This is a genomic window from Nonomuraea sp. NPDC050783, from assembly GCF_040802095.1.
Lineage (GTDB): Bacteria > Actinomycetota > Actinomycetes > Streptosporangiales > Streptosporangiaceae > Nonomuraea.
Map to the genome: position 1 here is coordinate 1 of NZ_JBFAHK010000035.1, position 57,671 is coordinate 57,671.

General features: G+C 75.1%; 32 protein-coding genes (1 of these 32 running past the window's edge). 21 read left to right on the plus strand and 11 right to left on the minus strand.

The genetic code is table 11. The features are described from left to right. The first annotated feature begins 46 nt into the window (after positions 1-46). From AB0H75_RS46040 to AB0H75_RS46080, 9 genes are all read left to right on the plus strand, one after another. Positions 47-3,355: an SDR family NAD(P)-dependent oxidoreductase gene (locus tag AB0H75_RS46040; RefSeq protein ID WP_367807598.1), complete on the plus strand. Its 3,309-nt coding sequence runs from the start codon at positions 47-49 to the stop codon at positions 3,353-3,355. A 41-nt stretch (positions 3,356-3,396) separates the two neighbouring features. Next, entirely contained in the window at positions 3,397-8,592 is a 5,196-nt protein-coding gene (locus AB0H75_RS46045; RefSeq protein WP_367807600.1) for an SDR family NAD(P)-dependent oxidoreductase, read from the plus strand. 8 nt (positions 8,593-8,600) lie between these two features. Next, positions 8,601-18,422, plus strand: a complete 9,822-nt coding sequence (locus AB0H75_RS46050) for an SDR family NAD(P)-dependent oxidoreductase (protein WP_367807602.1) — start codon at positions 8,601-8,603, stop codon at positions 18,420-18,422. Positions 18,423-18,445: 23 nt separating this feature from the next. Then, complete coding sequence (locus AB0H75_RS46055) at positions 18,446-19,297, plus strand: 3-hydroxyacyl-CoA dehydrogenase family protein (protein WP_367807604.1); 852 nt, start codon at positions 18,446-18,448, stop codon at positions 19,295-19,297. Between the two features lie 38 nt (positions 19,298-19,335). After that, on the plus strand, positions 19,336-19,590 hold the full coding sequence (locus AB0H75_RS46060; RefSeq protein WP_367807606.1) for an acyl carrier protein: 255 nt from the start codon (positions 19,336-19,338) through the stop codon (positions 19,588-19,590). Continuing rightward, complete coding sequence (locus AB0H75_RS46065; protein ID WP_367807608.1) at positions 19,587-20,729, plus strand: acyl-CoA dehydrogenase family protein; 1,143 nt, start codon at positions 19,587-19,589, stop codon at positions 20,727-20,729. The genes AB0H75_RS46060 and AB0H75_RS46065 overlap by 4 nt, the downstream gene beginning before the upstream one ends. Then, positions 20,726-21,811 (plus strand): HAD-IIIC family phosphatase, encoded by a 1,086-nt coding sequence (locus tag AB0H75_RS46070; protein ID WP_367807610.1) that lies wholly within the window; start codon positions 20,726-20,728, stop codon positions 21,809-21,811. The genes AB0H75_RS46065 and AB0H75_RS46070 overlap by 4 nt, the downstream gene beginning before the upstream one ends. After that, the gene (locus AB0H75_RS46075) at positions 21,808-22,596 is read left to right on the plus strand and encodes a thioesterase II family protein (RefSeq protein WP_367807612.1); all 789 of its coding nucleotides are present in this window, start codon (positions 21,808-21,810) and stop codon (positions 22,594-22,596) included. The genes AB0H75_RS46070 and AB0H75_RS46075 overlap by 4 nt, the downstream gene beginning before the upstream one ends. A gap of 215 nt (positions 22,597-22,811) precedes the next feature. Next, positions 22,812-23,621 carry a 4'-phosphopantetheinyl transferase superfamily protein gene (locus tag AB0H75_RS46080; protein WP_367807690.1) on the plus strand — a complete coding sequence of 270 codons (810 nt, stop codon included), beginning with the start codon at positions 22,812-22,814 and terminating at the stop codon, positions 23,619-23,621. Here the strand turns inward: AB0H75_RS46080 and AB0H75_RS46085 are convergent. Genes AB0H75_RS46085 through AB0H75_RS46105 form a run of 5 tightly spaced genes read right to left on the minus strand, consistent with a single transcriptional unit; the run spans position 23,584 to position 35,034 of the window. Next, the gene (locus AB0H75_RS46085; RefSeq protein ID WP_367807614.1) at positions 23,584-24,744 is read right to left on the minus strand and encodes an acyl-CoA dehydrogenase family protein; all 1,161 of its coding nucleotides are present in this window, start codon (positions 24,742-24,744) and stop codon (positions 23,584-23,586) included. The genes AB0H75_RS46080 and AB0H75_RS46085 overlap by 38 nt on opposite strands. After that, the gene (locus tag AB0H75_RS46090) at positions 24,741-28,589 is read right to left on the minus strand and encodes an SDR family NAD(P)-dependent oxidoreductase (protein WP_367807616.1); all 3,849 of its coding nucleotides are present in this window, start codon (positions 28,587-28,589) and stop codon (positions 24,741-24,743) included. Before AB0H75_RS46090 ends, AB0H75_RS46085 begins: the two co-directional genes overlap by 4 nt. Beyond that, entirely contained in the window at positions 28,586-33,334 is a 4,749-nt protein-coding gene (locus AB0H75_RS46095; RefSeq protein WP_367807618.1) for an SDR family NAD(P)-dependent oxidoreductase, read from the minus strand. Before AB0H75_RS46095 ends, AB0H75_RS46090 begins: the two co-directional genes overlap by 4 nt. A gap of 40 nt (positions 33,335-33,374) precedes the next feature. After that, positions 33,375-34,214, minus strand: a complete 840-nt coding sequence (locus AB0H75_RS46100) for an ABC transporter permease (protein WP_367807620.1) — start codon at positions 34,212-34,214, stop codon at positions 33,375-33,377. Beyond that, positions 34,204-35,034 carry an ABC transporter ATP-binding protein gene (locus AB0H75_RS46105; protein ID WP_367807622.1) on the minus strand — a complete coding sequence of 277 codons (831 nt, stop codon included), beginning with the start codon at positions 35,032-35,034 and terminating at the stop codon, positions 34,204-34,206. The genes AB0H75_RS46100 and AB0H75_RS46105 overlap by 11 nt, the downstream gene beginning before the upstream one ends. Before the next feature lie 199 nt (positions 35,035-35,233). Between AB0H75_RS46105 and AB0H75_RS46110 the strand changes: the two genes are divergently transcribed. The 4 genes from AB0H75_RS46110 (at position 35,234) to AB0H75_RS46125 (ending at position 39,002) form a co-directional block, all read left to right on the plus strand. Beyond that, positions 35,234-35,887 carry a phosphotransferase gene (locus AB0H75_RS46110; RefSeq protein WP_367807624.1) on the plus strand — a complete coding sequence of 218 codons (654 nt, stop codon included), beginning with the start codon at positions 35,234-35,236 and terminating at the stop codon, positions 35,885-35,887. A gap of 44 nt (positions 35,888-35,931) precedes the next feature. Then, positions 35,932-36,657 carry a DUF1707 domain-containing protein gene (locus AB0H75_RS46115; RefSeq protein WP_367807626.1) on the plus strand — a complete coding sequence of 242 codons (726 nt, stop codon included), beginning with the start codon at positions 35,932-35,934 and terminating at the stop codon, positions 36,655-36,657. Positions 36,658-36,659: 2 nt separating this feature from the next. Beyond that, the gene (locus tag AB0H75_RS46120; RefSeq protein ID WP_367807628.1) at positions 36,660-38,048 is read left to right on the plus strand and encodes an acyltransferase; all 1,389 of its coding nucleotides are present in this window, start codon (positions 36,660-36,662) and stop codon (positions 38,046-38,048) included. Between the two features lie 354 nt (positions 38,049-38,402). Continuing rightward, a complete protein-coding gene (locus AB0H75_RS46125) occupies positions 38,403-39,002 on the plus strand; it encodes a hypothetical protein (protein WP_367807630.1) in 600 nt (199 codons plus the stop codon). 70 nt (positions 39,003-39,072) lie between these two features. Here the strand turns inward: AB0H75_RS46125 and AB0H75_RS46130 are convergent, their stop codons facing one another. Together AB0H75_RS46130 and AB0H75_RS46135 are read right to left on the minus strand one after the other, a co-directional pair. Beyond that, positions 39,073-41,421, minus strand: coding sequence for a rhamnogalacturonan lyase (locus AB0H75_RS46130; protein ID WP_367807632.1), 2,349 nt, complete (start codon positions 41,419-41,421; stop codon positions 39,073-39,075). Positions 41,422-41,556: 135 nt separating this feature from the next. Then, entirely contained in the window at positions 41,557-42,327 is a 771-nt protein-coding gene (locus tag AB0H75_RS46135) for a DeoR/GlpR family DNA-binding transcription regulator (RefSeq protein WP_367807634.1), read from the minus strand. Positions 42,328-42,471: 144 nt separating this feature from the next. On the opposite strand from AB0H75_RS46135, the gene AB0H75_RS46140 reads away from it, so the two are divergent. Next, positions 42,472-43,371 (plus strand): hypothetical protein, encoded by a 900-nt coding sequence (locus tag AB0H75_RS46140; protein WP_367807636.1) that lies wholly within the window; start codon positions 42,472-42,474, stop codon positions 43,369-43,371. After that, entirely contained in the window at positions 43,368-44,156 is a 789-nt protein-coding gene (locus AB0H75_RS46145; RefSeq protein ID WP_367807638.1) for an aspartate/glutamate racemase family protein, read from the plus strand. The genes AB0H75_RS46140 and AB0H75_RS46145 overlap by 4 nt, the downstream gene beginning before the upstream one ends. 12 nt (positions 44,157-44,168) lie before the next feature. On the opposite strand, the gene fusA is transcribed toward AB0H75_RS46145, so the two are convergent. Beyond that, on the minus strand, positions 44,169-46,259 hold the full coding sequence (gene fusA, locus AB0H75_RS46150) for an elongation factor G (RefSeq protein WP_367807640.1): 2,091 nt from the start codon (positions 46,257-46,259) through the stop codon (positions 44,169-44,171). An 87-nt stretch (positions 46,260-46,346) separates the two neighbouring features. Then, positions 46,347-46,481, minus strand: coding sequence for a hypothetical protein (locus AB0H75_RS46155; protein WP_367807642.1), 135 nt, complete (start codon positions 46,479-46,481; stop codon positions 46,347-46,349). Between the two features lie 115 nt (positions 46,482-46,596). Between AB0H75_RS46155 and AB0H75_RS46160 the strand changes: the two genes are divergently transcribed. Next, on the plus strand, positions 46,597-46,797 hold the full coding sequence (locus AB0H75_RS46160) for a putative quinol monooxygenase (RefSeq protein WP_367807644.1): 201 nt from the start codon (positions 46,597-46,599) through the stop codon (positions 46,795-46,797). Here the strand turns inward: AB0H75_RS46160 and AB0H75_RS46165 are convergent. Continuing rightward, positions 46,749-48,035: an FAD-binding oxidoreductase gene (locus AB0H75_RS46165; RefSeq protein ID WP_367807646.1), complete on the minus strand. Its 1,287-nt coding sequence runs from the start codon at positions 48,033-48,035 to the stop codon at positions 46,749-46,751. The two genes, AB0H75_RS46160 and AB0H75_RS46165, sit on opposite strands and share 49 nt — an antisense overlap. Positions 48,036-48,333: 298 nt before the next feature. Here AB0H75_RS46165 and AB0H75_RS46170 point away from each other — a divergent pair, with 298 nt between their 5' ends. The 5 genes from AB0H75_RS46170 to AB0H75_RS46190 all read left to right on the plus strand — a co-directional run bounded on the left by AB0H75_RS46170 (position 48,334) and on the right by AB0H75_RS46190 (position 57,099). After that, a complete protein-coding gene (locus tag AB0H75_RS46170) occupies positions 48,334-48,690 on the plus strand; it encodes an ArsR/SmtB family transcription factor (protein ID WP_367807648.1) in 357 nt (118 codons plus the stop codon). A gap of 35 nt (positions 48,691-48,725) precedes the next feature. Then, complete coding sequence (locus AB0H75_RS46175; RefSeq protein ID WP_367807650.1) at positions 48,726-50,132, plus strand: ABC transporter substrate-binding protein; 1,407 nt, start codon at positions 48,726-48,728, stop codon at positions 50,130-50,132. 83 nt (positions 50,133-50,215) lie between these two features. Beyond that, the gene (locus tag AB0H75_RS46180) at positions 50,216-51,796 is read left to right on the plus strand and encodes an amidase (RefSeq protein WP_367807652.1); all 1,581 of its coding nucleotides are present in this window, start codon (positions 50,216-50,218) and stop codon (positions 51,794-51,796) included. After that, positions 51,793-53,601, plus strand: coding sequence for a flavin monoamine oxidase family protein (locus AB0H75_RS46185; protein ID WP_367807654.1), 1,809 nt, complete (start codon positions 51,793-51,795; stop codon positions 53,599-53,601). The genes AB0H75_RS46180 and AB0H75_RS46185 overlap by 4 nt, the downstream gene beginning before the upstream one ends. Before the next feature lie 3 nt (positions 53,602-53,604). Further along, a complete protein-coding gene (locus tag AB0H75_RS46190) occupies positions 53,605-57,099 on the plus strand; it encodes a hypothetical protein (protein ID WP_367807656.1) in 3,495 nt (1,164 codons plus the stop codon). A 64-nt stretch (positions 57,100-57,163) separates the two neighbouring features. On the opposite strand, the gene AB0H75_RS46195 is transcribed toward AB0H75_RS46190, so the two are convergent. Continuing rightward, a protein-coding gene (locus tag AB0H75_RS46195) for a TauD/TfdA dioxygenase family protein (RefSeq protein WP_367807658.1) crosses the window boundary here: on the minus strand, positions 57,164-57,671 show its 3' portion. 362 nt of this gene lie beyond the right edge of the window; the window shows 508 of its 870 coding nt (coding positions 363-870); the start codon falls outside the window, past its right edge; it ends in the stop codon at positions 57,164-57,166.

The following is a 57,671-nucleotide window of genomic DNA, read 5'->3' on the forward strand; positions in this document are numbered from 1 at the left end:
GGTGGTGCGGAGCCGGGCGTTGGAGCGGATGGCGGGTTCGGGTGCGATGGCGGCGCTGGATGTGCCGGCTTCGCGGGCGGAGGGGTTGCTGGCGGCGCGCTGGCGGGGGCGGTTGTGGGTGGCGGTGGAGTCGGGTCCGGCTGGGTGTGTGGTGGCGGGGGAGGTGGCGGCGGTGGAGGAGCTGGTGGCTTTGTCGGCTGCGGCCAACGAGCCGGCCGTCAACGAGCCGGCCGCCGACGAGCCGGATGCGGTGGTCTCCGAGGAGCTGGTGGTGTTTCGGGGGGTGCGGGTGCGGCGGATCGCCGTGGACTACGCCTCGCACACTCCGCACATGCGGGTGTTGGAGGGTGAGCTGGCGGCGGTGCTGGCGCAGGTGCGGCCGGGGCGGGCCGAGGTGGGGTTCTGCTCGTCGGTGACCGGCACCGTTTTGGACGGGCCGGAGTTGACGGGCGGGTACTGGGTGGACAACCTGTGCCGGGCGGTGGCGTTCGACGCGGCGGTGCGGGTGGCGGCCCGGCAGGTCAGCAGGCCGGTGTTCGTGGAGGTCAGCCCGCATCCGGTGCTGGTCAACGACGTGGCGGAGATCTGCCGTGACGCCGAGGTGGCGGCGGGGGTGTGCGGGTCGTTACGGCGGGGTGAGGGCGGTGCGGCCCGGTTGCTGGCCTCGCTGGCCCACGCTTGGGCGCAGGGCGCCCCAGTGGACTGGCCGGCGGTGCTCGGGGACGGTCCGCGTCCGGATCGGCAGCCGCCGACCTACGCCTTCCAACGCACCCGCCACTGGCTCGGCGACGGCCTGACCACGAGCCGCCCGACCGGCACGGGCATCGAGCCCTCCCACCACCCGCTGCTCGACACGGTGGTGTCCGCCGCCGACGACACGTACGTGCTCAGCGGCCGGCTCAACCGCAGGACCACCCCCTGGCTGGCCGACCACGCCGTGCGGGGCGCGACCCTGCTGCCCGGCGCCGCCCTCGCCGACCTCGCGCTCGAAGCGGCCGCCCACGCGGGCTGCGACCGCCTCGACGAGCTGGTCATCGAGACCCCGCTGTACCTGTCCGGCACGGTCGCCCTCCAGGTCACCGTCGGCCCGCCCGAGGCCGGGCGCCGTCAGGTCGCGGTCTTCTCCCGCCAGGCCGGCGGTGACGTCTGGCAGCGCCACGCCACCGGCGTCCTCGCCGCGGATCCGGCCGCCGCCGCCGCGTACCCGTGGGCCACGGCCTGGCCGCCCCCGGGCGCGATCCCGGTGGACCTCGCCGACGGCTACGGCCGCCTGGCCGAGCAGGGCTACGAGTACGGCCCCGCCTTCCAGGGCCTGCGCGCCCTCTGGCGTTCCGGCGACGACCTGTACGCCGAGGTCGGCGTGCCCGACGGCCTCGACGTGACCGGTTTCGGCATCCACCCGGCCCTCCTCGACGCCGCGTTCCACCCGCTGGTGCTCGCCCGCGACGGCGACGAGCTGCGCCTGCCGTTCGCCTTCACCGGCGTGCGGCTGCACTCCGCCCAGGCCGACGCCCTGCGCGTCCGGCTGTCCGTCACCGGGCCGGACGCCGTCGTCGAGGCCGCCGACGCCACCGGCGCCCCGGTGCTCGCGATCGAGGCGCTGCGGACGCGGGCCACCGCCGCTCCCGCCGCCGCGCCCGTCCCGTACGGCGTGGACTGGGTGGAGGCCCCGCTCGCCGCCGCCGGGGCCGCCGAGCCCGTCGTGATCCGCTGCGTGAGCGGCCACGCCGACCCGGCCGCCGCCGCCCGGGACCTGACCGCCCGCGTCCTCGACGCCATCGCCGCCCACCCCGACGACGTGCCCCTCGTGTTCGTCGTGCGGCCGGGCGACCTGGCCGGCGCGGCGGTGCGCGGCCTGGTGGGGGCGGCGCAGGCGGAGCAGCCGGGCCGCTTCACCCTGGTGGAGGCCGAGGACGCCGACACGACCTGGGGCCCGGCCGCCGCCGTCGGCGAGCCGCGGGTCCGGGTACGGGACGGCAAGCTCCTGGTGCCCCGCCTGGCCCGCCGCGAGCCCGTCCCGGCCGTCTTTCCCGACCTGCCGGGAACGGTACTGGTCACGGGCGGCACCGGCAGCCTGGGCGCGCTGGTCGCCCGGCACCTCGTGGAACAACACGGCGCCCGCGACCTACTCCTGGTATCCCGCCGCGGCCTCGAAGCACCCGGCGCACTGGACCTGGTCGCCGAGCTGGAGGAACTGGGCGCGCACGTCACCGTCACCGCCTGCGACGTCTCCGACCGCACCGCCCTGCACGCCATCCTCCAAACGGCGCCCCGCCTGACCGGCGTCGTGCACACGGCCGGCATCCTGGACGACGCCCTCGTCCAGGACCTCACCCCCGACCGGGTGACCGCCGTCCTCGCCCCCAAAGCCGACGCCGCCTGGCACCTGCACGAACTGACCCGCGACCACCCCCTGTCGATGTTCGTGCTGTTCTCGTCCCTGGCCGGCGTGCTGGGCAACCCCGGACAAGGCAACTACGCCGCCGCCAACGCCTTCCTCGACGCCCTCGCCGAGCACCGCCACGACCTCGGCCTGCCCGCCGTCTCCATCGCCTGGGGCCTGTGGGACGCCGCCTCCGGCATGACCGGCACGCTCAGCCCCGCCGACCTGGCCCGGCTGGCCCGCGCCGGCATCGCCCCGCTCACCACCGACCAGGGCCTGGCCCTGTTCGACACCGCCCTCACCACCACCGACCCGCTCCTGGTCGCCGTCCGCTGGAACACCACCACCCTGCGCGCCAGGGCCGAGCACGGCGACCTGCCCCCCGTACTGAAGACCCTGGTCCGCGCCCCGCGCAGGACCGCCACGCCGGGCCAGGCGAGCGCGCCCCCGGCCGCCGGGCTCGCCGCCCGCCTGTCCGCCCTGCCCCGGGCCGAGGTGCTGCGCGTGCTCACCGAGACCGTCCAGGCCCACGTCGCCGCGGTGCTGGCCCACTCCGGCGCCGACAGCGTGGACGTGGAGCGCCCCTTCAACGAGCTGGGCTTCGACTCCCTGACCGCCGTCGAGCTGCGCAACCGGCTCGGCGCCGACACCGGGCTGCGCCTGCCCGCCACGCTCGTCTTCGACCACCCGACCGTCACCTCGCTCGCCGCGCACCTGTTCGCGGCGCTCGCCCCGCCGCAGGCGCCGAAGGCCCCGCCCGAGGACGCGCTCCGCGCCGCCCTGGCCCACCTCGACCAGGTGCTCGAACACGCCAACGGAGAGGCCGCCGCGATCCGCGAGCGGGCCGTGTCCCTCCTGCAGAACGCGCTCACCAAGCTCGGCGCCGTCCTGGTCCCCGCAGGCGGCGTGCTGGACGAGATCGACTCCGCCTCCGACGAGGAGATCTTCGCGCTCATCGACAACGAACTGTGACCCACGCCCGCGACCACGCCCGCGACCGGAAAGGCTTCCCGATGGGGACCGAGGAAAAGCTCCGCTCCTACCTCAAGCGCGTGACCGTCGAACTGGCCCAGACCCGCCAGCGTCTCGCCGAGGTGGAGGAACGCCGCCACGAGCCCATCGCCGTCGTCGGCATGGCCTGCCGCTACCCGGGCGGCGAGACGGTCGAGGACTTCTGGGACCTGCTGCGGAGCGGCGGCAACGCGGTCCGCGAGGTCCCGCCCGCCCGCTGGGACATCGACGCCTACTACGACCCGCGGCCCGGCGCCCCGGGCGGCATGTACACCCGGTACGGCGCCTTCCTGGACGACGTCGCCGGCTGGGACGCCGCCTTCTTCGGCCTGTCGCCCCGCGAGGCGCTGCGCATGGACCCGCACCAGCGCCTCCTGCTGGAGCTGGCCTGGGAGGGCCTGGAGAACGCCGGCCTGCCGCCCGCCCGCATGGCCGGCAGCCGCACCGGCGTGATGGTCGGGTTCATGGACACCCTCCAGTACGGCCGGCTCCAGATGGAGGGCCAGGGCGACGAGGCCGTCTCCGACCCCTACCTCGGGCAGGGCGCGATCCCCAGCGTCGCGGCCGGGCGCATCGCCTACCAGCTCGACCTGATCGGGCCCACCGTCACCGTGGACACCGCCTGCTCCTCGTCCCTCATCGCCATCCACCTGGCCGCCGAGAGCCTGCGCCGCGGCGAGTGCGACCTCGCGCTGGCCGGCGGGGCGTCCCTCACGCTGCACCCCACCACCTTCCAGCAGGCGTGCGCCGGGCTGATGATGTGCTCCGACGGGCGCTGCAAGACCTTCGACGAGCGGGCCGACGGCTACGTGATGGGGGAGGGCGGCGGGCTGCTGGTGCTGGAGCCGCTGTCCAGGGCGCTGGCCGCCGGCCGCCGCGTCCGGGCCGTGCTGCGCGGCTCCGCCGTCAACCAGGACGGCCGCAGCAACGGCCTCACCGCCCCCAGCCGGCGCGCCCAGGCCGACGTCATCACCCGCGCGCTCGCCGCCGCCCGCGTCGAGCCGGACGAGATCGGCTACGTCGAGGCGCACGGCTCCGGCACCCACCTGGGCGACGCCATCGAGCTGTCGGCGCTGCACGACGTCTTCGGCCGGCGGCCGTCCGCGCGGCCCCTGCGAGTGGGCGCGGTCAAGACCAACATCGGCCACACGCAGGCCGCCGCCGGGGTGGCCGGCGTCATCAAGACCATCCTCATGCTGGAGAACGGCCTCATCCCGCCCAGCCTCAACCTGACCACCCCGGCCGCCGCCCTCCCGGAGGACGGCACCATCCAGCCGGTCACCGCCGCGCTGCCCCTGGAGGACGTCACGCTCGCCGGCGTCAGCTCCTTCGGACTGTCCGGCACCAACGCCCACCTGGTCCTCCAAGCCGCCCCCGCCCCCGCCCCCGCCTCCGCTTCCGGCTCCCCGGACGCCGCGACCCCGGCCGCCGCGGGGCCGTACGTGCTGCCGGTGTCGGCCGCCGCGCCCGGCGCGCTGCGCGAGCAGGCGGGCCGGCTGGCGGACTGGCTGGCCGGGCACCCCGGGACCGACCTCGCCGACCTCGCGCACACCCTCCAGACCGGCCGCGCCCCGCTCGACCACCGCCGTGCCCTGATCTGCGCCGACCCCGGCGAAGCCGTCCGACGGCTGCGCGCCCTCGCCGGTGACGGTGACGGTGACGGGGACGGCGGCGGGCACCGGGTCAAGGGCACGCCCCGCGTCGCCTTCCTGCTCCCCGGCGTCGGCGACCAGTACGCCGGCCTCGCCAGTGACCTGTACGCCAGGGAGCCCGTCTACGCCGAAGCCGTGGACCGCTGCGCCGACCTGGTACGCAGCCGCACCGGCGTGGACCTGCGCCCGTACTTCGCCCCCGCTCCGGCGCCCGCCCCCGCCGCCGACCTGGCCGCCATGCTCGGCCGCGGCGAGCCGGGCCCCGCCGACGACCCCCTCGGCCACGCCACCGTGGCCCACCCCTTCCTCTTCACCGCCGAGTACGCTCTGGCCCGCCTCCTCCGCCACTGGGGCGTCGTCCCCGACCTGCTCATCGGCTACAGCCTCGGCGAGTACGTCGCCGCCTGCCTGGCCGGCGTGTTCAGCCTGGAGGACGCCCTGCACGTCGTCATCGAGCGCGCCCACCTCATCGCCGCGGTCCCCGCCGGTCGCATGGTCGCCGTCGCCGCCTCCGAGGACCGCATCCGCGACCTCCTCCCGGCGGCCGGGGCGGAGGTGGACGTGGCCGCGCTGAACGGCCCGGCGATGACCGTCCTGAGCGGCCTGCCCGCGGAGATCGAGACCGCGACCGCGCTGCTGACGGCGGCGGGCGTGGCCTGCCGCCCCCTGCGCTCCGCGCACGCCTTCCACTCGGCGCTGTTGCAGCCCGCCAGGGAGAAGCTGGCCGCGGTGCTGGAGACGGTCCAGCGCAACGCGCCCGCCGTCACCATCGTGTCCAACCTCACCGGCCGGCCGCTCACCGCCGAGCAGGCCACCGGCACCTCCTACTGGGCCGACCAGCTCGTCGGCACGGTCCGCTTCGCCGACGGGGTCCGGCACTGCCTGGAGCAGGACGTGACCGCGTTCGTCGAGCTGGGGCCGGGCCAGACGCTGGGCGGGCTGGTGCGGCAGAACCTGGCGGGCGGCGACCCCGCCGCCGTCCTCGGGACGCTGCCGCCGTACTGGACGGGCGGGACGCGGCCCCGCGACGCCCACGCCGACCTGCTGGCCACCTGCGCCGCGCTCTGGGAGCTGGGGGCCGACGTGGCCTGGGAGCGTACCCGCCCGGCGGGTGGTCGCGTCCTGAGCCTGCCCACCTACCCGTTCCAGCGCACCCGCTTCTGGCCCGACCCCCTGCCCGCGCCCAGCAGGCGCGCCGGAACGACCTTCCGGACGGCGACCACCCCCGGCGCCCCGGCCGCCCCCGCCACCGCCCCCGGCGCCCCGGCCGCCCCCGCCGCCGGACCCGCCGCCACCCCGCACCACACCGAACCCGCCCCCTCCGGCCGCACCGCCCCGGCCTCCACCGCCTCCACTCCTGCCGGCCAGAACCCTGCCGGCCAGAACCCTGCCAGTCAGAACCCTGCCAGTCAGAACCCTGCCGGCCAGAACCCTGCGGACCACGCCTCCGCCGCCCACGCCTCCGCCAACCCCACCCCCGCTGACCACGCCCCCGCCGACCACGCCTTCGTGCCCACCTGGCGGCGCGACCCCGCCTCCCGTTCCTCCCTCCCCGCCACCCTGAGCCTGCCCGGCCCCCTCGTCGTCTTCGCCGACCCCGAGGGGATCGGCTCGGCGCTCGCCGGCCTCGCCACCGCCTCCGGCACCCCGGTCCTGGAGGTGACCGCCGCGCCCGGCTCGGCCGAGCCGCGCTGGGAGAGCAGGGAAGGCAGGGAAGGCGGGGAAGGCGGAGAAGGCGGAGAAGGCCGGGAGAGCCGGGAGAGCCGGGAAGGCCGCGTGCTGGCCATCGACCCGGCCGCGCCCGCCCACTACGCCCAGGTGTTCGCCGCCCTCCCGCCGGAGGGCCCGGTACACGTGGCCCACCTGTGGAGCCTGGCCACGTCCGCCGGGATGCCGGGCGACGACGAGCTGCGGGAGGCCGTCACCCGCGGCTTCGACAGCCTCATGCTGGCCCTCCAGGCCCTCGGCGACCGCCCCGCCCGGCTGCTGACCGTCAGCCGGGGCGCCACCGAGATCCTCGGCGGCGACGTGCCCGCCCCCCACCAGTCGCTGGCGCACGGCCTCGGCCGCGCCGCCCGGCACGAGTACCCCGGCCTGACGTGGAGCGGCACCGACCTCGACCCCGAGACCGACCGCACCGCCGCGTCCGCCGCGTCCACCGCGTCCGCCGCGTCCGCCGCGTCCGCCGCCGTGTCCGCCGCCACCCAGCTCGCCCGGGAGCTGGCCCTCACCCCGCCGGACGACGCCACCACCCCCGACGCTTCTGACGCCCCCGACCTGCTGGCCGGCTGGCGCCGAGGGCACCGCTGGGTGCGCACCTGGACCGAGGCGCCCGTCCCGCCGCCCCCGTCCCCCGTCTGGAACCCGGACGGCGCCTACCTCATCACCGGCGGCACCCGCGGCCTCGGCATGGCCCTCGCCCGGCACGTGGCCCGCGCCGGCGTCCGCCGCCTCGCCCTCCTCGCCCGCACCCCCCTCCCCCCTCCGGGCAGCGGGGACGACGGCCCGGCCGCGCGGGCCTCGCGCGACGTGGCCGCCCTGGAGGCGGCCGGCGTGGAGGTGCTGCTGCTCACCGCCGACGCCGGCGTCCCCGACGAGCTGCGCGCGGCCCTGCGCCGCGCCCGCGAGCACTTCGGCCGCCTCACCGGCGTGGTCCACGCGGCCGGCCTGCCCGCCGGCGGGATGCTGCGCCGCCGCACCCCCGCCGAGGCCCGCCGGGTGCTCGCCCCCAAGGTGCTGGCCATGGGCCCGCTCGCCGAGCTGGCCGGCCCCGCCACCCCGCCCGCCGAGCGCCCCGAGCTGCTGGTCCTCTACTCCTCGGCCGTCACCGCGTACGGCGGCGTCGGCGAGGCCGACTACTGCGCCGCCAACACCCTCCTCGACGCCTACGGCCAGGCACTGTCCGCCGCCGCCCCCGGCACCCGCGTCGTGTCGGTCGCGTGGGGCCCGTGGCAGCACGACGTCTGGCAGTCCGAAGGGCTCAAGGCGGCCGGCGGCGGCCTGGCCGGGCGGGTGGCGGACTACCGCGCCCGCTACGGCTTCGCCGACGACGCCGGCTGCGCCCTGCTCGACCGCCTCGCCGCCGCCGGCCACGGCAGCGTCATGGCCGTGCGGCAGCCGCTGCGCGAGGTCCTGCGCGCCTGGTCGGCCATGCTCGACCTGGACGACCTCGTCGGCTCGGCCGCGGCCGTCCCCCAGGGGCAGCGCTTCCCCCGCCCGCAACTGCGCACCGACTACGCCGCGCCGCGCACCGACCCCGAGACCAGGATCGCCGAGCTGTGGGGCGCCTACCTCGGCATCGACCGCGTCGGCGTGCACGACCCGTTCTTCGACCTCGGCGGCAACTCCCTGCTCGGGATGGCCATGGTGCTCGCCCTGGAGAAGGAGCTGGGCCGCCCGGTGGCGCCGGCGCTGCTGTTCGAGCACCCGACCGTGGCCGAGTTCGCCGCGGCCCTGGACGGCGACGCGGACCAGGGGGAAGCGCTCACCACCAGTTCGGCACGGGGGCAGCGGCGGCGCCGGGCCCGTTCCAGCAACCGCAAATGAGGCCGGAAATGAGGACGGTAGACGTGAACGACGACATCGAAGGTCCGGGCAGCGACATCGCGATCGTCGGGATGTCCGGCCGCTTCCCCGGGGCGTCCGACGTCGCCGAGCTCTGGTCGGTCATCCGGGAGGGCCGCTCCGGGATCACCCGCTTCGGCGAGGACGAGCTGCGCGCCGCCGGGGTGCCCGAGGAGGTGCTGGCCGATCCCGCCTACGTCAGGGCCGCCCCCGTCATCGACGGCGTGGAGCTGTTCGACGCCGCCTTCTTCGGCTTCAGCCCCAAGGAAGCGCAGATCCTCGACCCGCAGCACCGGCTCTTCCTGGAGCACGGCTGGGCGGCGCTGGAGGACGCGGGCTGCGACCCCAGGCGCTTCGACGGCGCGATCGGGGTGTTCGGCGGCTGCGCCCACAGCTCGTACCTGCAGAACAACCTCCTGCCCAGCGGCCTGGCCGCCGTCATGGGCGATCTGGCGCTCGGCCTGGCCAACGACAAGGACTCGCTCACCACCCGCGTCGCGCACGCGCTCGGCCTGTCCGGCCCCAGCTACGGCGTGCAGAGCTACTGCTCGACCTCGCTCGTCGCGGTGTGCGCCGCCGCCACCAGCCTGGCCGGGTTCGAGTGCGACCTGGCGCTGGCCGGGGGCGTCGCGGTCAACGTCCCGCACCGCGTCGGCTACCTCTACCAGCAGGGCGGCATCGCGCCGCCGGACGGCGAGTGCCGCGCCTTCGACGCGGGCGGGCTCGGCAGCCCGCTCGGCAGCGGCGTCGGCGTGGTCGCGCTGCGCCGGCTGGAGGACGCGCTGGCCGACGGCGACCAGATCTACGCCGTCATCCGCGGCTGGGCGGTCAACAACGACGCCGGGCGCAAGGTCGGCTTCACCGCCCCCGGCGTGCAGGGGCAGGCCGCCGTCATGGCCGAGGCCCTGGCCAGCGCCGACCTGACGCCCGCCGACATCGACTACGTCGAGGCGCACGGCACCGGCACCGCCCTGGGCGACGCCGCCGAGCTGGCCGCGTTGCAGCAGGTGTTCCGCGGCCAGTCGCTGCTGCTCGGCTCGGTCAAGACCAACCTCGGCCACCTCGACCGGGCGGCCGGCGTCACCAACCTCATCAAGGCCGCCCTCGCCCTGCGCCACGACGAGATCCCGCCCACGCTCAACCTGTCCGAGCCCAACCCGCAGCTCGCCTCAGGCGATGCCCGCCTGGAGGTCGTGACCGGCCTGCGGAGCTGGCCGCGCGAGGCCGGCCGGACCCGCCGGGCCGGGGTGAGCGCGTTCGGCATCGGCGGCACCAACGCGCACGTCGTGCTGGAGGAGGCGCCGCTGGTGCCCAGGACCGAGGAGCGGGCCCGGCCCGAGCCGCTCGTCTGGTCCGCCCGCAGCGCCGACGCCGCCGACGCGATGACCGCCCGCCTCACCGCCCACCTCGAAGGGGAGGGGAGCGAGCAGCGGCTGGCCGACGTGGCGCACACCCTGCAGACCGGACGCCAGGTGTTCGGCCACCGCCGGATGCTGGTCGCCGCCACCCCGGCCGAGGCCGCCGCGGGGCTGCGGGGCGAGGCGGTGCTCGGCCGCGCGGAGAGCCGCGCCGACCGGCCCGTGGCGTTCCTCGTCGCCGGTACGGGCGAGCAGTACCCGGGCCTGGCCGAGGAGCTGTACCGGTCGGAGCCGGTCTTCCGCGAGGCGCTCGACCGGTGCAGGACCGAGCTGCGCAGGCACCTGGACGGCACGGACCCGCTCGCCGCCATGCTGGCCCCCCGCGCCCGCCCCGGCGGCGACGGCCTCGGCCGGCTGCTCGGCCGCGGCCCCGCCCCTGACGCCGCCATCCCGACGGAGATCCTGCAGCCCGCGCTCTTCGCGGTCGAGTACGCCCTGGCCGGGCTCGTGCGGTCCTGGGGCGTGCGGCCCGCCGTGCTGGCCGGCTACAGCCTCGGCGAGTACGTCGCCGCCACCCTGGCCGGCGTGCTGTCCCTGCCGGACGCCCTCGCTCTGGTCGCCCACCGCGCCCGGCTCATCGGCGAGCTGCCCGCCGGCGCGATGAGCGCGGTCCCGTTGCCCGCCGACGACCTCACCGGCCGCCTGCGCGACGCCGGGATCACCGGCCTGGACGTGGGCGCCGTCAGCGGGCCGTCCCTCACCGTCCTGTCCGGCGAGCCGGACGCCATGCGGGCCGCCAGGCGGCTGCTGGAGGCCGACGGCGTGCCGTGCCGGCCGCTGGACACCACGCACGCCTTCCACTCCCGCATGATGGAGCCGATCCGGGAGCGCCTCACCGCCTGGATCGCGGCGAACGTCACGCTGCGCGCCCCCGAGGTCCCGTACGTGTCGAACGTCACGGGCGAGCTGATCACCGCCGAGCAGGCGGGCGACCCGGCGTACTGGGCCGAGCACATGTGCGCGCCCGTGCGGTTCGACGCCGTCCTGGACACCCTGCTGGGGCTGGACGGCGAGGCGGCGCTGCTGGAGATCGGGCCGGGCCGCTCGCTCGGCGCGATGGCCCGCGGCCACCGGGCCTGCCCGCCCGAGCGCTGGCCGCTCATCGTGGCGACCCTGCCCGGGGCCGACGATCCGCGTCCTGCGCAGGAGGTCCTGGCGGAGGCGGCCGGGCGGCTGTGGTTGTCGGGCGTCCCGATCGACTGGCCCGGCTACCGCCAGGACCGCCCGGTCGCCAAGGTCGCGCTGCCCACCTACCCGTTCCAGCGCGCCCGCTACTGGGTGGACCCTCCCGCCACAGGCACCCCGGCCCCGGGCACCCCGGCCCCGGGCACCCGGATCGCGGGCACCCGGCCCGTGGCCTCGGGCACGACCTCGGGCGCGGGCTCAGCCCCGGGCTCGGGCGCGATTTCGGCCTCGGGCATGGTCCCGGGCTCGGGCGCGATCCCGGCCGCGGGCACGGCCCCCGCCCTTGCCTCGCCGACGGCCCCCGCCGCAAGCCCCGCCACAGGCTCCGCCACGGCTCCCGTCCCGTCTGCCGCCGCGCCCGCCGAGCCGCCGCAGGTGCGGCTGATGGCCCCGCACTGGACGCCCTCCCCGCTCCCGGCCGGCGGCACGCCCGGCGGCACCTGCGTCGTCCTGGCCACCCACGCCGCGACCGCGTCCCCGCTGGCCCACGCCCTGCGCGCCACCGGCGCGGACGTCGTGACCGTCCTCTCCGGCACCTCCGACGTCTCCGGCGGGTCCGGTGCCTCCGGCGCCGCCGACGGGCCGACTGCTTCCCGCGGGCCCGGCGCCTCCAGCACCCCAGGTGCCTCCGGTGGGGCCGGGGCCTCCGGTGCGGAGGACGTCGTCTTCCTCGGTGGCGGGGCGGCGGATGACCACGCCGCGCTGGCCCGTCGCCTGCGCGGCGCCGCCGTCGTCCTGGACCTGCGGCTGCTCGACCACGACCCGGCCACCGCCCACCCGGACGGGCGCGACGCCGTGCCCCCCGTGGCGCGCCTGCTGCACGCCTGGGGCGAGGAGGGCGGGGACGGCACCCGGGTCATCCTCGCCACCCGGGGCGGCCAGGCGGTGCTCGGCGGCGAGGCCCCGCACCCCGGCCAGGCCGCCGCCGCCACCCTGCCGATGGTGGCCAACCAGGAGTACCTCACCCTCGACTGCACGACCGTGGACCTCCCCCCGGACGCCACCCCGGAGAACGCCGCCGCCGCCCTGGCCGCCGAGGCCGGGCACCCCGGCGAGGACCCGTTCGTCGCCTACCGCGACGGGACCCGGCTCGTCCGCGGCCACGCCGAGATCCAGCCCGCCGAGATCCAGCCCGCCGAGATCCAGCCCGCCGAGATCCAGCCCGCCGGGGCCGTGCCCGCGGGGGCCGTGCCCGCCGAGCCGTCCGCGCCCGCCGTCCGTCCCGGTCGCACCTACCTGATCACCGGCGGGCTCGGCGACGTCGGCCTGCTCGTGGCCGAGCACCTGGTCCGCGCGGGCGCCGACCACCTCGTCCTGACCAGCCGCGGCGGCCTGCCCGCCGACGAGGACGACCCCCGCCACCGCGCCGTCCGGCGCCTGCGCGCCTCGGGGGCCGAGGTCCTGACCCCGCGCGTGGACGTCACCGACCCCGTCGCCATGCGCGCCGCCCTCGCCGAAGCGCTCGGGACCGGCGGCCGGACGCTCGGCGGGGTGGTCCACGCCGCCGCCGAGACCTCGCCCGGCACCTTCCTGCCGCTGCGCGACCTCGACGGGCCCGCCGTGGCCCGGCACTTCGCCGCCAAGGTGACCGGCGCCCTGGTCCTGGAGCAGGTGCTGGCCGGGCTGGGGGAGCGGCCCGCCGGGGAGCCGCCGGCGTTCTGCGTGCTGTTCTCCTCCACCTCCGCCCTGCTCGGCGGCATCACGTTCGGCAGCTACGCCGCCGCCAACGCCGCCCTCACCGCCCTCGCCCACCGCAACCCGGGCTGGGTGGCGGCGAGCTGGGACACCTGGCAGGTCACCCTCGACCGGCTCGACGACGGTCTCGGCGCCGCGATGGCCGCGCACGCGATGCCGGCCGCCGAGGCGCTGGCGGCCTTCGACCGGCTGCTGCCCGCAGCCCGGCCCGACGTGGTGGTGGCCGCCGGCGGCCTGGCCGACCGCCTGCCCAGGAGGGCCACGCCCGCCGCGCAGGGGCCCCGCGACCGGTTTCCCCGCCCCGAGCTGCCCCAGCCGTACGCGCCGCCGCTCACGCAGGCCGAGCGCGACCTGGCCGAGCTCTGGTCCGAGGTGCTCGGTGTCGAGCCGGTCGGCACCCGGGACAACTTCTTCGACCTCGGCGGCAACTCCCTGGTGGCGTTGCAGATGCTGGCTCTGGTGAAGCAGCGCTTCGGGGTGGCGGTGCCGACGGTGGTGCTGTTCGAGGCGCCGACCGTTCATACCCTGGCCGCCGCCCTCGGTGAGCGCGCCGCCCCGCCGGAGCCCCGGCGGCCCGCCCCCCGGGTCACGGAGCCGGAGGACCGGCGCGACGACCGGCGCGACGGCGACCGGCGCGGTGACCGGAACGACGACGACCGGCGCATCGCCGTCGTCGGCATGGCCGGCCGTTTCCCCGGCGCGCCCGACGTGGAGACGTTCTGGCGCAACCTGCGCGAGGGCGTCGAGTCGATCAGCTTCTTCTCCGAGGAGGAGCTGCTGGCCGCCGGCGTGCCCGCCGAGCAGCTCCGCGACCCCGCCTACGTCCGGGCCCGCCCGGTGCTGGACGACGTGGCCGGCTTCGACGCCGCCTTCTTCGGCATGAGCCCCCGCATGGCCGCGATCACCGACCCGCAGCAGCGCGCCTTCCTGGAGGTGTGCTGGGAGGCGCTGGAGCAGGCCGGGTACGCCGCCCCGGAGCACCGCGGCCGGGTCGGCGTGTTCGGCGGCGCGAACATCAGCACGTACCTGCTGCGCCAGACCGCCCGGCTGCTGGGCGGCGGCGACCAGCAGGAGTTCAGCGACTTCGAGGTCATCATGGGCAACGACAAGGACGCCCTGCCCACGACCGTGTCGTACCTGTTCGACCTGCACGGCCCCAGCGTCGCCGTCCAGACGTTCTGCTCCACCTCGCTGGTCGCCGCGCACCTGGCGGTGCAGAGCCTGCGCAACGGCGAGTGCGAGCTGGCCCTGGCGGGCGGCGTGTCCATCCGGGTGCCCGACCGGGTGGGCCACCTGTACGGGCCCGGCGGCCAGGAGTCGCCCGACGGGCACGTCCGGACGTTCGACGCCGCGGCCAAGGGCAGCATGTTCGGTGACGGCGCCGCCGTGGTGCTGCTCAAGCGGCTGCCCGACGCGATCCGCGACGGCGACCACATCTGGGCGGTGATCCGCGGCTCGGCCATGAACAACGACGGCGCGCTCAAGGTCGGCTACACCGCCCCCAGCGTCGTCGGGCAGGCCCGGGTGATCGCCGACGCGATGGCCGACGCGGGCGTCACCGGCGACGACATCAGCTACGTCGAGGCGCACGGCACCGCGACCGAGCTGGGCGACCCCATCGAGGTGGCCGCCCTGGCCCGCGCCTTCGGCCCCACGAGCGGCACCGGGTACTGCCCGATCGGCTCTGTCAAGACCAACGTCGGCCACCTGGACCGGGCGGCGGGGGCCAGCGGCCTGATCAAGACGTCGCTGGCGCTGCGCGAGGGCGTCATCCCGGCCAGCCTCCACTACACCAGCCCCAACCCCGAGATCGACTTCGACGACGGCCCGTTCTACGTCAACATCGAGCTGTCGCCCTGGCGGACCAGGGACGGGCGGCCCCGCATCGCCGGGCTCAACTCGCTCGGCATGGGCGGCACCAACGTCCACATGGTGGTCGAGCAGCCGCCCGGCCGGTCCGGCGGCGAGCCGGCCGCGCACCGCTACCACGTCCTGCCCGTCTCCGCCCGCGGCGCCGCCGCCGCCGACGAGGCCGCCGCCCGGCTCGGCCGGTACCTGGCCGCCGCGCCGGAGGCCCGGCTCGCCGACGTCGCGTACACGCTGCAGGTGGGCCGCAAGACGTTCGAGCACCGCCGCGCCCTCGTCGCCGACGCCACCGCCACGGCGGCCGGGACGCTGGCCGGCGAGGGCGGGCTGATGAGCCGGGTGGACACCGCGCAGGGCCGCCGGGTCGCCTTCCTCCTCGCCGGCGTCGGCGAGCAGTACCCGGGCCTGGCCGGCGACCTGCACCGCCACGAGCCCGCCTTCCGCGCCGCGCTGGACGAGTGCCTCGGCCTGCTCGGCGACTCCGTCCCCGGGCTCGCCGGGCTGCTCACCGGCGAGCGCGACGGGACCGGCGGCTCCCTGGCCGCCCTGCTCGGCCGAGCCGACGCGGACGGGGGAGGCGGGGAGCGGGCGGCGGCGCTCGAACGCACCGAGGTCGTCCAGCCCGCCCTGTTCGCCGTCGAGTACGCCCTGGCCCGCACCCTCATGTCGTGGGGCCTGCGCCCCGCCCTCATGCTCGGCTACAGCCTCGGCGAGTACGTCGCCGCCACCCTGGCCGGCGTCCTGTCGCTGAAGGACGCCCTGGCCCTGGTCGCCCACCGGGCCCGGCTCATCGCCGAGCTGCCCCCGGGCGCGATGCTCGCCGCGTCCCTGCCCGCCGACGCCCTGCGCCGCCGCTTCCGGCTCGACGGGCGCGGCCTGGACGTGGCCGCCGTCAACGGCCCCGAGGTCACCGTCGTCGCCGGCCCGCAGGACGCCGTCACCCGCCTGGCCGACGACCTGCGGGCCGCCGGGGTCGCCTGCCGCCCCCTGGAGACCACCCACGCCTTCCACTCCCGCATGCTGGAGCCGGCCGCCGCCGAGCTGACCCGCTGGGTCGAGGCCAACGTCAGGCTCAACCCGCCCGAGCTGCCGTACGTGTCGAACGTGACCGGCGGCCTCGCCGACGCCGGCCTGGTGTGCGACCCCGGCTACTGGGCCCGCCACATGTGCGGCACCGTCCGCTTCGCCGACGGCGTGCGGCTGCTGCTGGACGAGCCCGAGCTGGCCGTCGCGGAGATCGGTCCCGGGCAGTCGCTCGGCGCGCTGGTGCGCGGCGCGGGCTGCCCGCCGGAGCGCTGGCCGCTGATCACGCACACGCTGCCCGCCGCGAGCGACCCCCGCCCCGGCGACCAGGTGCTGGCCGACTGCGTGGCCCGGCTGTGGTTGTGCGGCGTCACCCCCGACTGGGACGCCTACCACGGCAGGACCGGCGACACCGGCCCGGCCGCGCTGCCCGGCCGGGTCCCGCTGCCCACCTACCCCTTCCAGCGCCAGCGCCACTGGCTCGAACCGCCCAAGGCCGGGCAGGCCGGGCAGGCCGGGCAGGCCGGGCAGCAGGTGGCGGCCGAGCCGGACGACCTGTTCGAGGCGATCACCAGCCTGCCCAAGCTGCCCGAGGAGGACTGGCTGCACCTGCCGGTGTGGCGGCGCGCCGCCCCGCCGGCCCCCGCCCCGGACGACGGGAGCCCGTGGCTGGTGTTCACCCGCGACGGGCTCGCCGACGCCGCCGCCGAGCTGCTGAGCGCGGGCGGCGCCCCGGTCACCCTGGTCCGCCCCGGCGACGCCTACCGGGCGGCCCCCGACGGGTACACGGTCCGCCCGGGCGACGTCGCCGACCTGCGGGCCCTGCTGCGCGACCTGCGCGCCGCCGGCCGCCCACTGGCCCGGGTGCTGCACCTGTGGACGCTGGAGCCGGGGCCGGACACCGTCGCGCGCGGCCTGCACACGCTGGCCGCGCTGGCCCGCGCGGCGGGCGAGGCCGGCGTCGCCGCCTGGTCGCTCGACGTGGCCGTGTCCGGCACGCAGGAGGTCACCGGCGCGGAGGTCGCCCACCCCGAGGCGGCCACGCTGGCCGGGCCCTGCCTGGTGATCCCGCTGGAGTACCCCGGCGTCACCACCCGCCTGGTCGACCTGCCCGCCGAGCCCGCGCCGGGCGACCTCGCCGCGCTGGCCGCCGAGCTGGCCCGCCCGCGCGGCGAGCGCGTCGTGGCCCTGCGCGGCGGCCGCCGCTGGCTGCCCGGCTACGAGCGGCTGCCCGCCGGGTCCGCCATGCCCGGCGCGGCGGAGCCGTTCCGGGACGGGGGCGTCTACCTGATCACCGGCGGCCTCGGCGGCATCGCGCTCGGCCTGGCCGCCCACCTGGCCCGCGACCACCGCGCCAAGCTGGTCCTGCTGGCCAGGCACGGCCTGCCGCCCCGGGAGCGGTGGCCCGCCGTCCTGGCCGGGAACGAGGCCGCAGACGGGGCCGCGAACGGGATCGCAGACGGGGCCGCGAACGGGGCCGGGGACAGGGCCGCGAACGGGGCCGGGGACAGGGCCGCAAGCGGGGCCGGGGATGTGGACCCGGCGCTGCGGCGGCGCGTCGCGCAGGTGTCGGAGCTGGTCGAGCTGGGCGCCGAGGTCGAGATCGTCACCGGCGACGTGGCCAGCCCCGCCGACGCCCGCCGCGCCGTCGAGACGGCCCTGGACCGGTTCGGCGCGCTGCACGGCGTGCTGCACGCCGCCGGCGTCCCCGGCATGGGCCTCATGCAGTTCAAGCGCCCCGAGGAGCTGGACCAGGTCCTGGCCCCGAAGGTCGCCGGCACGCTGGCCCTGGCCGAGGCGCTGCGCGTCGGCCGCCCCGGCGAGGTCGAGCTGGACTTCCTCGCGCTGTTCTCCTCGATCACCAGCGCCACCGGCGGCGGCCCCGGCCAGGTGGACTACTGCGCCGCCAACGCCTTCCTCGACGCCTACGCGGCCCGCCAGGCCGCCACCGGCCGCCGCGTCGTCGCCGTGGACTGGGGCGAGTGGACCTGGAACGCCTGGGAGGCCGGCCTCGACGGCTACGACGAGGCGCTGCGCGCGTTCTTCAAGGACAACCGGGCCAGGATCGGCATCGGCTTCGCCGACGGCTGGCGGGCGCTGCGCCGCGTCCTGGCCACCGGCGAGCCGCGCGTCGTGGTCTCCACCCAGGACTTCGCCACCCTGGTCCGCGGCAGCTCCAGGTTCACCCTGGAGGCCGTCACCTCGCCCGCCGTGAGCGGTGGGAGCGGCGAGCTGCACCCCAGGCCCGAGCTGGTCACCGCCTACCAGGAGCCGTCCGGCCCCGCGGAGGAGGCGGTCGCGGCGATCTGGCGCGAGTCGCTGCGGCTCGACCGGGTCGGCGCGCTCGACAACTTCTTCGAGCTCGGCGGCAACTCCCTGCTCGGCGTGGCCATCGTGGCGGCCGTCCGCGCCGCGTTCGGCCTGGACGAGCTGCCCCCGCACATCCTCTACGAGGCCCCCACCGTGGCCGCGCTCAGCCGGACCGTCGAGGCCCGGCAGGCGGGCGCCGCGCCCGCCGCGGGCGGCGACGGCGACAGCCAGGTACGCGCCCAGCTACGGCGCTCCGGGCTGGAGGCCTCCGCCGCCCGCCGCCGCGGCCGGCAACCCCAGGAAACGACCCGATAAGCGAACGAGTGAACGGAGCGGACATGACCGTCATCGGAGTCATCGGCGCCGGCGTGATGGGCGTCGGCGTCGCGCAGAACCTGGCCCAGACCGGCCACGACGTGGTGCTGGTCGACAAGGACGAGAAGATCCTCGCCGACGCGCTCGGCGCCATCGCCCGCAACGCGCGGATGAGCCGGCTCATGGGCGGCCCCGCCCTCGACCCGGACGAGGTGCTGTCCAGGATCACCACCTCGGTCGGCGTGGCCGGCGCCGCCAAGTGCGACCTGGTCGTGGAGAACGTCACCGAGAACTGGGACGTCAAGCGGGAGGTGTACGAGGCGCTCGACGCCACGTGCAGCCCCGACACCGTCTTCGTGGTCAACACCTCCGCCATCCCCATCACCAAGGTCGCCGCCGTCACCGGCCGGCCGGACAAGGTGATCGGCGTGCACTTCATGAACCCGGTGCCCGCCAAGCCCGCCGTGGAGCTGATCCCCGGCTTCCACACCTCGCCCGCCACCGTCCAGCGCACCCGCGACCTGCTGACCGCCATGGGCAAGAAGTCGGTGGACGTCAAGGACTCCTGCGGCTTCATCTCCAACCGCGTCCTCATGCTCACCGTCAACGAGGCCGCCTACCTCGTCCACGAGGGCGTCGCCGACGCCGAGTCGGTGGACGAGGTCTTCCGGAGCTGCTTCGGCCACCCGATGGGCCCGCTGGAGACGGCCGACCTCATCGGCGTGGACACCATCCTCTACAGCGTCGAGGTGCTCTACGAGCACTACGCCGACAGCAAGTACCGCCCGTGCCCGCTGCTCAAGCAGATGACCGACGCGGGCCTGCACGGACGCAAGTCCGGCCGCGGCTTCTACACCTACAGCACCGCCAACTGAACGACACGCCAACTCATCGACTGAAGGAGTCATCGCACATGTCGAACAACGCCAAGGAGCAGATCCTCGACTTCGTCCGCGGCCGGTACCCGCAGGCCGAGATCGACGAGACGCAGGACATCTTCGCGCTCGGCTTCGTCAACTCGCTGTTCGCGATGGAGCTGGTGATGTTCGTGGAGAAGACGTTCGGCGTCACCATCCCCAACGAGGAGCTGCGCATCGACAACTTCCGCACCGCCAACGCCATGGCCGAGCTGGTGGCCCGGCTCTCGCCGACGCTGGCCGTCGCGTGACGCTCACCGCCACGGCGCCGCCCCGGGTCGTCGACCGACGCTCGGCCCGGGCGTTCGTCGACACCCACGTCGTGCCGTACGCCGACGACTACGACAGGAGCGGCCGGGTCCCGGAGGACCTGCTGCGGCAGGTCGCCGCGGCGGGCCTGTGGGCGCCGTTCCTGCCGCCGGAGTCCGGCGGGGCCGGGATGGACCTGGTCACGCTCGGCGAGGTGCACGAGGAGGTGGGCCGCGGCTGCTCCTCGCTGCGCAGCCTGCTGACCGTGCACACCATGGTGGCCTGGACGCTGCAACGCTGGGGCACCCCGCTCCAGCGCGAGCGGTGGGCCCCGGCGCTGGCCGCCGGGGACGTGCTCGGCGCGTTCTGCCTGTCGGAGCCGGGCGCCGGCAGCGACACCTCGGGCATCACCACGACCGCCACCGAGCGCGGCGACGGCTGGGTGCTCGACGGCGTCAAGAAGTGGACCACCGGGGGCCAGCGGGCGGACCTGTTCCTGGTCTTCGCCCGCACCGCCACCAGCATCGGCGCCTTCCTGGTGCCGCGCGACGCGCCCGGCGTCGAGGTCCGCCCCATCGACGACATGCTGGGCACCCGCGCCTCCATGCTGGCCGAGATCACCTTCCGGGACGTCGCGCTCGGCCGCGACGCGCTGCTCGGCCCGTCCGGCTTCACCGCCGGCATGGTGCTGACCGGCACGCTCGACCTCGGCCGCTACAGCGTGGCGGCCGGCTCGGTCGGCATCGTCCAGGCGTGCCTGGAAGCCTCGGCCGCCTACGCCGCCCAGCGCCGGGTCGGCGGCAGGCCGCTGGCCGAGCTGCCGCTCGTCCAGGCCAAGCTGTCCGACATGGTGACCGACGCGCGGGCGGCCCGGCTGCTGCTGGCCGAGGCCGGCCGGCTGAAGGACGCCGGCGAGTCCGGCACGATCATGGCCACCTGGATCGCGAAGTACTTCGCCTCCACGGCCGCGGCCCGGCACGCCGCCGAGGCCGTCCAGATCCACGGCGCGAACGGCTGCAGCCCGGACTACCCGGTCGCGCGGCTGTACCGGGACGCCAAGGTCATGGAGATCATCGAGGGCAGCAACGAGATCCAGCGCATCACCATCGCCGGCCAGGCAGAGCGGGAGACCACCTCATGAGCGTGACCACCGAGCGGCAGGACGCCGCCGCCCCGGTGCTGCCGGGGAAACCCCGGCGGGGCCGCGTCAAGTGCATCGTCTGGGACCTCGACAACACCCTCTGGAACGGGACGCTGCTGGAGGACGGCGAGGTCACCGTGCGGCCGGCCGTCGTCGAGCGCATCCACGAGCTCGACCGCATGGGCGTCCTGCACTCCATCGCCAGCAAGAACGACCGCGACGCGGCTCTGGAACGGCTGGCCGCGCTCGGCCTGACCGACATGTTCCTCCACCCGCAGATCAACTGGAACGCCAAGTCCGACTCCATCAAGGCCATCGCCAAGGCCCTCAACCTCGGCGTGGACGCCTTCGCCTTCGTCGACGACCAGGAGTTCGAGCGCGCCGAGGTGGCGCACGAGCTGCCCGAGGTCATCTGCGTGGACGTGCTGGAGCTGGAGGAGGCGCTGGCCCGGCCGGAGTTCCGGCCGCGTTTCGTCACCGACGAGTCGGCGCGGCGGCGGGAGATGTACCGGGGGCAGCTCGCCAGGGACGAGCTGGCCGAGACGTTCGTCGGCACCAACGAGGAGTTCCTGGCCGGGCTGGGGATGGAGTTCACCATCGCGCCCGCCCACCGGGAGGACCTCCAGCGGGCCGAGGAGCTGACCGTCCGCACCAACCAGCTCAACTCCACCGGCCGCACCTACTCCTACGACGAGCTGGACGCGCTGCGCGAGTCGCCCGACCACCTGCTGCTGGTCGCCTCGCTGACCGACCGCTTCGGCAGCTACGGCAAGATCGGGCTGGCCCTGGTCGAGAAGGGGCCGGACGGCTGGTGGCTGCGCATGATGCTGATGTCGTGCCGGGTGATGTCGCGGGGCGTCGGCATGGTGCTGCTCAACCACATCCTGCGGCTGGCCGCCGCCGAGGGCGTGGCGCTGCGGGCCGACTTCGTGGAGACCGGGCGCAACCGGATGATGCAGATCACCTACGCCTTCGCCGGGTTCCGCGAGATCAGCCGCGACGGCGCCCACGTGGTGCTGGAGGCGGACCTGGAGGCGGTGCAGCCGCCGCCTCCCTACGTGCGGCTGGAGATCGAGACATGAGCATCACGATCGACGACGACGTCCTGTCGCGGTGGCTGCCGTTCCGCGCCCTGACCGGCGCGGAGCCCGGCGCGCTGCCGCTGTACTGCCTGCCGCACGCCGGGGGCGCCGCCTCGGCCTTCCGCGCCTGGCAGGGCAAGGTGCCCGGCGTCGCCGTCCAGCCCGTGCAGCCGCCGGGGCGGGAGTCGCGGCACCGGGAGCCGCCTTACCAGCGGATGCCGCCGATGGTGTCCGACCTGGCCGACGCCGTGCTCGCGGACGTGGAGACGTCCGCGGCCGGCCGCCGCTACGCCCTCTACGGGCACAGCCTCGGCGCGATCGTGGCGTTCGAGCTGGTGCGCGAGATCCGGCGGCGCGGCGGGCCGCAGCCCGTCCACCTGTTCGTCTCCGGCTCCGACGCGCCGCACCTCACCTACGAGGCCGGGCCGCCGGTGGGCGGGATGAGCAGGGAGCAGGTCGTGGCGCTGCTGCGCACGCTGGGCGGCACCCCCGAGTGGCTGCTGGCCGACCCGGGGGCGCTGGAGATGATCCTGCCGGCGGTGCAGGCCGACTTCACCGTGAAGGAGACCTACCGGTACGAGCCGGAGCCGCCGCTGGACGTGCCGCTCACCGCGATGCCGAGCGACGCCGACCCGCGGGTGGCGTCCGCGAAGGTCGCCGGGTGGGAGGCGCTGACCGGCGGGCCGTTCGAGCTGCACCCGTTCGAGGGCGGGCACTTCGCCGTCTTCGAGCAGGCCGGGCGCACCCAGGCGATCGTGGCGGAGGCGCTGCGGCCGTGGGCGTGACCGGACCCGCGGCCCCGCCTCCCCGGCCCCCGCGCCAGGGGGCGGGACCCGCGGGTCCCGCCCCCACCCCTGTCCCCGCTCCCACCCCTGTCCCCGCTCCCACCCCTGTCCCCGCTCCCACCCCTGTCCCCGCCCCCGTCCCTGCCTCCCCGTCCCGGGTCCTGCCCGAGGTTCCGCCCGAGGTCCTGCCCGTCCCCCTGCCCGTGCCCTTGACCGTGCCCTTGACCGGGGCCTGCCGGGGCGTGCGGGTGTGGAAGGTGTTCCTGGACGGCCCGGAGCACCCTGGGTGGTGGCGCCTGCTGTCGGGGCGCGAGCGCGACAAGGCCCTGGCGCTGGCCGGGGCGCTCGACCGCCGCCGCTACGTGGCCGCGCACGCCGCCCTGCGCGCCGTCCTCGGCCGCGCGTGCGGCGTCCCGCCGGAGCGGATCCGCCTCGCCACGGACGCCACGGGCCGCCCCTGCCTGCACCCGGACGGCCCCGCCGCGCCGGCCCGTCCCGTCGCGCCGGACGGCCCCGCCGGGTCGGGCGGTCCCGCCCCCTCGCTTCCAGGGGCCCGGGTCGACTTCAACCTGTCGCACTCCGACGCCTGGGCGCTGATCGTGCTCGCGCCCCCGGGCGTGCGCGCCGGCGTGGACGTCGAGCGGATCCGCGCCGACCTCGACCCCCTGGCGATGGCCCGCCGCCTGTACCGGCCCGCGGAGACCGCCCGCCTGCTCGCCGCCGCGACCCCCGCCGCCGCCCTGGCCGGCTACTTCCGCCTGTGGACCGCCAAGGAGGCGTTCGTCAAGGCCACCGGCGCCGGCCTGCCCGGCCTGTCCGACGTGGCCGTGACCGAGGACGACGGCCCAGGCACCGGCCCAGGCACCGGCACCGGCCCAGGCACCGGCACCGGCACAGGCGAAGGGAGCGCGACCTCGATCCGGTCACGCTCCCTGTCCGGCCCCGTCCGCTGGCTCGACGTCGCCCCCGGCTACGCCGCCGCCCTGGTCACGATCGTTTCGACACCGGCACCACGTACCGGCTGAACACCAGGTCCCGCAGCACGTCGTCGCCGCCCTCCACGATGGACACGTACCGCATGTCCCGCAGCAGCTTGCCGATCACCGACTCGTGCGTGTACCCCAGCCCGCCGAACATCTCCGACGCCGCCGAGGCGATCCGCCACCCCGTCTGCCCGCAGAACATCTTCGTCGTCAGCGCCTGCTTCAGCGTCCCCACGCGCAGGAACTCCTCGCCCGCGTCCGCGCGGGAGGCGATCTCGTCGTAGGCCCGCGCCGCGGCCAGGCACTGGTTCGCCATCACCTCGATCTCCATCTCGAACTGCCCGAGCCGCCCGGCGAAGACGGCGTTGGCGGTCAGCGGCGCGCCCTTGACGGACTTGGTCTTGGCGTACTCCATGCACACGTCCCGCACCCGGCGGGCGATGCCGAGCGCGGTCGTGGCGATGAGGATGCGGCTGGCGTTCAGGCCCACCTCCAGCAGGCGCAGCCCGTTGCCGCGCAGCACGTTCCCGGCCGGGACGCGCACGCCGGACAACGACACCTGGTACGTCGCCGACGAGCGCAGCCCGATCACGTCCCACCGCTTGTCCACGGTGACGCCCGGCGTGTCGCGCGGCACCAGGACGGCCAGGTACCCGGCCGGGTCGTCCTCGGCCCGCGCGATCACCACGATGAACCGCGCGAAGTCGGTGTTGGTGGAGAACGCCTTGTGCCCGTCCAGGACGACCGTGTCGCCCTCGCGCCGCACGGTGGTCGAGATCCTGGCCAGCTCGCTGCCGGCCGCGTGCTCGCTGCCGAGCGTGGCGCAGAAGCCGCTCGCGGCCACCAGCGGCCCGAGGTGGCGCTCCCGCAGCGCGCCGTCGCCGTACCAGGCGACCATGCTGGTGGCCAGCACCGGGATGAACAGGGTGAAGGCCGCGCCGGCGTCGGCGTAGGCCAGCTCGGCGGTGATCCGGACGCTCTCCTCCAGCCCCATGCCGAGCCCGCCGTACTCCTTCGGCACCCACCAGTTGGCCAGCCCCGTGTCGGCGAAGCGCCGGTAGAGCGGCAGCGGCGCTTCGGCCAGCGAGTCCAGGTACGCCTCCTTGCCCAGCAGCTCGCGCCGGGCGAAGCCCTGCACGGTCCGCAGGTACTCGGGCTGCTTCACGCGCCCCCCTCCCCGCCGTCGCGGTCGTCGAGCAGCTCGGCGAGCTGGCGGACCGTGGGGCACTCCAGCAGGCCGGTCACCGGCACCGACGCCGACAGCGTCCGCCGGATCCTGGTGGTCAGCTCGATCGCCAGCAGCGAGTGGCCGCCCAGCTCGAAGAAGTTGTCCAGCGCCCCGATGGGGTCGATGCCGAGCACGCGCGACCAGATGTCGGCCAGCGCCGCCTCGGTGCCGGCGCGCGGCTCCACGTACGGGTTGTTCAGCTCGGGGCGCGGGTGCCGCTCGCGGTCGTCGAAGTCGTCGTCGCCGTCGTGCAGGTCGCCGGTGACCCACTGGGCGATCCTGGACTCCAGCGAGCCGGTGGAGATCACCAGGTGGCCGACGCGGTCGGCGGCCGACAGCGCCCGCTCCAGGACGTCCACGCCCTCGGCCGGGGTCATCGCGTAGTCGATCACCGCGCCGCTGTGCCCGGCCACCCGGTCGGGGTCGATGTTCCAGGTGTCCCAGTCCACGGTGACCCAGCGGCCGGCGCCCGCGGCGCGGGCCACCCGCACGTACGCGTCCAGCGCGGCGTTGGCCGCCGCGTACGGGCCGAGCGTCATGCCGCCGAGCACCGCCGCGATCGACGACAGCGTGATCCGCCGGTCGGCGGCGTGCTCGCCGAGCACCTTCTGCAGCACGTGGAAGCCGGTCACCTTGGCCGCCAGGTGCGCCTCGCACTGCGGCCGGTCCATCAGGTGCGCGAAGTTGAAGTACGCGCCGTCCTGGACGCCCGCGCCGTGCACGACCGCGTCGATCGTGCCGAACCGGTCCAGCGCCGCCTCCACCACGGCCCGCATCCGCTCCTCGTCGGCGACGTCCGCCGACAGGGCGAGCACGTCGGCGCCCCGGCGCTCCAGGTCCAGGAGGTTGCCGAGGTGCCGGGCGGTGCGCTCGCCGCCGGGCGGGGGCGCGGCCAGGTAGCTCTCCCACTCCGCGCGCGGCGGCAGCGGGGAGCGCGCGGTGAGGACCAGCCGGCAGCCGTACCGGTCGGCCAGGTGGCGGGCCAGCACCAGGCCGACGTCGCCGAGCCCGCCGGTGATCAGCACCGTGTCGCCGTCGCGGAAGGGCCGCTCCTGCGGCTCCGGAACCGGGTACGGATCGTAGCGGCGCAGCCACGTCTCGTCCCCGCGCACCGCCATCGGCCCCTCGTGCGGGCACACGGCGGCGGCCAGCACCCGGGCCGCCCAGGCGCCGGCGGCCGTGCCGGGCGCGGCGTCCACGTCGATGTGCCGGCAGCGCAGCCGCGGGTTCTCCTGCTGGAGGCTGGGCGCGAGCGCGGCGAGCGTGGCGTGCTCGGGATGGCGCAGGTCCGGCCCGGCCACGCCGACGGCCTGCGGCGTGAGCAGCACCAGCTCGGCCCTGGGCGCGGAGCCGGTGTTGTCGACCAGCTCGCGGGCCAGGGCCAGCGCCGAGTAGAAGCCGTGCCGCTGCCCGGCCGCGAAGCGCGCCACCGGGTCCTCCCCGGGCTCGGGTGGCGGGGCGGCCAGGCTGAGGCCGTGGACGATCGCCCGCGGCACGGCCACCAGCGAGTACATCAGCTCGGCCACGTCGTCGGGCTTGTCGGCCCTGATGGTGAAGTCACCGCTGTCCTCCTGCGCGAACCGGTCGCCCACGCGCACCGCGGTCACCTCGGCCCCGGCCGCGCCGAGCCGCTCGACCAGCGCCTCGCCGCGTTCGTCGGCGGTGAACACCAGCCACGGGCCGGCCTCGCGCAGCCGCTCGTCCAGGTCGGCGACGGGCAGCGGCCGCTGCCGCCAGGACGGCAGGTGCGTCCACTGGGCGCGGTCGTACGTCTTGCCCTCGCCGGCCGCCACGGCCTGCGCGGGCGCGGCCTTGACCCAGAAGCGGCGCCGCTGGAACGGGTACGTAGGCAGCTCCACCCGCCGCCCCAGCCCGCCGTGCAGCGCGGCCCAGTCGGGCGAGGCGCCCGCCAGCCACAGCCGCGCCACGGTCGCCAGCAGCCACTCCGCCGCCGTCAGCCCTTCCTCGGGGGCGACCACGACCTCCTCGGCCTGCCCGGCGCCGTCCCGCGAGACCGGGACGCCGATCCCGCCCAGCGCGTCGGCCAGCGCGCCGAGCGCCGCCTCCCGCGAGGAGGACGCGGGCGCGGGCCCGTGCCGCAGGACGGCCTCGACCGCCGTGTGCAGCTCGCCCCACCAGCCGGCGGGCGGCTCCGCCTCCGGGACGGCCAGCCGGACCTTCGGGTTGCGCCGCTGGGTCCTGCCGCCGATCCATCGCTCCGGGTCGCCCAGCGCCGCCACGGCGTCCTCGCGGTCCCGGCACACCACCGCGCGGCGCAGCGCGAAGCCGCCCCGCGACGCCTGCAGCGTGAACGCCACGTCCGCCAGGTCCTCGGGGCCGCCCTCCTCCAGGTAGGCGCGCAGCCGCTCGGCCACCTCGCCGAGCGCCTGCTCGTCGGCGGCCGAGAAGGTCAGCAGGTGCGGCCCCGGCCGCGCGGGGCGGGCCGGGCGCGGCGGCGCCTGCTCCAGCACCACGTGCGCGTTGGTGCCGCCGAGCCCGAACGAGCTGACCCCGGCCCGGCGCGGCCCCGTCCCCTGCGGCCACGGCTCGTCCCCGGTCAGCACCGTGAAGCGGTCCTGCGCGGAGGCCAGGGCCGGGTTGGGCGTCACGTAGTCCGGCACGCCCGGCAGCACCTCGTGCTCCAGCGCCAGCGCCGCCCGCATCAGCCCGGTCACGCCGGAGGCGCGGTCCAGGTGGCCCAGGCTCGGCTTGAGCGAGCCCAGCACGCACGGCGTCTCGCGCGGCGTGGCGAAGACCCGGTTCATGGCCGCCAGCTCGATCGAGTCGCCCAGCATCGTGCCGGTCGCGTGGCACTCGACGTAGCCGACCGTGTCCGGCTTGACCCCGGCCACGCCCAGCGCCGACTCGATCACGTCGGCCTGGCCGTCCACGCCGGGCGCGGTGTAGCCGGCGCGCAGCCGGCCGTCGTTGTTGGCCGCCGAGCCCAGGATCACCGCGTGGATCACGTCGCCGTCGCGCAGCGCGTCCGACATGCGCTTGAGCGCCACCGCGCCGGCCCCGCTGCCCATCACCGTGCCGGCCGCCTCGGCGTCGAAGCTGCGTACCCTCCCGTCGGGCGACATGATGCCGCCCTGCTCGTACAGGTAGCCGGCGGGCTGGGGGAGCGGGGTGAACGCGCCGCCGGCCAGCGCCACGTCGCACTCGTACGTCAGCAGGCTCTGGCAGGCCAGGTGCACCGCGACCAGCGAGGTCGAGCAGAACGTCTGCACCGACACCGCGGGCCCGCGCAGCCCCAGCTTGTACGACACCAGCGAGGCCAGCGAGTCCCGCTCGTTGCCCACCGCCATGAGCAGCGCCCCGCCCGGCTGGGCCGGCAGGTGCTGCAGGTTCTGCACGATGTAGTCGGGGAACCCGCACCCGCCGAACACCGCCACCTGCCCCGGCACGTCCGTCGGGCAGTAGCCGGCCGCCTCCAGCGCCTCCCACGAGCACTCCAGGAACAGCCGGTGCTGCGGGTCCATGGTCTCGGCCTCGCGCGGGTTGATGCCGAAGACGGTGGCGTCGAACCGGTCGAGGTCGTGCAGCGGGCCGCCGACCCGCACGTACCGGGGGTCGGCCAGCCGGCCGGGATCGACCCCGGCCTCGCGCAGCTCCTCCTCGGTGATGGCCCGCAGCCCCTTGGTCCCGGCGGTCAGGTTCCGCCACAGCTCGGTGACGCTCCGGGCGCCGGGGAAGCGCCCGGACATGCCGATCAGCGCCACCGCGGAGTCGTAGTCGGTGCCCGCCTCGTCCGTTCCTGCCATGTCGTCGGTCCCGGTCATGACGTCCTTCCGCTTCTGAGCATGTTGCGCCGCTGGGCGATGCGGGAGCGCTGCTGGTCCCTGGCCTGGCTCGGCTGCTCGCCCGCGTCCTGGTCGGCCAGGGCGGCCTCGGCGAGCGAGGCGATCGTGGGCGCCTGGTAGAGGATGTGCGGCGGCAGGTACGACAGCCCCAGCGTCCTCCTGACCTCGGCGATGATCTCCATGCCGAGCAGCGAGTTGCCGCCCAGCTCGAAGAAGTTGTCGTGCACGCCCACCTGCTCCAGGCCCAGCGCCTCCGACCAGACGGTGGCGATGGCCTCCTCCGTCTCCGACTGCGGCTCGACGTAGGCGGTGGACAGGTCGGGGCGCGGATGCCGGCCGAACGCGTCCCGGATCTTCTTCACCGTCGCCTGGTGGCTCTCGATGGACGACCTGCGGCTCATCGCCACCAGCGGCGCGAAGTCCTGCGTGGAGGCCACGACGTGCCGCTCGCCGCTGGCCAGGGCCCGCAGCAGCGTCTGGAAGCCCTGGTCGAAGGTGAGCCCGAAGTTCTCCCGGTACCAGGCGAAGTACTGCTTGGAGCCCTCGTCGTAGTTCTCCAGGCCCTCGGTCCAGCCGTTCCACGTCCACTCGCACCAGTCGACGGAGACCACCGCCGTGCCGGGCAGGACCTCGCCGAGGGCGAAGGCGTCGAGGAAGGCGTTGGCGGCGCAGTAGTCGACCTGGCCGGCGCCGCCGCCGGTGGCCGAGGTCGTGGAGGAGTACAGCGCCATGAAGTCGACCTGGTGGCCGCGCAGCGCCTCGGCCAGCGCGAGGGTGCCCATGACCTTGGGCGCGAGCACCCGTTCCATGTCGGCGACGGTCTTGAACTGCATGAGCCCCACGGCCGGCACGCCGGCGCAGTGCAGCACGCCGTTCAGCTCGCCGAAGCGCTCGATCGCGGCGTCCACCGCGCGGCGGGCGTCCTCGGGGCGGGAGACGTCGCCGGCGACGGTGACGACCTCGGTGCCCGCCGCCTCCAGCCGGCGCAGCCCCTCCAGCCGCCTGCGCACCTCGGGCACGGCGCTGTCGGAACCGAGGATCGTGCCCCACTCCTCCCGGGGCGGCACGGGGGTACGGCCGAGCAGCACCAGCCGCGCCTGGTACTGCTCGGCCAGCCGCTCGGCCATGGCCAGCCCGATGCCGCCCAGGCCGCCGGTCACCAGGTAGACGCCGCCGTGGCGCACCTCGGCCGCGGGGGTCCCGGCCTCGATGACGGACGCGTCCAGCACCTCGTAGTCGGGGATCCAGCGCCGCCCGCCGCGCAGGCCGACGACCTGGTCCTCCGGCTCGGCGCGCAGCTCGGCCAGCAGGGCCTCCCCGCCGCCGTCCACGTCGATGAGCCTGGTCCGCACCCGCGGGTACTCCACGGGCACGAGCCGGGTCGGGCCGAGCAGCGTGCCGAGGACGGGACGCACCCGGTCGCCGGGCAGCACCCGCTGGCCGCCCGCCGTGACGATGTCCAGCGTCCAGCCGCCGAGCCCGAGGTCGCCGGCGGCGCGGGCGAGGGCGACCAGGGTGTACAGGCCGCGTTGCAGGCCGTCCGCCAAAGGGCCGTCCTGCGCGGGGCCGTCCGCCGACCACAGGTGGACGACGCGCTCGGGCTCCCAGCCGCGGCCGGCCAGCTCGCGCAGGGCCGCCAGGGCGTCCTCGGGCGAGCCGGGACGCACCCGCAGGCCGTCGGGGCCGCTGGAGAAGCGCTCGCCGGGCCGCACCGGCACCACGTCCGCGCCGGTCCCGGCCAGGTACGCCAGCAGCGGCGCGGCCAGCTCGCCGGCCGGCCCGTCGTCGGTGTAGACCAGCCAGCGGGCCGCCTCCTCCGCGCGGGGCGGGCGCGTCGTGGTCTGCCGCCACACCGGCGCGTGGATCCAGCGGGTGTCGGGCAGGCGCGGATACGCCTTGGCGATGCTCGTCGGGTCGCTCTCGTCGTAGGCCGCCGCCGCGCCCCGGCCGGCGCTCTGGTCGATCTCCAGCCAGTAGTCCTGGTGCTCGAACGGGTACGTCGGCAGCGGGACGCGGCCGGGACGCCAGCGCTCGCCGCCGCCGTCCCCGCCACCGTCCCCGTCGCCCTCGTCCGCGTGCAGCGCGTCCCAGTCCACCGGCACGCCGGTCAGCCAGAGCCGGGCGACGGCGGTCGCCAGGGCCGCGCCGGCGTCCTGCGGGTCGTTCGCGGCCGGCAGGGTGGTCACGATGAGCGGCCACTGGGCGCGGTCGCAGGCCGGGTGGCCGCGGGTGAGCGCGCCCAGGGACTGCCCGGGGCCGATCTCGGCCAGCGCCAGGTCCGCCTGCCCGAGCAGGTGCCCGAGCCCGGCGCCGAACTCGACCGTCTCGCACATGTGCCGCGCCCAGTACGCCGGATCCGTCACCACCTCGGCGGTGGCCGGCTCGCCGGTCACGTTGCTCAGGTACGGCACGCGCGGCGGGTTGAGCGTGATGTTGTCGGTGATCCAGGCGGTCAGCTCCCCGGCCACCGGCTTCAGCATGCGCGAGTGGAAGGCGTGCGTGGTCTCCAGCCGCCGGTGCCCGATCTTGGCCTGCAGCAGCAGCGCGGCGGCCGCCTCGACGGCCTCCTCCGGCCCGGCCAGCACCACCTGCGAGCCGGTGCGCACGGCCACGTCCAGCTCGCGCTCGAACAGCTCGCCCAGCAGCGTGCGCAGGCGCCGCTCGTCGGCGGAGACCGCCAGCATCGCGCCCTCGGGGCGGGAGGTGATGAGCTTGGCCCGGTAGGCCACCAGGCGCAGCGCGTCGGGCAGCGACAGCACGCCGGACAGGCACGCGGCGACGTACTCGCCGAGGCTGTAGCCGATCATGATCTCGGGCGCGATCCCCCAGCGGATGAGCCGCTTGGCCAGCGCGTACTCGGCGACGAACACGGCCGGCTGGATCAGGTGGGCGTCGCCGGCGGCGCGCGGGGCGGCGGCGCCGGCCCGGCCCAGCAGCCGGGCCAGGTCGTCCGTGGCCTCCGCCGCCCGCCCGGCGGGCACGAACATGTCGGAGAGCTGCCCGGCCTCGGTCAGCCCCAGCACGGCCAGGCACTCGTCCACGTCGGCGCGGAAACCCGGCTCGGTGGCGTACAGCTCGGCCACCATGCCCGGGTACTGCTCGCCCACGCCCGCGATGAGGAAGCCGGCCCTGCGGCCCACGGTCGAGTCGGCCCGGCCCAGGGAGCCGGCCGGGTCGGCCAGCTTCGCCGCGGCCGCCCGCGCGCTGTCGGCCACGACGACCTTGCGGTGGCCGAACACCTTGCGCCCGGCCTGCAGCGTGTACGCGACGTCGCCGAGGTCGTCCCCGCCGTCGCCCGCCAGGTGTTCGGCCAGCCGGGCGCACGACTGCTCGGCGGCGGCCTGCGTGCGCGCCGAGACCGGCAGGATCTGCCAGCGGCGCCTCCGCGCCCCGCGCGCGCCCGGCTGCGGCGCCTCGGTGACGATGGCGTGCGCGTTCGTGCCGCCCATGCCGAGCGAGCTGATGCCCGCGATGCGCGCCCTGCCGGGGTCGCGCGGCCACGGGGTGGGCTCGGCGGTGACGCGGAAGGGGCTCGCGGCGAAGTCGATCTCCGGGTTCGGCGAGCGGTAGTGCAGGGTGCCGGGGATCAGCTCGTTGCGCAGCGACTGCACGACCTTGATCAGGCCGGTGACGCCGGAGGCGCGGTCGAGGTGGCCCACGTTCGGCTTGATCGAGCCGAGCACGCAGTACTGCTTGCGCTCGGTCGGCCCGAAGGCCCGGGTCAGCGCGGCCACCTCCATCGGGTCGCCGACCTCGGTGGCGGTGCCGTGCGCCTCGACGTAGGAGATGTCGGCCGGGTCCACCCCGGCGCGGGCGAGGGCCGCCGAGACGCAGCGGCGCTGGCCGTCGATGCTGGGCGCCAGGTAGCTGAACTTGACGGCGCCGTCGTTGTTGATCGCCGAGGCCCGGATGACGGCGTGGACGGTGTCCCGGTCGGCCACCGCGTCCCTGAGCCGCTTGAGCGCGACGACCGCGGCGCCGTCACCGAACATGCTGCCCCGGCCCTCGGCGTCGAAGGTACGCACGTGCCCGTCGGGCGACTCCTGGCCGCCCTCCTCCCACAGGTAGCCGACGCGGTCCGGGATGCGTACCGACACGCCGCCGGCCAGCGCCATGTCGCACTCGCCGCGGCGCAGGCTCTCGCTCGCCAGGTGCACCGCGACCAGCGAGGTCGAGCAGAACGTCTGCACCGACAGGCTCGGGCCGTTGAGGTCGAGGCGGAAGGAGACGTTCGTGGCCAGCGAGTCCTTGTCGTTGCCGATCATCAGGGCGCTGGTGTCGATGCCCATCTCGAACGCCATGAGCCGGGTCAGCAGGTAGCCGCTGATGTTCATCCCGGCGAAGACGCCGACGCTGCCCCGGCCCTCGGGGGCCGCGTACCCGGCGGACTCCAGCACCTCCCACACACATTCCAGGAAGATGCGCTGCTGCGGGTCGGCCAGCGCCGCCTCGCGCGGGTTGTAGCCGAAGAAGCCCGCGTCGAAGCCGCGCACGTCGTCCAGGACCGGCCGCACCCGCACGTAGTTCGGCTGCTGGAAGGTCGCGGGGGAGACGCCGGCGGCCAGCAGCTCCTCGTCGGAGAACCGGGTGAAGGACTCCACGCCGGTGCTGATGTTGCGCCAGAACGCCGGGATGTCCGAGGCGCCGGGGAACCGGCCGGACATGCCGATGATCGCGATGCCGTCGTCGCCGGTCGAGTCGCCGGGGGAATGGTGCTGATCCATCCACATGCCCTTCTTCACGCCTTTGTCATGGTGGTTGCACTCACAGCAGCCCGCCCCGTCCCCAGCCGCGCGCCAGGCGGCGGGCGGCGAACATCCCGGCCAGCAGGCCGAGTGCCAGCAGGACGGCGGCCGGCCCGAGGATGCCCGCCAGGTCCGCGCGGACCGCGGCCTGCATCATGGCCAGCGCCCAGTAGCCGGGGGAGACGTGCGCGGCCACCTGGGCCCAGTCGGGCATGATGCTCAGCGGCACCAGGGCCCCGCCCAGCGAGCTGAGGGTGAGCGCGCCCACGTCGGAGATCACGCTGAGCTCGCCGTGGCTGCGCACCAGCGTGGCCAGCGCCGCGCCGATCGCCAGCAGCGCGAACGCCCAGATCAGGATGGCCACCAGCACCAGCCCCGGGGCCGAGGGCATGGGCAGCCCGATGACCAGCACCCCGTACACCAGCAGGATCGCCTGCTGCGCGACCAGCACCCCGAACAGCGGCAGCGTCTTGCCGATCAGCAGCTCCGCGGCCGGCGCCCGGCTGACCCGCAGCCGGTCCCAGGTGCGCCAGGTGCGCTCCGACAGGATCGAGTTGCCCGCCATCGAGATCGCGAACACCGAGAACATCACCATCAGGCCGGTGGCGATCTGCGTGGCCCCGCCCGGCATGGCCCGCACGTACAGGGGTTTCAGCACCAGCATCAGCACCATCGGCATGACGATGTAGCTGATCATCTGCCCGGGGTCGCGCAGCCGCAGCGTGAGGTTGTGCCGCGCCAGGGCCGCGATCCGGTGGGCGGAGTCGAGCACGGCCGGCCGCCGCCCGGCGGCCGGCCCGACGCCGTTCGACGGAGTGCCGTTCGACCCGGTGCCGTTCGACGGGGTGTCAAGGAGCATCGTGGACCGCCAGGGATCGGTAGAGGTCGTCCAGGGACGGGTTGCGCACGTCCACGCCGGTCACCGGGCGTTCGGCCCGGCCCAGCAGGTCGATGAGGGTCGCGGCCGGCTCCCGGGTGGAGACCGCGATCTCCTCCTCGCCGTCCAGGGTGACCCGGACCTCGCCCGGCAGGTCGCGCAGCAGCTCGTCGCAGGCGCCCCTGGCGATGATCCGGCCCTCGCGGGCGACCGCGATCGTGGCCTGGAGCTCGGTGAGCTCGGGCAGGTAGTGCGTGGTGTAGACGACGGCCGCGCCCTCGCCTGCGCGCTGCTTGACGACGTCCAGCATGGCCTGGCGGGTCTCCAGGTCGGCGCCCGCGGTGGGCTCGTCGAGCAGCAGCAGGCCGGGCCGGTGCACCAGCGCGCTGGCGGCCTGGGTACGGCGCTGCTGGCCGCCGGAGAGCTTGCCGGCCCGCCGGTCCATGAGCCCGGTGAGCCGCAGGACGGCCGACAGCTCCTCGACGGCCGCGTGCAGCGCGGCCCGCCGCAGTCCGGCCAGCCTGCCGTAGAGCTCCAGGTGCTCGCGCACGGTGGCGGAGGGGTACAGCGCGATGTGCTGGGGCGCCACGCCGACCTCGCCGCGGGCGGCGGCGGGGGCCTTGCCGTCGATGGTCACCCGTCCGCCGTCGGGGCGGATCAGGTGGGACACGATCTCCACGAATGTGGTCTTGCCTGCGCCGTTGTGCCCGAGGAGACCGACGATCTCACCGGGCGCCACGTTCAGCGAGAACCCGTCGAGGGCCTGGATCGTGCCGTACCGCTTGACGAGATCGGTTGCCACCAGCAACGTGTCACCTCCCCGTGTTCCGGGTTCCGGATGGAATTGAGCGGGTGTATACGGTTGAAGCCATCGTGGCTGGATCGCCGGGGGAAATAAGCGCTCCGCAGGTGGCAGGTAGTTGCCGGAAAAGTCGGCCAGCGGCCTGACATTTCGTAATTGGTCTTGACTACCTAATCTGACCGATATGCATGTTGGGTCGTTGATCGCGTCCGGTTGCGACTGCGAGATCTTCGAAGCCGGTCCCGGCCGGGTCGTCCGCCGCGCCCGCGACGGCCGCAGCCTCGAACGGGAGGCCGCCGTCATGCGCCACGCCCGGCGGCACGGCTTCCCCGCCCCCGAGGTCCTCGACGCCGACGGCCCCGACATCCTCATGGAGCGCCTGGAGGGCCCCAGCCTCATGGAGGAGGTGGCCAGCACGCCCGGGCAGGCGGCCGAGCACGGGCGGCTGCTGGCCTCGCTGCTGCGCCGGCTGTCCGGCGTGCCCGCCCCCGGCTGGCTCCAGGCCGCGCCGGGCGGCCCCGGCAACCGCCTGCTCCACCTGGACCTCCACCCCGCCAACGTGCTCATGACCCCGGACGGGCCCCGGGTCATCGACTGGGCGAACGCGGGGCGCGGCGCGCCCGGCGCGGACGTCGCCTGCACCTGGCTGGTCCTGGCCACCGCCCCGGCCGGGCCGTCGCTGGAGGGGTGGCGGGACGGGGTGCTGGCGGCGTTCCTGGAAGGTGTGGACGCCGCCGCCGCCCGCCGTCACCTGCCCGCCGTCGCCGATCGCCGGCGGGCCGACGAGCACATTTCCGCGGTGGAGAAAGCGGAAATAAGCGCGTTTGTCGCCCGCGAGACCGCGCTCACCTGACCCCCTCCACGAGCCCTTTACCCGAAGACAGGCGGGAGTTTCCCATGGACCAGCACCGCGACGTACGGGCCTCCGTCCCCGGCCCCCAGTACCGCGGCGGACGGGACTCCGACCCAGCTCCCCAGCACCACGCCGGACGGGGCTCCGACCCAGCTCCCCATCACCACGCCGGGCGGGGCTCCGACCCAGTTCCCCAGCCCGGCGCCGGATGGGGCTCCGGCCCGGCTTCCCAGCACCACGCCGGGCGGGACCTCGGCCCGGCTTCCCAGCACCACGCCGCATGGGACGCCGACGCGGGTCCCCGGCACCGTGCCGGGCGGCACGCCGGCCCGGACGCCGGGCAGCAGGCCGTGCGGGCGTCCGACGCCGACCGGGAGGCCGCCGCCGAGCGGCTGCGCGTGGCCGTCGAGGAGGGCTGCCTCGACTTCGGGGAGTTCAACGACCGCATGGGCCTGGCCTACCAGTCGGTGACCCGCGGCGAGCTGGCCGCCCTGGTCGCCGACCTGCCCGCCGAGCCCCGCCCCGCCGTCGCCCCCGCCACCCGCGGCCGGGCCGCCCGGCGGCGCCTCCCCCGCTGGGTGAAGGTGCTCTGGGCCGGCTGGGGCACGGTCTTCACGGGCAACGTCGCGGTCTGGGCGGCCATGAACGCCGCCGACCCGTGCCCGGTCGAGTTCTGGCCGTCCGGACTGTTGCCACCCGGCTTCATCCTGGCGATGGTGACGGTGGGCACCATCCTCCGCAACCGGGACGCGCGAGCCGAAGGATCCTGACCATGCCGCAGACCACGCCCCCGACGGACGACCGGACCGGCGACCGTACCGGCGACCGTGCCGGCGACCGGACGGATGACCGGGCAGGAGACCCGGCGGGTGGCGGGCGGCGGACGGAGCTCGACCCGCTCCGCGTCCTCATGGTCGCCGGGCTGGTGTTCTTCCACGCCGCGCTGGTGTTCGACGCCCACGACGACTTCTACGTGCGCAACGCGCAGACCACCGAGCTCGCGCTGGTCGTCGCCGCGGCCGGCGTGTTGTGGGCGATGCCGCTGCTGTTCTTCGTGGCGGGCCTCGGCGCGTGGCACTCGCTGCGCCGCCGCGGCACCGGCGGGTTCGCCGCCGAGCGGGTGCGGCGGCTGGGCGTGCCGCTGGTGTTCGGGACGCTCGCCCTCGTCCCCGTCCCGCAGTGGCTGCGCCTGCGCGGCGAGACCCACCAGGAGATCTCCTACCTGGAGTTCCTGCCCCGGTTCTTCCGGATCCGCCTGGAGCCGGGCAACTTCCCGTTCGTGCTCCAGGGCGACTACTTCGAGACCGGGCACCTGTGGTTCCTGGTGCTGCTGCTGACGTTCTCGCTGATCCTGGCCGTGCTGCGGTGGTGGTTGCCGGCCGGGCGGGCGGACCGGCTGCGGGAGCGGGCGGCGGCGTACGCGCTGCGCCGGCGGGGGGTGCCCCTGCTGCCCGCCGTGCCGCTCGCGTTGTTCTGCGCGCTGGCGGGGCTGGAGCAGGAGTACGCCGGCTGGAACCGGTGGGCGTACCTGATCTTCTTCCTGCTGGGCTTCGCCTTCACCGCCGACGGGCGCTTCCGCGCCGCCCTGCGCCGGGACGTGCGCCTGGTCGTGGCCGCCGGGGTGGTGCTGTTCCTCGCGGGCGTCCCGGTGATGCTGGCCGCCGGCGACGGGGCCTTCACCGCGCTGACCCCGCTCGCGATGACCGGCCGGTTCCTGTACGGGGCGGCGGGATGGTGCTGGCTGGTGAGCATCCTCGGCCTCCTCGACCGCCCCCGCCGCCCCCGCCCGGCCGGTGCCCCGGCCCCCGACGCCCGGCCCCCGGCCCCCGACGCCCAGCCCCCGGACTCTGACGCCAGGGCGCCGGGCCGCACGTCCCGCCGCCGTGCCTACCTGGCCGAGGCCGTGCTGCCGCTCTACGTCCTGCACCAGCCGATCGTCGTCGCCGTCGCCTACGTCGTGGTGCGCTGGGACGCGCCGATCGCCGCCAAGTACGTCACGATCGTCGCCGTCTCGCTCGTCCTGCTCGCCGCCTCCTACGACCTCCTGGTACGGCGCACCGCCCTGACCCGCTTCCTGTTCGGCATGCGCCCCGCCCGCCCGCGCCGTACGCGCGTACCGACGCGTCCCAGCCCTCCCCGGCGGCCACGTCAGGACCGCTGACCGGCACCTCCGGGGAACGTTTCCCGAGGGCGCCGAGCCCCGGCGCGACTGACGGCCACTCGGCGGCCCGCCCGGCGGCCCGGGAATGAGGGCGGGGCGGTGTGGCGTTACGTATCCGACGCTTTACCCACCGAGGTAGATCTATGCCGGATATATGGCGATTTGTTTGCCTATGTCCGGTTTAAAGGGTAGAGTGGTACACGTGGCCATCGGGTGGATTCCTCCACCGATGGCATCGGACCCCCGGAATCTCCGGATCCACCGCGCTCCACGTAGCGACCGCATGGCTCAGCCCGGCTACACCAGTCAAGCGAGCGCGATGCCCGTGTCCCCTAACAAAGGACCTTCTTGCCCATGTCCGCTCGCACGCGAGCCCTCAGCCTGCTGACCGCCGCCACGCTCGGAGCCCTGAGCACCGGGGCGACCGCCGCGCACGCCGACGCGCACGCCGACGCGGGCAGCGCCGCCAAGGCGCGCACCGCCGCCACCGCCCAGAGCAAGGCGGCCCTGCTCGCCGGTTCGACCACGGCCTCCTACTTCTGGGACGACTCCTCGGGCCGGGCCGGTGACACCGGACTGCCGGCCGCGGGCAAGCCCATGCAGAAGGGCCTGGCCGCCAGCCCGAGCTGGCCCCTCATGACCGAGGGTTACGTGATGTACCAGGGCAAGAAGCTGCCCTTCTTCGTCGGCGACCGCGGCCCCGGCGAGCCCTCCGACCGCGGCGTCATGCTGGACCTGGACGCCAAGACCTTCGCCGAGCTGACCGGCGGCCGTTTCAACCCCGACACGCTCGGCGTGGACGGCGCGAGCGGCGAGGGCCACATCAAGATCCAGTACGTCATCACCAAGTGGGGCGACGGCGTCGGCCGCAAGAGCCACCCGGTCGCCTTCTCCACCGGCGCCTGGGCCGAGAAGGACGCCGGCACCCGGACGCTGTCGGTGAAGAACCACTGACCCGTCCCACCCGCGCGAAGGGCGTCCCCCACGGGGGGCGCCCTTCGCGTTCCGCCCGTACGGCGACCGCTCACCGGCCGCCGGGGCGCCCGCCGAGGAGGCGGGGCACCGGCACCCGCGACCAGTCCAGGTCGGAGGCGAGGTAGAAGCTCGGGTAGGCGGGCTGGTTGTAGGCCGTCTGCTGCCGCGCCACCTCCGCCCGGTACTGCGGGTCGTGCATCAGCGTGTACAGCTTGCGGTCGGTGACCTCGGTGCTGAGGTAGAAGCGCAGGGCCGAGCTGTCGGCCGTGCGCACCAGCAGCTCCTCGCGCCAGTCGCCGAGCACGTCGGCCACCAGGCCCGGGTTGCCCTTGGTCCAGTTGTTGGTCAGCGTGCCCTCGGCGGTGAGCAGCGTGCCGCGCCTGTGGTCGTCGATGGTCGGCGTCTGCAGCACGGTGGTGGCGGTGCCGTTGACGAGTTGGGTAGTCATGTCGGCCGCCCACCGGATGCTCATGTTCGTGCCGGGCGCCCGGCGTCCCAGGTAGTCGCCCCGGGCCGACCACAGGCCCGCCTGGACGGCCTGGTCGGGCGGCATCGAGGACCACGCCTCCATGCCGCGGACCGCCGGGTCGATGTCGCCGACCATGCCGCGGCCGGTGTCCACGCCGCTGTAGCCGCCGAACAGCACCTTCCCGGTGGCCGCGTCCCGCATCGCCCAGCCGTAGGGGGCCGAGGCGCCGCCCTCGTGGACCGTCCAGATCTCCAGGCCGGGGCGGTCGGGGTCGAGGTCGCCGACGTGCATGGCGTCGCCGTGGCCGAGCCGCACGTTCTGGCCCGGCACGTTGCTCTGCGGCGGGCCCTCGGCGAAGGACGAGTACAGCACGTCGCCGTCGTCGTCGAGGGTGGCGGCGCCGTACACGATCTCCTGGCGGCCGTCGCCGTCCACGTCGGCCGCGCTCATCGAGTGGAAGCCCTGCGTGGTGATGTCAGCATATTTCGGGTTGGTGCCGGGCCGGCCGTGCGGAGCGGCGTTGAACGGGTTCGCCATCGGCACGTGGCCGCTGTCGGCGTACCAGCGCTCCTTCAGCCGCCTGCCGTCCCAGTCGTAGGCCACGAGCGTGGCGCGCGTGTAGTAGCCGCGCGCGAAGACCGCCGACGGGTGCCGGCCGTCCAGGTAGGCGACCGCGGACAGGAACCGGTCCACCCGGTTGCCCGGCTCCACGCGGGCCATCGCGTAGTCGCCCCACAGCAGGCCGTCGTCGCCGCGGCCCGGCTTGTAGGGGACGGTCTGCAGCTCCTTGCCGGACGCGCCGTCGAACACCGACAGGTACTCCGGCCCGCTGAGGACGAACCCGGCGAACTCCCGCAGCCGGTTGTTGCCGCTGCGCGCCGGCGCGTAGGTGTCCACGAAGTAGGTCGCCAGCTCGACGGCGGCCTCGTGGGAGAGCGGGTAGGTGTGCGCGGGCGCGATGCCGAACGCCTCCTCCAGCGTCCTCGGCCAGTGCCCGGCCACCACCTCGGGGTGCTCGTGCCACTTCTCGAACATGGCCACGAGGTGGTCGAAGTAGCCGGCGGCGCTCAGCCGGTAGTCGTCGGAGTGGGCGTAACCGGCCCGGACGTCGGCCTTCGGCATCGTGACGTAACGCTCCGAGACGACCTCGCCGCGCTGGCCGTACCGGATGATCCTGGTGCCGGGAGCGGTCTTGAGCATCATCTCCGAGCGGCCGTCGCCGTCGAGGTCGTAGACGAGGAACTGCGTGTAGTGGGCGCCGGAGCGGATGTTGACGCCGAGGTCGAGCCGCCAGCGCAGGGTGCCGTCCAGCTCGTAGGTGTCGAGGTAGGTGTTGCCGGTGTAGCCGCGCTGGGAGACGTCCTTGGAGTTGGACGGGTCCCACTTCACGACGTACTCGTACTGGCCGTCGCCGTCCACGTCGCCGACGCTGACGTCGTTGGCGGCGTAGGTGTACGCCTCGCCGGCGGGGGTCACGCCGTCGGCCGGTTTCGTCAGCTTGAGATCGTAAAACGATTTAAGCCAGGGCGTGACAACGGCGCTGCGGCGGCCCTCGCGGCCCCTCTCGACGGGGGCCACCTGGTAACGGGAGGCGGGGGTGCCGGCGGCGTCGAGGTAGTTCGTGCTGCCGGCCACCGTGGCCACCGGGCGGCCGTCGCGGTAGAGGCGGAAGTCGGCGCCGGTCATGCCCGTGGCGCCGTGGCCGGTGACCTCGTCGCCGAGCAGCCGCCAGCTCAGGAAGACGCCACCGCTGGTCGGAACGGCCACCAGGCCGCGGTCGAGGTGTTCGAGCTGCACGCCCGCGGCCCTGGTGGCGGCTCCCGCGGCGGGCGTGGCGGCGGCGGCCGCCGGGGTCGCGGCGAGCGGGGCGGCGAGGAGTGCGGCCAGCGCGAGCGTGACGGCGCCGCGGCGGCCGGTGGGGGATCGCATCGTGACGGGCTCCTGGGGGTGAGGCCCGCATGGAGGCGCGGGATTGAATCGATATAATCAAGGCGCCCGTGAGGTTTGTCAAGAAGACATTTCACGCTGTTTAGTACGGCGTTTTCGCGAAATTCCTGCAAACGGTCATGGCCTGGCGATCTCCACCGGGACCTCCGGGAAACCCGGCGGCGGAGGCGCGTCCGTCACCAGGCGCTCGGCGGCCTCCCATCCGCAGACCCGGATCGGCGCGCTCAGCGCGAACTTGCGCGCGTCGCCGACCACGATCGTCCGGCGGGCGACGGCGACGAGCCGGCGCTTGGTCTCCGCCTCGTACGGCGTCGCCCCGTACACGCCCGCCGTGTCGAGCGCGGTCGCCGCCAGGAACAGCGTGCGCACGCGCAGGTGCTCCAGCGCCGCCAGCGTCTCCGGGCCGCCGAACGAGCGCGTGTCCCTGCCGTACTGGCCGCCGACGCCGATCAGCGTGATGTCCGCGCGCGGCGCGAGGACCGCGATGGCGGGCAGCGAGTGGGTGACCACCGTCAGGCGCGCGCCGGCGGGCAGCAGCCGGGCGATCTCCAGCGCGGTGGTGCCCGAGTCCAGGGCGACCGCCGTGTCCGGCTCGACGTGCCGCACCGCGGCCGCCGCGATCGCCCGCTTGGCGCCGGCCGCCTGGGCGCTGCGGTCGGCGAACGGCACCGCCCCCGCGTCCACCGCCGCCGCGCCCCCGCGCACCGCCCGGACCAGGCCCTCCCCGGCCAGCCTGCGCAGGTCCCTGCGGACCGTGTTGGCCGAGACGCCCAGCTCGCCCACCAGGTCGGCGGCGGCGACGTACCCGTCCAGCTCGATCCGGCGCAGGATCGCCTCCCGGCGCGTGGGGGAGGAGGAGTAACGCAGAGCCGGGCCGGTGTCGTTCATGGCCACCATCATGGCCGACCCGCCTTACCCAAGTTGGCGGATTTACGCCAACTTTTACTCGTATAGTGGCAACATGGCGCTGCCGGCCGGCCCCGCGCCGGAAGCCCGGGCCCGGCACCCGCCCACCCGATCGGAGCCCGCCGCATGACCATCCCCACAGGGACCGCCACGCCCACGCTCGACCTGCTGGCCCGCCCCTCCGGCGGATTCGCCATGGTGGCGATGGACCAGCGCGAGAGCCTGCTGCAGATGTTCGCCGCCGCCACCGGCCGGCGCGTGGACGACGCCACGCTGGCCGCGTTCAAGCTGGCCGTGGCCCGCCGGCTCGGGCCGCACGCCTCCGGCTTCCTCATCGACCAGGATCACGGCTTCCACCAGGTGGCCGCCCGGGGCCTGGTCACCGGCGGCGGGCTGATCGTCGCGGCCGACCTGCTCCGCCAGGCCCCGGACGGCCCCGTCAAGGACACCTCGCTCGACGAGGGGGTGGACCTGGGCGCCGCCCGCGCGGCCGGCGCGGTCGCCGCCAAGCTGCTGCTCATCTGGCGCGACGACGAGGAGCGGGGACGCCGCCTGGAGACGGCCGCCGAGTTCGTCCGCCGGTGCGCGGCGGCCGGGCTGCTGTCCGTGCTGGAGGGGGTGGCCAGGCCGGCCGCCGGGCGGGAGGCGGCCTTCGACGGGCCGGCCGCGATCCGGGCGGCCGCCGCCGAGCTGGGCGGGCTGCGTCCCGACCTCTACAAGGCGCAGGTGCCGCTCGGCGGGGCCGCGCCCGAGGAGCGGCTGGTGGAGGAGTGCGCGCGGCTCGACGCGGTGATCCCCGTGCCCTGGGTGGTGCTGTCGCAGGGCGTGGAGCGCGACGACTTCCCGGTGGCGGTGCGCGCCGCCTGCCGCGCGGGCGCCTCCGGGCTGCTCGCCGGCCGCGCCGTGTGGAGCGACCTGGTGGGCGAGGACGAGCTGGACGCCGCGCTGGAGGCGCACGCCGTGCCCCGGCTGCGGCGGCTGGCCGCGATCGTGGACGAGCACGCCCACCCCTGGAGCACCCGATGACCCGCCCCTCCGACCCCGTGGGCTACCCCGCCGACCCCGTGGGCCACCGCGCGAGCCGTGCCGCCGAACCGCCGAGCGCTCCCGCCGACCCCGCGAGCCGACACCTCGCCGGGCAGCCCGTGGATCCCCCCTCGGCCGGCTCCGCCGCCCGGGTCGCGATGTTGCACACCGTCCCCGCGCTGGCCGGGCCGCTCGGCGAACTGGCGGCCGAGGTGCGCCCCGGCGTCCAGGTCGTCCACTTCGCCGACGAGAGCCTGCTCCAGGACACCATCGCCCACGGCGGCCCGCCCCCGCACGTGCTGCGCAGGCTGGTCGCGTACGCCGCCTTCGCCAAGGAGTCGGGCGCCGGGACGCTGCTGGTCACCTGCTCCTCCATCGGCGAGGCCGCCGAGCGGGCCCGCCCGTTCGCCGAGCTGCCGATCCTGCGCATCGACCAGCCGATGGCCGAGGAGGCGGTGGAGGCCGGCGCCCGCGTCGGCGTGCTGGCCACGCTGTCCGCCACGCTCGGCCCCACCACCCGGGCGGTCCGCCGGGCCGCCGCCCGGCGCGGCCTGGAGCGGGAGATCGTCCCGCACCTGTGCGAGGGCGCGTTCGAGGCGCTGCGCGCGGGCGACGCGGCCCGCCACGACGCGCTGGTGCTGCGCGGGTTCGCCGGCCTGGCCGGGAAGGTGGACGTGGTGGTGCTCGCCCAGGTGTCGATGGCGCGGATCGTCACGCGGGCCGGCGGCGGCGTCCCCGTGCTGTCCTCGCCCCGCTCGGGAGTGGCCCAGCTCGCGACGGCCTGACCCCGCCCGCCGTCACGGGGCCGGGGCGTAACCGGCGGGGCGGGTGGTGAACGTGCCCCGCCCCTGCGTGCGGCTGCGCAGGCGGGTCGCGTACCCGAACAACTCGGCCAGCGGCACGACCGCCGTGACGACCACCGTGCCACCCACCGTGCCACCCACCGGGCCGCCCACCGGGCCGCCCACCGGGCCGGGACCGGGGCCGGTGCCCGCCCGCGTCGCGGACCCGGACACCCGCCCGCGCCGCGCCGCGAGGTCGCCGAGCACCGCGCCGGCGGCGTCGTCCGGCACCGTCACCGTCACCTCGGCCACCGGCTCCAGCAGCGCCATCGCGCACGAGCGCAGCGCCTCCCGCAGCCCCAGCCGCCCGGCGGCCCGGAAGGCGAGCTCCGAGGAGTCCTTCGGATGCGTCGCTCCGTCGGTCAGCGTCACCCGCAGCCCGGTCACCGGATGGCCGCCGAGCGGGCCGGCCGCCAGCGCGTCCCGGCAGCCGGCCTCGACCGCCCGCACGTACTCGCGCGGCACCCGCCCGCCGGTCACCGAGGAGCGGAACTCGAACCCCTCGCCGTCCAGCGGCTCGACGTCCAGCACGACGTGCGCGAACTGCCCGGCGCCGCCGTCCTGCTTGACGTGCCGGTACAGCACCCCGGACACGCCGCGCGCCACCGTCTCCCGGTAGGCGACCTGCGGCCGCCCGACGGTGACCGCCAGGCCGTGGTCGCGGCGCAGCTTCTCCGCCGCCACCTCCAGGTGCAGCTCGCCCATCCCGGACAGCAGCGTCTGCCCGGTCTCGGCGTCCGCGCGCACCGACAGCGACGGGTCCTCCTCGGCCAGCCGGGCCAGCGCCGCCGCCAGCCGGCCGGCGTCGGTGCTCCTGCGGGCCTCGACCGCCACCGACACCACCGGCTCGGCGGAGCCCGGCGGCTCCAGCACGACCGGGGCGTCCGGCGCGCACAGGGTCGCGCCGGCGCGGGCCGACCTGGGGCCGGCCAGCGCCACGATGTCCCCGGCCACCGCCCGGTCCACCTCGGCGTGCCGGTCGGCCTGCACCCGCAGGATCCGCCCGACCCGCTCGGTACGGCCCGCGCCGGCGTCCAGCACCACGTCCCCCTTCCTGAGCGTCCCCGAGTAGAGCCGCGCGTACGTCAGCCGCCCGGTCGCCGTCGCGCTCACCTTGAACGCCAGCGCCACCAGCGGCGCCGCCGGATCGGCGGCGTGCGCGGCGGCCGGGACGTCCAGCGGCGACGGCAGGTAGGCCACGACCGCGTCCAGCAGCGGCTCCACCCCCCGGTCGCGGTACGCGGCCCCGCACAGCACGATCACGCCGGTCCCGGCGAGCGTCAACTCCCGCAGGGCCCGCACCAGCGTCGCCTCGGAAACCGCCGCCCCACGGGCCGGGTCCGCGGGGACCGCGCAGAACTCCTCCAGTACGCCCGGATGCAGCTCGGCCACCGCCTCCTCCAGCAGCCCGCGCCGCCGCCACGCCTCCTCCACCAGCTCCCGGGGCACGGGCTCCTCCCGCACCGGCCGCCCGGCGTCCCAGACCAGCGCCCGCATGCGGACGAGGTCCACCACGCCGCGGAAGCCGTCCTCCCGGCCGATCGGGAGCTGGACGACCAGCGGCGCCGGGTGCAGCCGCGCCCGGATCGAGGCGACGGCGGCGTCCAGGTCGGCGCCGGCCCGGTCCATCTTGTTGACGAACGCCACGCGCGGCACCCCGTACCGGTCGGCCCGCCGCCACACCGACTCGCTCTGCGGCTCGACCCCGGCCACGGCGTCGAACACGGCCACCGCGCCGTCGAGCACCCGCAGCGACCGCTCGACCTCGTCGGAGAAGTCGACGTGGCCGGGCGTGTCGATGAGGTTGATCCGGTGCCCGTCCCAGTCGCAGCTCACCGCGGCGGCGAAGATCGTGATGCCGCGGTCGCGTTCCTGCGGGTCGAAGTCGGTGACGGTGGTGCCGTCGTGCACCTCGCCGCGCTTGTACGTGGCGCCGGTCAGGTACAGGATCCGCTCGGTGACGGTGGTCTTGCCGGCGTCCACGTGGGCGAGGACGCCGAGGTTGCGGACGACGGCGAGGGGGTCGGCTGTGACGCGGGTGCGCATGGCCCGTGGCCTTTCATCGAAGGTCAGGAACGAGGACAGCGCGATTCACCCGGCGAACGGCCGGAAAGGAGGGTCCGGGGGCGTTCGTCAGGGCGTCCGGTGGCGGCCGCGCAGCCGGCACCGGGGCGACGAGGACACCAGGATCACCTCGTACCGCGACGGCGACGGGAGGACGGCGGCGACACTGCGGTGGCGCATGGCGCGTTCCTCCCCTTCTCGCATGATCACGGCTGCTTCGGTGCGAGTGTAATGAAACAGCCTTCACGGCAAAACGGGTTTTCCCCGGCCCGCCGGCGCACGCCGGACGCCGCGCTGGAGGCGGGCGCGGGTGCCGCCGTTGCCGTTGCCGTGGTCGCGCCGCGTCACCAGGCCCACCAGGGCCGAGCCCGGCTCGCTGCGGTACCAGGTCCACCGCGACGCCGCCGACCCCACCACCCTGGTCTTCTACGAGCTGTGGCGCTCGGCCGGCGACCTGGCCCGGCGGGGGCGTCACGCCGGGACGACGTGGCCGACCCGGAAGAAGCCGTCCGGGTCGTAGGCCCGCTTGACCCGCCGCAGCCGCGCGTGGTCATCCGCGGCGTACGCCTCCGCGGTACGCCGCGGGTCGGCCAGGAAGTTGAGGAACGTCCCCCCGTTGTCGTACGGCCGCAGCGCCTCGGCCAGGCCGGGCACCGGCGTGTCCACGATCACCGACAGCCGGGTGCCCCGGTGGCTGACCGGCCCCGCGTCCGGCCCCGGACGGCCCATCGCGCCGCCCCAGTGCCGCACCTCCACGGTCTGCGCCTGCCCGGCCGCCTCGACCAGCAGGTCCACGACCGCGCCCGGCACCTCCTCCAGCATCGACATGTGCCGGTTCGGGGTGCCGCCCATCGCCGTCGCGGCGTACGTGGTCGTGCGGGTCTCGTCCAGCAGGGCAGGGCCCGCCGCCCGCCACAGGGGCGCCAGCAGCCGCCGGCCCTCGGCCTCCTCGCCGGCGTGCACGACCTTGAGCTGCACGACGTGCCGGCCGGGCAGCGGCCCGTCGGCGGGCATCCGCCTGAGCACGACCGCGGTGCTGAGCTCGTCGGGGGCGCCGTCGATCCACGTCCGGTACGCCTCCAGCACCTCGCCCGCCGCCTCGATCGGGAAGTACGCGAACCCGCTGTAGACCCGCGACACCGGGTGGAGCCGGAACTCCAGCGCGGTGACCACGCCGAACCCGCCGCCGCCCCCGCGCAGCGCCCAGAACAGCTCGGGGTGGCTGTCCGCGCTCGCCGTGACGTGCCGGCCGTCGGCCAGCAGCACCTCGGCCCGCAGCACGCTGTCGGCGGCGAAGCCGTAGCGGCGCGCCAGCCAGCCGAGCCCGCCGCCCAGCGTGTAGCCGGTGACGCCGACGCCGGGCGCCGACCCCGACAGCGGGGCCAGCCCGGACGGCGCCGCCGCCGCCAGCACCTCGCCCCAGCGCGCGCCGGGCCCGACACGGGCGATCCGGCGGGCCGGGTCCACCAGCACCGACGCCATCGGCGACGTCCTGACCAGCACCCCGCCGTCGGCCGCGGCGTGCGTGCCGTGCCCGGTCGCCTGCACCGCGAACGGCACCCCATGCGCCCGCGCCGCCAGCAGCGCCGCCCGCACGTCCGCCACCCCGTACGCCTCGGCGACCACGGCCGGGCGGGCGTCCACCGCGGGGTTCAGGCCGCGGCGCAGCTCGTCGTAGCGCTCGTCGCCCGGCCGGTGCGCGGGGCCGGTGAAACCGTTGAGCGTGATCTCGTCCTCGATGATGTACGGCCGGCTCATCCGACTGCCCTTCCTCGCGTCGTCCAACGTCCTGGGATCACTGTGCGGAAGGGCGCTTACGGTCTCGTTCCCGTCGCCTTACCGCATCCCTATAGACCGGATGCAAGCCAGGATCTCGTCGCTGAGCGGCCGGCGAATCCGGCCGTGGTCGTCATCGCCGTTACACCGCCCGTGGTAGACGCCGGCCGGCCTGCTGCGGCGGAAGTGGTACACCTGTCCGGCCGGCGCGGTTTGCCGGAGGTGCGGCTGGAGATCTATCATGTCGATAGTTCGCGAAACGTCGGCATGATGGAGCACGATGGCCGAGCCTGGAGACCTGGTGTTCGAGGCGCTGGCCGACGGCACCCGCCGGCAGATCCTGAGCCTGCTCGCCGAACGCGGCGAATGCACCGCCTCGGAGATCTCCGACGCCATCACGAGCGTGGGGCGCACCACCGTGTCGAGCCATCTGCGCGTGCTGCGCATGGCCAACTTCGTCCGGGAGCGCCGTGACGGCCGCTTCCGCTATTACTCGCTGATCCGGCAGCCCGCCGACGAGATGGTGGATTTTCTCCGGGGACTGTATCAGGGCTCGCTCGCCGACCTCAGAAACACCGCAGAACGGCAAAGTTCGGTCGACCTGAGCGAGGCGACAGATTGGGCTCAATCCTCGTAACGGACGAGACGCACGTCCGTGCCGCTCCTGACGACGTGTTCGCCCTGTTCGGGCAGGGGACGGGGGCCGGCTGGCTGTTCGACGCGGATTTCGACGACCTCGTACGGGGGGCCGTCGTCCGGTTCGCCATCCCCTGGCCCGCCTGGCTCGGCGGCGAGGGCAGGCTGGAGGCCACCGGGAGGATCATCTCGGTCTCTCCCGGCCGCCGGATCGTCATGGCGCATGAGACCCCGTGGCGGGGCCGGGTCGTCTGCACCCTCACCCCGGACGGCGGCGGCACCCGGGTGAGGGTCGTCGCCGAGATCGACGACAGCGGGCTCGCCTGGCTGCTGACCAGGTACGGTCTCGAACCGCCGGACCAGGCGGCCGAGTCGGGCACGCACCGGATCGGCCTGCTGGTCAGCCTGTCGGGCTCGGCCAGCGTGTTCGCCGCGGCCAGCGAGAACCTGGCCCGCATGGCGGTGGAGGAGGCCAACGCGGAAGGCGGCGTGCGCGGCAGCCCGTTGCGGCTCCTGGTGGCCGACGACGCCACCAGCGCGCGGGCGGGCGCGGTGCAGATGCGCCGGCTGGTCCGGGCCGGCTGCCGGGCCGTCTTCACGAACGTCACCTCGGCCACCTTCGACGCGATCGAGCCGGTGGCCAGAAAGTCGGGCGTCCTGCTGATCCACACGCCGGTCAACGAGGGCGGGCGCGGCGGGCACGGGCTGCTGCGGCTCGGCGAACGGCCGGCGGCCCAGCTCTCCCTCGCGGTGCCGTACCTGATGCGGGACTCCGGCGGGCGGCGCTGGTACCTGACCGGCAACGACTACGTGTGGCCGCGGGCGAGCAACCGGCAGGCGCGGCGGATCATCGCCGCGGCCGGGGGCACGGTCGCCGGCGAGCGGTACGCCGCCATCGGCACGCGCCGCTTCGACCGGCTGCTGGAGGGCATCGAGAGGTCCGGAGCCGACCTGGTGGTCTCCACGTTCGTGGGCGCCGACGAGGCCGTCTTCGAGCGGGCCTTCCACGCGGCGGGGCTGCGGTCGCGGGTGCGCACGTTGTCGCTCGCGCTCGACGAGGCGACCCGCGAGCACATCGGGGACGCCGCCGCGACGGGCCTGTACAGCGCGTTCGGCTACTACCAGCAGCTCCCCACGCCGGGCAACCGGGCGTTCCTGGCCCGTTACCGCCGCCACTACGGCCGGCTGGCCCCGCCGGTGTCGAGCATCAGCGAGTCGGTGTACGAGGCGGTCCACCTGTACGTGGCGGCGGCCCGGCGCACGCGGGACGGCGAGCCCGCCATGATCGGCAAGGAGTTGCCGGGCACCTCCCTGGAGGTGCCGCGGGGCCGGATCCGGGTGGCCCGGCCGGATCTCCTGGAGCAGCACATGCACCTGGTACGCGCCGTTCCGGGCGGCTTCGCCCGGGAGGCGTCGACCGAATCCCCATGCTCCCTCGCATAATTCAATATGTCGTGACTCATTGACATATCGGAGGGGGCTGGCATAGCGTCCCGGACAGTCGAACCGACCGTCCGGAGCACCCCATGAGCGTCCACCCGCCCAGCCCTGCCGAGCTCGCCGCCCTCTCCGACCGCTACGGCTTCCGCCTCGGCCCCGCCGGCCTCGCCGCCTTCCGCGAGCTGATCGGCGGGACCCTGGAGTCGTACGCCGTGGTGGAGCGGTTGGCCGCGGCCGGGGCGCCGCGCCCGCCGCGGCGTGACCCCGGCCGCTGTCCCGCCGCGGCGGAGAACCCGCTGGGCGCCTGGGCCTGGCGCACCTCGATCAAAGGCGAGGGCGGGGGCCCGCTCTCCGGCCGCACCGTCGCGGTCAAGGACAGCGTCTGCGTCGCGGGCGTGCCGATGGCGAACGGCTCGGCGTCCCTGGAGGGCTTCGTCCCCGCGCGGGACGCCACCGTCGTCATCCGCCTGCTGGCGGCCGGAGCGGAGATCACCGGCAAGGCCGCCTGCGAGGACCTGTGCCTGTCGGCCGGCAGCCACACCGCCGCCTCCGGCCCCGTCCGCAACCCCTGGGACCCCTCCCGCAGCGCGGGCGGTTCCTCCTCCGGCAGCGCCGCTCTGCTCGCGGCCGGCGAGGCGGACCTGGCAATCGGCGGCGACCAGGGCGGATCGGTGCGCATCCCGGCCGCCTGGTGCGGCGTGGTGGGGCTCAAGCCGACGTACGGCCTGGTGCCCTACACCGGCGCGGCGTCGATCGAGCCCACCCTCGACCACCTCGGCCCCATGGCGCGCACCGTGGCCGACGTGGCCGTCCTGCTCTCGGTGATCGCCGGGCCGGACGGCCGCGATCCCCGCCAGGCTCCCGGGACCGCGCTCCCCTGCCCGCCGGCCGCCCTGGACGGCGGCGCGACCGGGCTGCGGATCGGCCTGCTGAGCGAGGGGTTCGGCTGGCCGGGACGCGGCGAACCGCGCGTGGACGACGCCGTGCGCGCCCTCGCCGGGCGGCTGGCCGGACACGGCGCCGACGTCCGCGACGTCAGCGTCCCCGAGCACCGCGACGGCGAGCACATCTGGACCGTCCTCCTCGTCCAGGGCGCCGCCACCCAACTCCTCGACCTGGACGGTGCCGCGGCCGGCGGCGACCCGCTGCTGGCCGCCGCGCTGCACCACGGGCGGCGGTCCAGGGCGGAGTCCCTGTCGGCCACGGTCAAGCTGGTCGCGCTGCTGGCCGGCCACCTGGCCGTGACCGCCGGCGGGACGTACCACGCGATGGCGCGCGAGCTGGCCGCGGGGCTCGGCGCGGCCTACGACGCGGCGCTCGGCGAGGTGGACGTGCTGGCCATGCCCACGGCGCCGATGACCCCCACCCCGCTCCCGCCGCCCGGCGCGCCGCCGGGGGAGCAGGTCGCCCGCGCGCTGGAGATGATCTGCAACACCTGCCCGTTCGACGTCACCGGACATCCGGCGATCAGCGTGCCCGCGGGCCTGACCGGCGGCCTGCCGGTCGGCCTGATGCTGGTCGCCCGGCACGGCGACGAAGCCACCCTGCTGCGGGCGGCCGCCACCTGCGAGCGGCTGGCCGGCGGCTTCGCCGCTCCTCCCGCCACGACCGCGACCACAGGCACGACCACGACCACAGGCACGACCGCGACCGGAGGACTGTCATGATCCCGTCACGACCGCGTTCGATCCGTACCACCCAAGCCGTCGACCGGCTGCCCGACTTCCCCTTCGACTACGGCGGCTACCTGGGGAGGGACTCCTCGGGGCGGCGCAAGTTCATCGGCACCCTGCCCCAGGTCGCGCAGGGCACCCCGGTCGCGATCATCGGGGCCGGCGCCGCCGGCCTGTGCGCCGCGTACGAGCTCATGCGCATCGGCCTGCGGCCGGTCCTCTTCGAGGCCGAGACCGACGCCTCAGGGCGGCCCCGCATCGGCGGCCGGATGCACACCTACTCGGCGCACCCGGACGACCCGGCCAAGGCCGAGTTGGGTTGCATGCGCTTCCCCAGCTCCGCCACCCTCCAGAAGGGGTACGTCGAGGATTTCGGCCTGACTTACGAGCTGTTCCCCGACCCGTTCGTCCCGGACGCGGTGGGCATGACCACGGTGGACATCGGCGGCCGCCAGTACTCGGCCGCCACCATCGAGGAGCTCTACCTCCAGCGGCCGGACTTCGCCAAGATCCACGACGCCTGGAACGCGGCGCTCGACAAGGCCGGCTTCACCGACCTCGCCAACGCGATCGAGAGCGGTGACACCGCGACCGTCAAGAAGCTGTGGAACCCGCTGGTCGAGCGCTACGACCACACGAGCTTCTACGAGTTCCTCGCCGAGAGCGGCACCATGAGCGCCGAGCAGATCCGGATCTTCGGCCTGATCGGCTTCGGCACCGGCGGCTGGGACTCCTTCTTCGACATCTCCTGGCTGGAGATGCTGCGCATGCTCGTGACCGGCATGGACGCCGACCAGATGCTGCTCGTGGAGGGCGCGAGCGCCTTCGCCGAGGGCTTCTGGAACCACGCCCCTGACGACATCCGCCACTGGCCCAAGGGCACCAGCCTGGCCTCCCTGCACGGCGGCACCCCGCGCGGCCGTGTGATCGCCATGGAGGGCAGCCGCCTGCGGCCCGGCCAGATCGACCTCACGGTCGAGGGCAGCGGCCGGGAGACCTTCGCCGCGGTGCTGCTCACCCCGCAGCTCCACGCCGTCGAGACCCAGATCATGACGCCCCGCAACTTCCCGCCGGACTCGGGGCAGATCCCGCTGTTCGGCGACCGGCTCTGGAACGCGATACACAAGACCAGCTACTGGGCGTCGGCCAAGACGTTCTCGCTGATGGGGGCGCCGTTCTGGGTGGACGGGAAGGGCACGTACCAGATGGGCGTGACGCTGTCGGACAGCCTGCCACGGGCCACCTACGTCTTCGACTATGGCCGCTACCGGCCCACGCCCGCGGGCCGCCACGGGGCCTCGATCGCGCTCAGCTACACCTGGGTCGAGGACGCCATGAAGGTGAGCGCGTCCTCGCTGGAGGAGCGGGTCCACCTGTACGCCCGCGAGCTGTCCAGGATCCACCCCAGCCTGTCCCACGCGATCTGGTCGAACTGCCGCCCGGACAACTCGGTGACGATCTCGTGGGAGAACGAACCGAACTTCCGCGGCCTGTGCAAGTTCAACCGGCCGGGCCAGTACGACCTGCAGTGGAACCTGTTCTCCCACTTCATGAAGGACCAGATCCCGGGCGAGCCCGCCAACAACCTGTTCCTGGCCGGCGACGACATCTCCTGGTCGGCCGGCTGGGTGAACCACGCGCTGCAGTCGGGCCTGAACGCCGCCTGGGCGATCGCCAAGCGGGTGTTCGGCGCCGACACGAGCGCCAACCCCGGACCCGGCGACCTGTGGAAGCAGTTCGCCCCCGTTCCGCCCACGACCGCGGGCGACCGCCCGCGGCGGGACAAGAGAAGGAGCTGAACCATGTCGCACAGCGAACACGAGCTGCCCGAGCCCAAGAGGGACTACAAGGAGGAACTCGAAGAGGTCGCCGAGGAGTTCGCCCGGCATACGGACGACCCCGGCAAGGCGGCCGCCCGCCGGCTCGCGATCGAGATCAGCGGCGAGGTCGGCGCGCTGGAGATGCGGACCTTCAACGACCCGGTCGTCGAGAACATCCAGGACGGCCAGGTGGTCCAGAACGCCGACGAGGCCGTGGTCGGTTCCGACGCCGTCATCAAGGACCTGCGTGAGCAGCTCGCCAAGCTGTCGGTGAAGTTCGCCGAGCAGGAAACGTCGCGGAAGTCGTACAACCTGTCCAGGTTCCTGGCGGTGTTCAGCGTCGTCAGCGCGCTGGGCGCGATCGCCACGCTCATCTACAACGGGCTCCGCAACGCCAAGCTCGACAAGCCGATCCCGCCGGAGATCCCCGCCGACGTCGCGAGCAGGATCCGCGACCTCGTCAAGCAGTGGAGCGACGACACCGACCCGTACTACTGGCACAGCATGGCCGACTACGTCGAGCTGTCCGAGCGGCAGGGCACCCCGCTCACGCTGGCCGACCAGGTGCTGTTCATGGACTACACGATCGGGCTGTTCCCCTGCGACCAGATGTTCCTGTGGGACTCGGGGGCGGACATCAAGGCGTTCGTGGACCAGCTCGTGGCCGCCTACGGCGAGGCGGGCGACTCCACCCCGGCGATGTACCGCCTGGTGCCCGAGCTGCGCTACCACGGCGAGCCGCTGCCGCGCGGCGTGGCCGCCGGCCTCTTACGGTACGCGCTCACCCACATCCTCGTCCTGCTGCCGGCGGCCGGCCTCGGCGGGCCCGGGGAGGGCGAGGAGGGCGACCTGTCCAAGCCGAAGGACGAGGAGAGCCAGCGTGAGGAGAGCAGGGAAGAGGTCGAGGAGCGGCGCGAGCACGACGACTACGCCGCCCAGAACGCCCACACCGCCGACGCCGTCAACAGCGTCGTCTCCACGCTCTCCGTCCGCAGCGCCAACACGCAGGCGGTGGACGCGGCCAGGGACTCGGTGCCCGCCGTGACCAGCAGCGGCATCCGGGATCCCCGCCCCGACGCCCGCTACGGCGAGCTGACGGACAAGGCGGCCACCGCCGCCGACAGGACGGCCGCGGCCCCCGAGGACGCGAAGAACAACAACACCCGCCGCTACCTGTCCGGGTTCATCCTGCTGGTCGCCGTCGGCAGCACCGCCGCCGTGATCATGGAGTATCTGATCCGGCAGGCCCGCAAGCAGCCCACCGACGACCTGCCGCCCATCCCCGACGCCACCAAGCAGCAGATCCAGCAGCTCGTCCAGGCGTGGAACGCCCAGCCGGACGCCACGTACTGGGCGAGCCTCGCCGACTACGCGGACGCGCACGACGACCTCACCGCCGCCGACCAGATCCTGTTCTGCAACTACACGATCCAGCTCTCCCAGGCGAGCGGGTTCTTCCTGTGGGACAGCGCGGCCGACAAGACCAAGGTCGTCGACCGGCTCGTCGCCGCCTACGCCAAGGGCGGGAACAGGACGTCGGCCATGTACCGGGCCGCGGCCGGGCTGACGTACCACGACAAGCCCCTGCCCAGGGCCGACACCGCCGACGTGCTCCGGCTGGCGCTGGCCTGGATCTTCCGCACCGCCTTCGCCCCCGACCAGCCGCGGGAGCCGGCTGTGGAGAGCGCCGCGCACCTGCTGCCCCGGATCCGCGTCGCCGCCGTGGCGGACGGGCACAACCCGGACGTCTACCTCCGCGGGCTGTTGGGCCACCTCTACCCCGACCTGCCGCCGCACGCGGCCACGGCGGTCCGCCACCTGACGGTGACGCGGAGGGAGCCGTACGAGCTGCTCGACGCGGACGAGGCCGTGCGGGCGCTGCCACCGGCGGCCCGGGCCCGGCTCGGCGACAGGTACGCGCTGCTGCGGGCCAAGCTGCAGCGGACCTTCCCGGTCCCCGACGGTGAACGTCTGGAGCGTTCCACGCTCACCGCCCTGGCCGAGCCGCACGGATCGCTGCCCGCGGGCACGGTCGTCTGGGTCCGCGCCACGGACGCCGCCACCGTCCACTTCGCGCTGCCGCACATCGTGGTGGACGCCGCCACCGGGCAGCCGCGGCTCACCGGCCTCCCGGCTCGGCCCGCCCTGCCGCCCCGCACGGAGCTGCCCGACGTGCAGGTCGGCGGCGCGGCCGACGCGGCGCTCCAGGTGGCCGGCTGCCTCGTGTGGGGCCTGCCGGAGCCGTGGGGGCCCATCGCCGCGGCCGGCGTGACGCTGGTCTCGATGTTGTTCGGCCCCGACAACCCCGACCCGTTCCAGGCGGTCGTGACCCGGATCGAGGACTTCATCAAGCAGCAGGACATCACGCGGCAGGCCACCGTGATCAGGGGCTTCGCCGACTGGATGGTCCAGCAGCAGGGCGTCCTGGAGAGCACCCAGGGCGACAACACCGAGTACATCCTGCAGTCGCTGCTGCCCGAGCTGCGCAAGATGACCGCGCCCGGCGACGAGAGCGTGTACAACGCGATCTACGACCTGGAGAACTACCTGACCGTGCCCGGCGCGTTCGACCTGCTCGTCCTCGGGGTCTCGGTGCACCTGCTGGGCCTGAAGATGATCGTGCAGCTCGACGCGCTGGTCGCCTCGGCCGCGCACAAGCGGGACGACAACGCCACGTACGAGTCCTACAACCAGCTCTGGCGCAGCGACTACGCCAACTTCCACGCCGCCGTGCTCGGCGACTCGGCGCAGCCGGGCTGGGCGCGGCGAATCGGCAAGCACATCGCCGACTTCGAGAGCTCCCGGCTCGGCCAGATCACCGAACCCTACCGGTACGACGACCGCGAGGTCATGACCGACGGCACCGGCGTGTTCATCTACGACAACTGGGGCTGGACCTACCGCGACAGCGCGCTCGGCGAGGACGACATGCGGCACTTCGTCGCCGACACGTTCGTCACCAGCGGCTGCTGCGACTCCGACTCCACCAGGGTCGAGCACCGGACGGAGGTGCAGACCGCGCGCGACCAGCACGTGCAGGACGTCGTCAAGCAGCTCGACCAGCAGTACGGCGGCCACGTCCAGACGGCGAAGAAGTGGCAGGACGCCATCGACCAGTGGAACGAGCACCTGCCGCCGCAGCGGCCCGCCCAGGCGCCCACGATCAGCTCGACGGGCTGGGCCTACACCACCCCGCACGGCGCCTGGTGGGTGGACGGCAACAAGGTGTCCTACTCGGTGGTCTTCGTCAACAGCAGCGGGCCCTCGCCGGCGGGCCCGTACACGCCGCGGGTCACCATCCAGGGCAAGGCCGGCGCGACCTTGACGGGCCTGCCGGACGACCCGCTGGGCATGGCCACCGCCCGCCAGGTCATCTGCCGCATCGACACCCCGGCGAACGACTCCCAGACCGCCGTCGTCGGCGGGACCACCTCCATGTCGGCCCACACCTACCAGGACGTGAACCCCCTGAGCTGACCGCGTCCCGAAGGGCGGCGGCGGGTGCGGGCACCGGCCGCCGCCCGGGGAGGTTCCGCCCGTGTCACCGTGGGGACGACGGGCCGAAGGGGCGGTCGCCGCGCAGCGTGATGCGGTGCATGACCCGGTGGGCGGTGCCGTAGTCGCGGTTGGCGTAGTGGGCGGTGCTGCGGTTGTCCCACATGGCCACGTCGCCGAGGCTCCACCGGTGCCGGACGACGTGCTCCGGCTTGGTCAGGTGCGAGTACAGCAGGTCGAGGATGTGGCGGCTCTCGGCCTCCGAGACGCCGACGATGTGCGAGGTGAAGCCGGGGTTGACGAACAGGCCCTTGCGCCCGGTCTCGGGGTGGACGCGGACCACGGGGTGCTCCACCGGGTCCAGCCGGGTGACGACCTCGCCGTCCCAGACGCTGCCCTTGCCGCCGCGCCGCTGGGCCAGGTAGTAGCCGAACTCGCGGTTGCCGTCGTGCACGGCGGTGAGCTGGTCGGCCAGGTCGCGGACGGGCGCGGACAGGGACTCGTAGGCGAGCTGGCTGTCGGCCCAGCTCGTGTCCCCGCCGGTGGGCGGCAGG

Excerpts from the sequence above, each read along its gene's own strand:
- AB0H75_RS46040 (WP_367807598.1), top strand. The coding sequence starts at position 47 with ATGGCGGCGCTGGATGTGCCGGCTTCGCGGGCGGAGGGGTTGCTGGCG.
- AB0H75_RS46045 (WP_367807600.1), top strand. The coding sequence starts at position 3,397 with ATGGGGACCGAGGAAAAGCTCCGCTCCTACCTCAAGCGCGTGACCGTC.
- AB0H75_RS46050 (WP_367807602.1), top strand. The coding sequence starts at position 8,601 with ATGAGGACGGTAGACGTGAACGACGACATCGAAGGTCCGGGCAGCGAC.
- AB0H75_RS46055 (WP_367807604.1), top strand. The coding sequence starts at position 18,446 with ATGACCGTCATCGGAGTCATCGGCGCCGGCGTGATGGGCGTCGGCGTC.
- AB0H75_RS46060 (WP_367807606.1), top strand. The coding sequence starts at position 19,336 with ATGTCGAACAACGCCAAGGAGCAGATCCTCGACTTCGTCCGCGGCCGG.
- AB0H75_RS46070 (WP_367807610.1), top strand. The coding sequence starts at position 20,726 with ATGAGCGTGACCACCGAGCGGCAGGACGCCGCCGCCCCGGTGCTGCCG.
- AB0H75_RS46075 (WP_367807612.1), top strand. The coding sequence starts at position 21,808 with ATGAGCATCACGATCGACGACGACGTCCTGTCGCGGTGGCTGCCGTTC.
- AB0H75_RS46090 (WP_367807616.1), bottom strand. The coding sequence starts at position 28,589 with ATGACCGGGACCGACGACATGGCAGGAACGGACGAGGCGGGCACCGAC.
- AB0H75_RS46095 (WP_367807618.1), bottom strand. The coding sequence starts at position 33,334 with ATGGATCAGCACCATTCCCCCGGCGACTCGACCGGCGACGACGGCATC.
- AB0H75_RS46100 (WP_367807620.1), bottom strand. The coding sequence starts at position 34,214 with ATGCTCCTTGACACCCCGTCGAACGGCACCGGGTCGAACGGCACTCCG.
- AB0H75_RS46115 (WP_367807626.1), top strand. The coding sequence starts at position 35,932 with ATGGACCAGCACCGCGACGTACGGGCCTCCGTCCCCGGCCCCCAGTAC.
- AB0H75_RS46120 (WP_367807628.1), top strand. The coding sequence starts at position 36,660 with ATGCCGCAGACCACGCCCCCGACGGACGACCGGACCGGCGACCGTACC.
- AB0H75_RS46125 (WP_367807630.1), top strand. The coding sequence starts at position 38,403 with ATGTCCGCTCGCACGCGAGCCCTCAGCCTGCTGACCGCCGCCACGCTC.
- AB0H75_RS46130 (WP_367807632.1), bottom strand. The coding sequence starts at position 41,421 with ATGCGATCCCCCACCGGCCGCCGCGGCGCCGTCACGCTCGCGCTGGCC.
- AB0H75_RS46135 (WP_367807634.1), bottom strand. The coding sequence starts at position 42,327 with ATGAACGACACCGGCCCGGCTCTGCGTTACTCCTCCTCCCCCACGCGC.
- AB0H75_RS46140 (WP_367807636.1), top strand. The coding sequence starts at position 42,472 with ATGACCATCCCCACAGGGACCGCCACGCCCACGCTCGACCTGCTGGCC.
- AB0H75_RS46145 (WP_367807638.1), top strand. The coding sequence starts at position 43,368 with ATGACCCGCCCCTCCGACCCCGTGGGCTACCCCGCCGACCCCGTGGGC.
- fusA (WP_367807640.1), bottom strand. The coding sequence starts at position 46,259 with ATGCGCACCCGCGTCACAGCCGACCCCCTCGCCGTCGTCCGCAACCTC.
- AB0H75_RS46155 (WP_367807642.1), bottom strand. The coding sequence starts at position 46,481 with ATGCGAGAAGGGGAGGAACGCGCCATGCGCCACCGCAGTGTCGCCGCC.
- AB0H75_RS46165 (WP_367807646.1), bottom strand. The coding sequence starts at position 48,035 with ATGAGCCGGCCGTACATCATCGAGGACGAGATCACGCTCAACGGTTTC.
- AB0H75_RS46170 (WP_367807648.1), top strand. The coding sequence starts at position 48,334 with ATGGCCGAGCCTGGAGACCTGGTGTTCGAGGCGCTGGCCGACGGCACC.
- AB0H75_RS46180 (WP_367807652.1), top strand. The coding sequence starts at position 50,216 with ATGAGCGTCCACCCGCCCAGCCCTGCCGAGCTCGCCGCCCTCTCCGAC.
- AB0H75_RS46185 (WP_367807654.1), top strand. The coding sequence starts at position 51,793 with ATGATCCCGTCACGACCGCGTTCGATCCGTACCACCCAAGCCGTCGAC.
- AB0H75_RS46190 (WP_367807656.1), top strand. The coding sequence starts at position 53,605 with ATGTCGCACAGCGAACACGAGCTGCCCGAGCCCAAGAGGGACTACAAG.